The 55551-nt window shown below is 63.1% G+C and carries 56 protein-coding genes and 1 tRNA gene (2 of these 57 cut by a window edge); 18 read left to right on the top strand and 39 right to left on the bottom strand.

Translation table 11 applies throughout. The features are described 5' to 3' along the window. The 4 genes from ACFVSJ_RS14820 to ACFVSJ_RS14805 form a co-directional block, all read right to left on the bottom strand. Positions 1–319, bottom strand: partial view of a GntR family transcriptional regulator gene (locus ACFVSJ_RS14820; RefSeq protein WP_387437601.1) — the start only. It extends 338 nt beyond the left edge of the window; the window shows 319 of its 657 coding nt (coding positions 1–319); it begins with the start codon at positions 317–319; the stop codon falls past the left edge of the window. Between the two features lie 118 nt (positions 320–437). Then, positions 438–1448, bottom strand: a complete 1011-nt coding sequence (locus tag ACFVSJ_RS14815) for a transketolase family protein (RefSeq protein WP_387437600.1) — start codon at positions 1446–1448, stop codon at positions 438–440. Then, a complete protein-coding gene (locus ACFVSJ_RS14810; RefSeq protein WP_387437599.1) occupies positions 1445–2335 on the bottom strand; it encodes a transketolase in 891 nt (296 codons plus the stop codon). The genes ACFVSJ_RS14815 and ACFVSJ_RS14810 overlap by 4 nt, the downstream gene beginning before the upstream one ends. 63 nt (positions 2336–2398) lie before the next feature. Beyond that, entirely contained in the window at positions 2399–3736 is a 1338-nt protein-coding gene (locus ACFVSJ_RS14805; RefSeq protein WP_387437598.1) for an MFS transporter, read from the bottom strand. A gap of 206 nt (positions 3737–3942) precedes the next feature. On the opposite strand from ACFVSJ_RS14805, the gene ACFVSJ_RS14800 reads away from it, so the two are divergent. The 6 genes from ACFVSJ_RS14800 (at position 3943) to ACFVSJ_RS14775 (ending at position 9558) form a co-directional block, all read left to right on the top strand. Further along, positions 3943–4785 carry a sugar phosphate isomerase/epimerase family protein gene (locus tag ACFVSJ_RS14800; RefSeq protein WP_387437597.1) on the top strand — a complete coding sequence of 281 codons (843 nt, stop codon included), beginning with the start codon at positions 3943–3945 and terminating at the stop codon, positions 4783–4785. 23 nt (positions 4786–4808) lie between these two features. Further along, on the top strand, positions 4809–5582 hold the full coding sequence (locus ACFVSJ_RS14795; RefSeq protein WP_387437595.1) for an SDR family NAD(P)-dependent oxidoreductase: 774 nt from the start codon (positions 4809–4811) through the stop codon (positions 5580–5582). 32 nt (positions 5583–5614) lie between these two features. After that, positions 5615–7354, top strand: coding sequence for a dihydroxyacetone kinase family protein (locus ACFVSJ_RS14790; RefSeq protein WP_387437594.1), 1740 nt, complete (start codon positions 5615–5617; stop codon positions 7352–7354). 10 nt (positions 7355–7364) lie between these two features. Beyond that, positions 7365–7823, top strand: coding sequence for a ribose-5-phosphate isomerase (locus ACFVSJ_RS14785; protein ID WP_281449917.1), 459 nt, complete (start codon positions 7365–7367; stop codon positions 7821–7823). A gap of 261 nt (positions 7824–8084) precedes the next feature. Further along, positions 8085–9128, top strand: a complete 1044-nt coding sequence (locus ACFVSJ_RS14780; protein WP_387437593.1) for a DUF4073 domain-containing protein — start codon at positions 8085–8087, stop codon at positions 9126–9128. Positions 9129–9171: 43 nt separating this feature from the next. Beyond that, positions 9172–9558 (top strand): VOC family protein, encoded by a 387-nt coding sequence (locus tag ACFVSJ_RS14775; protein ID WP_387437591.1) that lies wholly within the window; start codon positions 9172–9174, stop codon positions 9556–9558. A 30-nt stretch (positions 9559–9588) separates the two neighbouring features. Here the strand turns inward: ACFVSJ_RS14775 and dnaB are convergent, their stop codons facing one another. Beyond that, the gene (gene dnaB, locus ACFVSJ_RS14770) at positions 9589–10974 is read right to left on the bottom strand and encodes a replicative DNA helicase (protein WP_387437590.1); all 1386 of its coding nucleotides are present in this window, start codon (positions 10972–10974) and stop codon (positions 9589–9591) included. Between the two features lie 625 nt (positions 10975–11599). On the opposite strand from dnaB, the gene ACFVSJ_RS14765 reads away from it, so the two are divergent. Further along, complete coding sequence (locus ACFVSJ_RS14765) at positions 11600–12049, top strand: hypothetical protein (RefSeq protein WP_387437589.1); 450 nt, start codon at positions 11600–11602, stop codon at positions 12047–12049. Between the two features lie 9 nt (positions 12050–12058). Further along, a complete protein-coding gene (locus ACFVSJ_RS14760) occupies positions 12059–12634 on the top strand; it encodes a hypothetical protein (protein WP_387437588.1) in 576 nt (191 codons plus the stop codon). Here ACFVSJ_RS14760 and ACFVSJ_RS14755 read toward each other — a convergent pair. The 5 genes from ACFVSJ_RS14755 to ACFVSJ_RS14735 form a co-directional block, all read right to left on the bottom strand. Further along, positions 12631–12990: a zf-TFIIB domain-containing protein gene (locus ACFVSJ_RS14755; protein ID WP_387437650.1), complete on the bottom strand. Its 360-nt coding sequence runs from the start codon at positions 12988–12990 to the stop codon at positions 12631–12633. The two genes, ACFVSJ_RS14760 and ACFVSJ_RS14755, sit on opposite strands and share 4 nt — an antisense overlap. Positions 12991–13027: 37 nt before the next feature. Continuing rightward, positions 13028–13651: an FMN reductase gene (locus tag ACFVSJ_RS14750; protein ID WP_387437649.1), complete on the bottom strand. Its 624-nt coding sequence runs from the start codon at positions 13649–13651 to the stop codon at positions 13028–13030. Positions 13652–13741: 90 nt separating this feature from the next. Then, entirely contained in the window at positions 13742–14698 is a 957-nt protein-coding gene (locus ACFVSJ_RS14745) for an alpha/beta hydrolase (RefSeq protein WP_387437587.1), read from the bottom strand. Positions 14699–14744: 46 nt separating this feature from the next. Then, complete coding sequence (locus tag ACFVSJ_RS14740) at positions 14745–15725, bottom strand: alpha/beta hydrolase (RefSeq protein ID WP_387437586.1); 981 nt, start codon at positions 15723–15725, stop codon at positions 14745–14747. A gap of 165 nt (positions 15726–15890) precedes the next feature. Next, complete coding sequence (locus ACFVSJ_RS14735) at positions 15891–16184, bottom strand: DUF4287 domain-containing protein (RefSeq protein ID WP_387437648.1); 294 nt, start codon at positions 16182–16184, stop codon at positions 15891–15893. A gap of 105 nt (positions 16185–16289) precedes the next feature. Between ACFVSJ_RS14735 and ACFVSJ_RS14730 the strand changes: the two genes are divergently transcribed. After that, complete coding sequence (locus ACFVSJ_RS14730; RefSeq protein WP_387437585.1) at positions 16290–17189, top strand: hypothetical protein; 900 nt, start codon at positions 16290–16292, stop codon at positions 17187–17189. 2 nt (positions 17190–17191) lie between these two features. Here the strand turns inward: ACFVSJ_RS14730 and ACFVSJ_RS14725 are convergent, their stop codons facing one another. Both ACFVSJ_RS14725 and ACFVSJ_RS14720 read right to left on the bottom strand, forming a co-directional pair. Next, a complete protein-coding gene (locus ACFVSJ_RS14725; protein WP_387437584.1) occupies positions 17192–18085 on the bottom strand; it encodes a diacylglycerol/lipid kinase family protein in 894 nt (297 codons plus the stop codon). A 78-nt stretch (positions 18086–18163) separates the two neighbouring features. Next, positions 18164–19015 carry a PhzF family phenazine biosynthesis protein gene (locus tag ACFVSJ_RS14720; RefSeq protein ID WP_387437582.1) on the bottom strand — a complete coding sequence of 284 codons (852 nt, stop codon included), beginning with the start codon at positions 19013–19015 and terminating at the stop codon, positions 18164–18166. 57 nt (positions 19016–19072) lie between these two features. On the opposite strand from ACFVSJ_RS14720, the gene ACFVSJ_RS14715 reads away from it, so the two are divergent. After that, positions 19073–19495: a DUF1801 domain-containing protein gene (locus ACFVSJ_RS14715; RefSeq protein WP_387437581.1), complete on the top strand. Its 423-nt coding sequence runs from the start codon at positions 19073–19075 to the stop codon at positions 19493–19495. A 132-nt stretch (positions 19496–19627) separates the two neighbouring features. On the opposite strand, the gene rplI is transcribed toward ACFVSJ_RS14715, so the two are convergent. From rplI to rpsF, 4 genes are all read right to left on the bottom strand, one after another. Further along, on the bottom strand, positions 19628–20080 hold the full coding sequence (gene rplI, locus ACFVSJ_RS14710; protein WP_387437579.1) for a 50S ribosomal protein L9: 453 nt from the start codon (positions 20078–20080) through the stop codon (positions 19628–19630). Positions 20081–20098: 18 nt separating this feature from the next. After that, positions 20099–20338, bottom strand: a complete 240-nt coding sequence (rpsR, locus tag ACFVSJ_RS14705) for a 30S ribosomal protein S18 (protein ID WP_003800144.1) — start codon at positions 20336–20338, stop codon at positions 20099–20101. 63 nt (positions 20339–20401) lie between these two features. Then, positions 20402–20989, bottom strand: a complete 588-nt coding sequence (locus tag ACFVSJ_RS14700) for a single-stranded DNA-binding protein (RefSeq protein ID WP_387437578.1) — start codon at positions 20987–20989, stop codon at positions 20402–20404. A gap of 50 nt (positions 20990–21039) precedes the next feature. Then, positions 21040–21345: a 30S ribosomal protein S6 gene (rpsF, locus tag ACFVSJ_RS14695; RefSeq protein ID WP_021473324.1), complete on the bottom strand. Its 306-nt coding sequence runs from the start codon at positions 21343–21345 to the stop codon at positions 21040–21042. Positions 21346–21576: 231 nt separating this feature from the next. On the opposite strand from rpsF, the gene ACFVSJ_RS14690 reads away from it, so the two are divergent. Beyond that, positions 21577–21915 (top strand): YnfA family protein, encoded by a 339-nt coding sequence (locus tag ACFVSJ_RS14690; protein WP_387437577.1) that lies wholly within the window; start codon positions 21577–21579, stop codon positions 21913–21915. Between the two features lie 83 nt (positions 21916–21998). On the opposite strand, the gene ACFVSJ_RS14685 is transcribed toward ACFVSJ_RS14690, so the two are convergent. Next, positions 21999–22081, bottom strand: a tRNA-Leu gene (locus tag ACFVSJ_RS14685). Positions 22082–22194: 113 nt separating this feature from the next. Here ACFVSJ_RS14685 and ACFVSJ_RS14680 point away from each other — a divergent pair. Genes ACFVSJ_RS14680 through ACFVSJ_RS14670 form a run of 3 tightly spaced genes read left to right on the top strand, consistent with a single transcriptional unit; the run spans position 22195 to position 23470 of the window. Continuing rightward, positions 22195–22356: a hypothetical protein gene (locus ACFVSJ_RS14680; protein ID WP_387437576.1), complete on the top strand. Its 162-nt coding sequence runs from the start codon at positions 22195–22197 to the stop codon at positions 22354–22356. Positions 22357–22366: 10 nt separating this feature from the next. Next, entirely contained in the window at positions 22367–23026 is a 660-nt protein-coding gene (locus ACFVSJ_RS14675) for a DUF1345 domain-containing protein (RefSeq protein WP_387437574.1), read from the top strand. A gap of 27 nt (positions 23027–23053) precedes the next feature. Further along, complete coding sequence (locus ACFVSJ_RS14670) at positions 23054–23470, top strand: hypothetical protein (protein WP_387437573.1); 417 nt, start codon at positions 23054–23056, stop codon at positions 23468–23470. A gap of 69 nt (positions 23471–23539) precedes the next feature. Here the strand turns inward: ACFVSJ_RS14670 and ACFVSJ_RS14665 are convergent, their stop codons facing one another. The 8 genes from ACFVSJ_RS14665 to ACFVSJ_RS14630 all read right to left on the bottom strand — a co-directional run bounded on the left by ACFVSJ_RS14665 (position 23540) and on the right by ACFVSJ_RS14630 (position 32963). Beyond that, positions 23540–24952: an amino acid permease gene (locus ACFVSJ_RS14665; RefSeq protein WP_387437572.1), complete on the bottom strand. Its 1413-nt coding sequence runs from the start codon at positions 24950–24952 to the stop codon at positions 23540–23542. Between the two features lie 237 nt (positions 24953–25189). Then, the gene (locus tag ACFVSJ_RS14660) at positions 25190–26497 is read right to left on the bottom strand and encodes a M18 family aminopeptidase (protein ID WP_387437571.1); all 1308 of its coding nucleotides are present in this window, start codon (positions 26495–26497) and stop codon (positions 25190–25192) included. Between the two features lie 37 nt (positions 26498–26534). Next, positions 26535–27443, bottom strand: coding sequence for an intradiol ring-cleavage dioxygenase (locus ACFVSJ_RS14655; protein ID WP_387437570.1), 909 nt, complete (start codon positions 27441–27443; stop codon positions 26535–26537). A 62-nt stretch (positions 27444–27505) separates the two neighbouring features. Then, positions 27506–28201 (bottom strand): response regulator, encoded by a 696-nt coding sequence (locus ACFVSJ_RS14650; protein WP_387437568.1) that lies wholly within the window; start codon positions 28199–28201, stop codon positions 27506–27508. Beyond that, entirely contained in the window at positions 28198–29484 is a 1287-nt protein-coding gene (locus ACFVSJ_RS14645; RefSeq protein WP_387437567.1) for a sensor histidine kinase, read from the bottom strand. The genes ACFVSJ_RS14650 and ACFVSJ_RS14645 overlap by 4 nt, the downstream gene beginning before the upstream one ends. Before the next feature lie 18 nt (positions 29485–29502). Continuing rightward, the gene (locus tag ACFVSJ_RS14640; protein WP_387437566.1) at positions 29503–30354 is read right to left on the bottom strand and encodes an ABC transporter permease; all 852 of its coding nucleotides are present in this window, start codon (positions 30352–30354) and stop codon (positions 29503–29505) included. A 2-nt stretch (positions 30355–30356) separates the two neighbouring features. Continuing rightward, on the bottom strand, positions 30357–31301 hold the full coding sequence (locus ACFVSJ_RS14635) for an ABC transporter ATP-binding protein (RefSeq protein ID WP_387437565.1): 945 nt from the start codon (positions 31299–31301) through the stop codon (positions 30357–30359). A 156-nt stretch (positions 31302–31457) separates the two neighbouring features. Then, positions 31458–32963: a bifunctional phosphatase PAP2/diacylglycerol kinase family protein gene (locus ACFVSJ_RS14630; RefSeq protein WP_387437564.1), complete on the bottom strand. Its 1506-nt coding sequence runs from the start codon at positions 32961–32963 to the stop codon at positions 31458–31460. Between the two features lie 79 nt (positions 32964–33042). Between ACFVSJ_RS14630 and ACFVSJ_RS14625 the strand changes: the two genes are divergently transcribed. Next, a complete protein-coding gene (locus ACFVSJ_RS14625) occupies positions 33043–33747 on the top strand; it encodes a phosphatase PAP2 family protein (RefSeq protein WP_387437563.1) in 705 nt (234 codons plus the stop codon). Here ACFVSJ_RS14625 and ACFVSJ_RS14620 read toward each other — a convergent pair. From ACFVSJ_RS14620 to ACFVSJ_RS14585, 8 genes are all read right to left on the bottom strand, one after another. Then, on the bottom strand, positions 33692–34885 hold the full coding sequence (locus ACFVSJ_RS14620; RefSeq protein WP_387437561.1) for an MFS transporter: 1194 nt from the start codon (positions 34883–34885) through the stop codon (positions 33692–33694). The two genes, ACFVSJ_RS14625 and ACFVSJ_RS14620, sit on opposite strands and share 56 nt — an antisense overlap. Then, on the bottom strand, positions 34882–35637 hold the full coding sequence (locus ACFVSJ_RS14615) for a DeoR/GlpR family DNA-binding transcription regulator (RefSeq protein WP_387437560.1): 756 nt from the start codon (positions 35635–35637) through the stop codon (positions 34882–34884). The genes ACFVSJ_RS14620 and ACFVSJ_RS14615 overlap by 4 nt, the downstream gene beginning before the upstream one ends. Before the next feature lie 153 nt (positions 35638–35790). Then, positions 35791–37473, bottom strand: coding sequence for an ABC-F family ATP-binding cassette domain-containing protein (locus tag ACFVSJ_RS14610; RefSeq protein WP_387437647.1), 1683 nt, complete (start codon positions 37471–37473; stop codon positions 35791–35793). A gap of 79 nt (positions 37474–37552) precedes the next feature. Then, entirely contained in the window at positions 37553–38818 is a 1266-nt protein-coding gene (locus tag ACFVSJ_RS14605; RefSeq protein ID WP_387437559.1) for an FAD-dependent oxidoreductase, read from the bottom strand. A gap of 13 nt (positions 38819–38831) precedes the next feature. After that, complete coding sequence (locus ACFVSJ_RS14600) at positions 38832–40814, bottom strand: penicillin-binding transpeptidase domain-containing protein (RefSeq protein WP_387437558.1); 1983 nt, start codon at positions 40812–40814, stop codon at positions 38832–38834. A 114-nt stretch (positions 40815–40928) separates the two neighbouring features. Further along, complete coding sequence (locus ACFVSJ_RS14595) at positions 40929–44690, bottom strand: NPCBM/NEW2 domain-containing protein (protein WP_387437557.1); 3762 nt, start codon at positions 44688–44690, stop codon at positions 40929–40931. A gap of 263 nt (positions 44691–44953) precedes the next feature. Continuing rightward, positions 44954–45610 carry a response regulator gene (locus ACFVSJ_RS14590; protein WP_387437555.1) on the bottom strand — a complete coding sequence of 219 codons (657 nt, stop codon included), beginning with the start codon at positions 45608–45610 and terminating at the stop codon, positions 44954–44956. Beyond that, positions 45607–46899 (bottom strand): sensor histidine kinase, encoded by a 1293-nt coding sequence (locus ACFVSJ_RS14585; protein ID WP_387437553.1) that lies wholly within the window; start codon positions 46897–46899, stop codon positions 45607–45609. The genes ACFVSJ_RS14590 and ACFVSJ_RS14585 overlap by 4 nt, the downstream gene beginning before the upstream one ends. Positions 46900–47094: 195 nt before the next feature. On the opposite strand from ACFVSJ_RS14585, the gene ACFVSJ_RS14580 reads away from it, so the two are divergent. Together ACFVSJ_RS14580 and ACFVSJ_RS14575 are read left to right on the top strand one after the other, a co-directional pair. Next, positions 47095–48174, top strand: a complete 1080-nt coding sequence (locus ACFVSJ_RS14580; protein WP_387437552.1) for an ABC transporter permease — start codon at positions 47095–47097, stop codon at positions 48172–48174. A gap of 23 nt (positions 48175–48197) precedes the next feature. Then, positions 48198–48896: an ABC transporter ATP-binding protein gene (locus ACFVSJ_RS14575; protein ID WP_387437550.1), complete on the top strand. Its 699-nt coding sequence runs from the start codon at positions 48198–48200 to the stop codon at positions 48894–48896. A gap of 48 nt (positions 48897–48944) precedes the next feature. Here the strand turns inward: ACFVSJ_RS14575 and ACFVSJ_RS14570 are convergent, their stop codons facing one another. Next, positions 48945–49343 (bottom strand): winged helix-turn-helix transcriptional regulator, encoded by a 399-nt coding sequence (locus ACFVSJ_RS14570; protein ID WP_387437548.1) that lies wholly within the window; start codon positions 49341–49343, stop codon positions 48945–48947. Between the two features lie 83 nt (positions 49344–49426). On the opposite strand from ACFVSJ_RS14570, the gene ACFVSJ_RS14565 reads away from it, so the two are divergent. Beyond that, positions 49427–50032: an NAD(P)-dependent oxidoreductase gene (locus ACFVSJ_RS14565; RefSeq protein WP_387437547.1), complete on the top strand. Its 606-nt coding sequence runs from the start codon at positions 49427–49429 to the stop codon at positions 50030–50032. Here the strand turns inward: ACFVSJ_RS14565 and ACFVSJ_RS14560 are convergent. The 5 genes from ACFVSJ_RS14560 to ACFVSJ_RS14540 all read right to left on the bottom strand — a co-directional run. Then, positions 50029–51471 carry a phytoene desaturase family protein gene (locus ACFVSJ_RS14560; protein ID WP_387437545.1) on the bottom strand — a complete coding sequence of 481 codons (1443 nt, stop codon included), beginning with the start codon at positions 51469–51471 and terminating at the stop codon, positions 50029–50031. The two genes, ACFVSJ_RS14565 and ACFVSJ_RS14560, sit on opposite strands and share 4 nt — an antisense overlap. Further along, the gene (locus tag ACFVSJ_RS14555) at positions 51464–52954 is read right to left on the bottom strand and encodes a glycosyltransferase family 87 protein (protein WP_387437543.1); all 1491 of its coding nucleotides are present in this window, start codon (positions 52952–52954) and stop codon (positions 51464–51466) included. Before ACFVSJ_RS14555 ends, ACFVSJ_RS14560 begins: the two co-directional genes overlap by 8 nt. Before the next feature lie 144 nt (positions 52955–53098). Then, entirely contained in the window at positions 53099–53239 is a 141-nt protein-coding gene (locus ACFVSJ_RS14550) for a hypothetical protein (RefSeq protein ID WP_387437541.1), read from the bottom strand. A 585-nt stretch (positions 53240–53824) separates the two neighbouring features. Next, positions 53825–54406 carry a histidine phosphatase family protein gene (locus ACFVSJ_RS14545; protein WP_387437540.1) on the bottom strand — a complete coding sequence of 194 codons (582 nt, stop codon included), beginning with the start codon at positions 54404–54406 and terminating at the stop codon, positions 53825–53827. Beyond that, a protein-coding gene (locus ACFVSJ_RS14540) for a CCA tRNA nucleotidyltransferase (protein WP_387437538.1) crosses the window boundary here: on the bottom strand, positions 54407–55551 show its 3' portion. Its footprint extends 322 nt past the window's final position; the window shows 1145 of its 1467 coding nt (coding positions 323–1467); its start codon lies off the right edge, out of view; it ends in the stop codon at positions 54407–54409.

Below are 55551 nucleotides of genomic sequence, written 5' to 3'. Positions count from 1 at the left end.
GCATGTCGCTGAGCGTCCGGGCGGCGAGCGATTCGAGGACCCCACGGACGGAGAAGATGTCCCTGATTTCCTTGACGTCCAGGTGGCGGACCGAGAGGCGGCCACGCGCTCCGGCTGAAACCAGGCCTTCCTGCTCCAGCTGACGCAGGGCTTCGCGAAGGGTTCCGCGGCTGATCTGCAGCATGTCGGACAGTTCGGTCTCCACAAGATGCCGCCCGGGTTCCAGCTCACCGCTGGTGATGGCACCCCGCAAAGCGATGAGTGCCTGTTCGCGCAGGCTCTTCTTCTCGAGTCCCAGAAGGGATGCGCTCAGGGCCATGATCTGTCCTCAATATCTTTGGGCGACTGCCAACAGTCCGGTGTTAACAGTCGATACTACGGCCAGGGGCGTGGGACCGGCAGTCATACCGGCTCCCACGCCCCTGCAAGGCAAACAATCAGCCGAGTTCGGCCAAGACCTTCGCGACGATACGGTCCACGGACAATCCGTAACGTTCGTGCAGGGTTGGTAACGCACCGGCGTCGAGGAACTGGTCCGGCAACGCGATGGGAACCACGCGCTTGCCCAGGCCGGCGCTTACGACGGCGGAGGCAACAGTTTCGAACAGGCCGCCAACAACGGTGTGGTTCTCAAGCGTGACGGCCAAGCGATCCGTGTTCAGCTCGGCAAGCACGGTCTCGGAGTCGAAGGGCTTGATGGTCGGCGTGTGCACCACGGCCACGTCCACGTTGTGCTTTGCCAGCGCATCGGCTGCTTGCAACGCACGCATGGTCATCAACCCCGAGGAGACGAACACCACGTCATTGCCGCCGCGCAGCACCTTGGCCTTGCCGAGTTCGAACGTGTAGTCGTACTCGTCCAGGACAGTAGGCACGTTGCCCCGCAACAGGCGCAGGTAGGTGGGTCCCTCAGAGGCGGCCAGCTGCGGAACTGCCTGCTCGATGTCCACCGAGTCGCACGGATCAACGATGGTCAGGTTAGGCATGCCGCGGAAGATCGCCATGTCTTCGGTGGCCTGGTGGCTGGGACCGTAGCCCGTGGTCAGGCCGGGCAGGCCGCCAACGATGTTCACGTTCAGGTTCGGCTCGGCGATGTCCAGGCAGAGGAAATCGTAGGCGCGGCGCGCGGCGAAGACGGAGTACGTGGAGGCAAACGGGACCAGGCCGGTCTCGGCCATGCCAGCGGCCGCACCGAACAGCAACTGCTCGGCCATGCCCATCTGGAAGAACCGTTCCGGAAACGCCTTGGCGAAGATATGCATGTCCGTGTACTTGCCCAGGTCCGCTGTCAAACCCACAATCTTGGGGTTGGCCTCGGCTGCCGCAACCAGCGCGTGTCCGAACGGAGCAGACGTAGTTTTCTGGCCGGGATCGGCAAACGAGGCGATCATCGCCGAGGTCTTCAGCTTCGGCTTGGCAGCCGCCGTCGTGGTTGTCACGCTGCTCATTCCGTGGCCGTCCCTTCGTATCCTGCGGTCAGCTGCTCACGGCAGATCTGCCATTCGTGTTCTTCGATGCGCATGAAGTGCGCCTTCTCGCGGGTCTCCAGCAGCGGGACCCTGCGGCCCACCTTCGTGTCGCACAGGATCACGGAAGGCCGCCCGACCGGCGCCGCAACAGAGGCGATGTTGTCGAACGCAGCCAGCAGCGCACCGACGTCGTTCCCGTCCACGCGTTGGGTGTACCAACCGAACGATTCCCACTTCTCCGTCACCGGTTCGGTGCGCAGCACCGTATTCGTGGCACCGTCGGCCTGGAGGGCGTTGATGTCCACCATCGCGGTCAGGTTCCCGAGCTGGTGGTGGTGCGCGCCCATGGCGGCCTCCCACGTGGAACCCTCGTCCAACTCACCGTCGGAGAGGAAGTTGATCACCCGGGAGGCAGATCCCTGCGCCCGGAGCCCCAGGGCCATGCCCACGGCGATCGTCAGGCCGTGGCCCAGCGACCCGCCCGAGATTTCCATGCCCGGGGTGTAGGTGGACATGCCGGACATCGGCAGGCGGGAATCGTCGGAGCCGTAGGTCTCAAGCTCGGCGACCGGCACGATTCCAGCCTCGGCAAGGGCGGCATAGTGGCCGATCGCGTAGTGCCCGGTGGAGAGCAGGAAGCGGTCCCGGCCCTCCCAGTGCGGGTCCTCGGCGCGGAACGTGAGCTGGTCGCCGTACACGGAGGCGAGCATGTCGGCAGCGCCCAGGGCCTGGCCAACGTAGCCCTGGCCCTGCACTTCGCCCATGTTCAAGGCATGGTGGCGGATTCGGTAGGCGGCTGCGCGGATGCGGTCCACGCGCTCGGCAGAAAGCAGAGCTGGTGCCGTTTCGACTGATGGGAGAGTCACGGGATTCCTTCCGGAGCCGGGCGCGTACCGATGGGGAGGACGCGCCCGACGTCGAGTGGGTACTTAGGCGGTTACCGACTGGGGTGTTTTGCTGGCGGCTTCTTCGGCGAGCTGCCGCTCGCGCTTGCCCCAGGTTTCCTTGGTTACCAGCGCCGCCCAGAGGCCGATTGCCCCGTAGATGCTGAACAGCGCCGCCGGACCGATCCACCCGAAGCTGACGAACAGCAGCGTGGTGATGAACGGAGTGAAGCCGGAAACCATCGCTGAGATCTGGTACGCGAGCGATGCGCCGGAGGAGCGGGTCTTGGCCTGGAAGAGCTCCGGGAACCAGGCACCCTGGGCGCCGGCGAGGGAGTTCTGGCACACGGCGTAGGCGATCACGATGGTGGCAATGATGAAGATGAAGAGGCCGGTGTTGACCAGCAGGAACATCGGGATGCCAAAGACCACTGCGAACGCCGTAGACCAGATATAGACCGGACGGCGGCCTACCTTGTCGGTCAGCTTGCCCCAGGCGTAGGTGGCGAAGATGCCGATGGCGGCGGCGATGCAGAGGGCAACCAGGGTCTGCGTCTTGTCGGCGAGCTTGGTGCTGTGCAGGTAGGAAATCATGTACGTCACGGAGACTGCGTAACCTGCGGTTTCGGCGATGCGGAGGCCGATGCCGCGGACGATATTGCGCCAGTCCGTCTTGATGACCTCGACGATCGGGGACTTCACAATGTCGCCCTTGGTCTTGACGTCCTCAAACACCGGGGACTCAGGAACCTTGGAGCGGATGATCAAGCCAACGGCCACCAGGACGATGCTGGCGAGGAACGGTACGCGCCAGGCCCACTCGCTGCCAAGGCCCACGCTGCTCAGGAACACGAGGTTGGCGAGCAGCAAGCCTACTGGGAAGCCGGCCTGCACGATTCCGGTGAACTGTCCCTTCTTGCGCCACGGTGCGTGTTCGTAGCTCATGAGGATGGCGCCGCCCCACTCTGCACCGAAGGCAAGGCCCTGGATGATGCGCACGATCACCAGCAGGGCCGGGGCCAGGAGGCCCACCTGCTGGTAGGTGGGGAGGAGGCCGATGGCGAACGTCGCCAGGCCCATGAGGATCAACGAAGCAACCAGGACGGGCTTGCGGCCGAGCCTGTCGCCGAGGTGCCCGCCGATGATGCCGCCCAGCGGGCGTGCGGCGAATCCGACGCCGAGGGTCGCGAACGAGGCCAACGTACCAGTCACCGGATCGGCGCCCGGGAAGAACGCCGTACCGAAGTACAGTGCGGCCGCTGTGCCGAAACCGATGAAGTCGTAGGTTTCAATGACTGCGCCTACGCCTGAACCAACAGCGACGCGCTTAGCTTCCTTGGTTCCATGAACCGGACCACGCATGGCCAGAGCTTCATTGCTCATTGCTTATTTCCCTTTCGAAGAGTGGGGCGCTTCTCCGCAACCTCACTGTCGACAGTCAACATAATACGTCAACTGTGACCGACACCACCAGCATTGTCAACAGTCGACCTCAAAGGTTGACTGTTGACAGTTAACGAGGATAACGTGGTTTGCATCACTACAGGTTCCTCTCCGGCGAGGACCGCAAGACTTGAGGATCGACGACGATGTTCCATCACCGACTTGGCTGTTCCTCCATCAGCTTCCGCCACCAGGATCTGGCCACAGCGCTGGACACCATGGGTGGCCTCGGCTTCGAGGAAATCGACCTCGGCGCCCTCCCCGGCGTCTGCGACCATGTGCCCTACGTACTGGACGCCGAGGCAGTCGAGGCGGTTGCCGCCGTCGTCAATAACTCGGGACTGCGCGTCCGCTCGGTCAACGGTGACATCGGTGACCTGAACGCAACGCTCGACGCCGGCGCCCAGGAAAAGCGCGAACGCCACCTCGAGATGCTGCTCAGCCTTGCGGCGAAGATCGGCGCCAAGGCGCTTGTCCTCCCCTGCGGCGCGATCGACCACCAGCCGGTCCGCAGTTTGGAAGAAGACATCGACGCTGTCGCCGCGCAGCTGATCCACGCCGCACAGCGGGCCGAAGAGTTCGGCGTCGAACTCTGGACCGAATCACTCCACTACTTCCGGCTCTGCTGGAACACGGAACGCGCGCAACTGCTCGCCGACCGCCTGGCCGGTTCCGGCGTCGGAATCGTCACGGACTTCAGCCACATCGTTGCCTCCGGCGGCGACCCCGTGGACTTCGTTGACCGCTTCGGCAGCCGCATTACGCACGTCCACCTCCGCGATGCCGTGCCCGCCACTGATACCGAGCCGGGGAACATCAACCTCAGCATCGGCAACGGCCAGGCGGATTTCGCCAGCGGCCTCTCCAAGCTGCGGGACGCCGGCTACAGCGGCCACTTCTCGCTGGAACTTGAAACCCGCGACGTCACCCACGACGAACGCCCAGCTGCCACCGCGAAGGCCGGCAGCTTCATTACAGACCTCATCTAACAACCATCATTTCAAGGAGCACCATGACCACCATCCAGCGCACCGCCGTCCTCACCGGGGCTACCTCCGAGCGCGGCATCGGCCTCACCACCGCCCGTCGCTACGCCTCCCAGGGTTGGGGCGTCGTCATCCTGGACCTCGACGGCGAGAAGTCCGCCAAGGTTGCGGCCGAGATCGGCAACGAGTTCAACGTCCCCGCCTTCGGCTACGAGATCGACGTCGCCAATGAAGCTTCCGTCGCCAAGGCGCAGTCCGCTGTGGCCGGGGAAGTCGCTGCCGGCAACCTCCCTCCCGTGGGCGCACTTGCCAACATCGCCGGCATCACGTCCCCCATCCCGTTCCTGGAAACCACGCTTGAGCTGTGGCACAAGGTCATGGACGTCAACGCCACCGGCACCTACCTCGTCACCAAGGCATTCCTGCCTGGCATGATCGCCAACGGCTGGGGCCGCATCGTGAACATGTCCTCCGTCTCCGCACAGCGTGGCGGCGGCGTCTTCGGCAAGGTCCCTTACTCCGCAGCCAAGGCAGCCATCCTCGGCTTCACCAAGGCACTCGCCCGTGAAATCGGCGAGACCGGCGTGACCGTCAACGCCATCACGCCCGGCGCCGTGGACACCAACATCCGCGTAGGCAGCACCCAGGAGCAGGAAGACGCCATCAACGCAGGCATCCCGCTGGGCCGCAACGCCACCACCGAGGAAGTCGCCGCCGTCATCACGTTCCTCTCCTCCGAGGACTCGGCCTACCTCACCGGCACCACCATCGACATCAACGGCGGCAGCCACATCCACTAGTCCCTGCTTTTCGAGGAACACCAGGACCCACCATGACCAGAATCTTCAACGATCCCGCCGACTTCGCCGACGAAGCCCTCGCTGGCTTCTGCGACGCCCACTCGGACCTCGTGCGCCAGGTGGAAGGCGGTGCGGTACGCCGCAACCGCCCCGCCACGCCGAAGGTCGCCGTCATTACCGGTGGCGGCTCCGGCCACTATCCCGCATTCGCCGGCATCATCGGCCCGGGCTTCGCTGACGGTGCCGTGGTGGGCAACATCTTCACCTCACCGTCCACCCAGCAGGCATACTCCGTGGCCAAGGCCGCCAACTCGGGCGCCGGCGTTGTCTTCACCTACGGCAACTACGCCGGCGATGTCCTGAATTTCGGTATGGCCAGCGAACGTCTGAACGCCGAAGGTATCCGCGCCGAGAACGTGCTGGTAACGGATGACATTGCCAGCGCTCCCCTGACCGAGATCGAGAAGCGCCGCGGCATTGCCGGAGACTTCGTCGTCTTCAAGGTCATGGGCGCGGCCGCCGAAGCCGGACTGGACCTCGACTCCGTGGTCCGGCTGGGACGCAAGGCCAACGACCACACCCGGACCATCGGCACCGCTTTCAGCGGCTGCACCTTCCCCGGCGCCGATGCGCCGCTGTTCAGCCTTCCCGAGGGACACATGGGGTTGGGCCTCGGCATCCACGGCGAACCTGGACTGTTCGATACCGAGCTTCCCGCCGCCGTCGAACTTGGACAGGAACTGGTCCGCCGCGTGCTGGAGGAAGCACCCGCAGCCGCGTCCGGACGTGTTGCCGTCATCCTGAACGGCCTGGGTTCCACCAAGAACGAGGAATTGTTCGTCCTCTGGCGCACGGTTGCTCCCCTCCTCCGCGAGGCTGGCTACACCTTGGTGATGCCCGAGGTTGGCGAACTGGTGACCAGCCTCGACATGGCCGGCGTCTCCCTGACGCTGACATGGTTGGACGAGGAACTTGAGCAGTACTGGACGGCTCCCGCTTTGACCCCCGCATACCGACGCGGTTCGGTCGGGTTCGACGTTGATTCTTCTGACGCCCCTGTGGATGACGCAGTGGCTCTGGATGCCGTCAACTACTCCTCCACAGAGGAGTCACGGGCATACGCTGGGCAGTGCCTGGCGGCTTTGGAGAAGACCGCATCCCTGCTGCGTGATTCCGAGGCCATGCTGGGTGACATGGACGCAATCGCCGGCGACGGCGACCACGGCCGCGGGATGGTCCGCGGATCATCGGCCGCACTCGAAGCAGCCGCAGCAGCGTATTCCGCAGGCGCCGGCGCCGGGTCCGTCCTGATCGCCGGCGGCGACGCCTGGGCAGACAAGGCCGGCGGAACCTCCGGCGTCCTGTGGGGTGCCGGGCTGCGGGCCTTTGGCGAACGGCTCGGCAATCAGGAAAGCCCGACGGCGGCAGCTCTCGCCGAAGCTGTCCGGGCCTTCGCAGAGGGCATCACTGGACTTGGCAAGGCCGACATCGGTGACAAGACCATGGTGGATTCGCTGCTTCCGTTCACGTCGTCGTTCTCGGCCGGTGTTGCCTCCGGTTCTTCTGTCGAGGAAGCTTGGGCCTCCGCCGCCGCCGCATCCACCGAAGCTGCAGTCGCAACCGCCGACCTCCGGCCCCTCAAGGGCCGCGCACGGCCCCTCGCCGAGAAGAGCATCGGCACGCCGGACCCCGGGGCAACGTCGCTCGCCATGGTGTTCACCGCCGTCGGACCCCACTTCACCGCAGCTCCCGCAACTGCCGCCACCAATTAGGAGAATCACCATGCGCATCATCGTGGGCGCCGACGAAGCCGGCGTTGATTACAAGGACCGGATCCTCGCCGATCTGCAGGCCGACTCGCGGATCACAGAGGTGATCGACATCGGAGTGAACCGTGCCGATGAGGACTTCACCAGGCCCTATCCATACGTCGGCATCGCGGCCGGTGAAATGATCCGCGACGGCAAGGCCGACCGGGCCATCCTGTTCTGCGGCACCGGGATCGGCGTTGCCATCGCTGCGAACAAGGTTCCCGGCATCCGTGCCACCGCGGCACACGACTCGTTCTCCGTTGAACGCTCCATCCTGTCCAACGACTGCCAGGTGCTCACCATGGGCCAGCGCGTCGTGGGCGTTGAGCTGGCCCGCCGGCTCGCCAAGGAGTGGATCGGCTACGCGTTCGACCCCTCCTCTGGGTCCGCCGCGAAGGTGAAGGTGCTGAGCGACTTCGAAGGCTGCTAGTTCTTCCGCTCAAGGCCAGGATTCCCGCGTTGCACGTAGGGTCCTGGCCCTGTCCTTTTCCCGTGTTCTTGAGGGCCCTATCGGGAGGGTGTCTATACAAGGCCACCTCTCCCATTGCAATGAACTGAACAAATCTGCTCACAAGCAGCGCCTTTCCATCAACTTGTCTACACAAGCTGGCAACGCCTGATTTGGCGGCGATTCATCTGGCCTCCCTACCGTCGGAGAGTCAATTCCCGCCAACCAATGAAAGGCTCCCCCATGGCTTCCCCCAGCCGCCGCTCCGCAATCACCGCATCACTCGCGGGCCTCGCCACCCTCGGCGCTACGGCCGCCGTCGCCACTCCTGCCCAAGCCACCGGACAGGGGCACGGCAGCAACCGCCCCTCCGGCAAAGCCACGGTCTTCACCGTCATCAGTGATATCCAGGGCGATCTGGGCGACTTCGAGCTCGCCCTCAAAGACATCGAATCCACCAACCCGGAGAGCCAAAGCGCAGGCCTGGTGGTCAACGGGGACATCACGCCACGAGGCTACGACTTTGAGTACGACGCGGTCCGCAAGGTCCTCGATGCCAACCCCCACGCCCGCAACGTCCACTGGTCCATCGGTAACCACGAGTTCTACGTTCCCAAGTACTCCAACCCCAGCACCCTCGCCCAGGCAACGTGGCCCAACGGCACCACGGAAGCCTCGCTCTTCCAGAGCTTCTACCGGTTCACCGGCCGCGACAGGGTGTATACGGAGATCGACCTCGACGGCGTCCCGGGACTGATTTTGGGCACTGAAAAGTACATGCACTTCCACGACTCAAAGCTGTGGGACGAGGTATGGCTGAGCGAGGAACAGATCTCCTGGTTCGAACAGCGCCTCGACTTCTGGGCACGCCGGGGACAGCCTGTCATGGTCTTCACCCACCATCCATTCCCGGACACCGTCTCCGGCACGCGCAACAACCTTTACAAGAAGGACTACCTCCAGGCAGACCGGCTCCTGGGCATTTTGGGCAAATACAAGAACGTCTTTGTCTTCACCGCCCACACCCACTGGGCTCTCCAGCTGGCCGATTGGGAGGTCCGCCGGACAGTGCCAGGAACGGGCAACCTCCAGGGTTTCCAGGTCATCAATACGGGCGCCATTCAAATCCTTTGGGAGGACAACGGTGCCGGTGGCGAGCGGGCTCTCGACGGCCGTGAGGCCAGCGGCCTCCAGGTTGAGGTGTATAACGACTGCGTTGTAGTGAAGGCCCGCGACTATCGACGCGGGGAATGGATCAAGGAAGTCCAGATTCCGCTGTTCCCATGACAGGTCGGCAGGATATGGAATCCGCAGAGCTACACTGGCCTCCATGTCCTGCCGAATCAGCGAACTGGTCCTGAATTGCACCGACGCGGAGCTTCTCGCGAAGTTCTGGAGCGAAGTCCTTGGCTACGTTGAACTCGACCGCGAGGATGGCGCGATTGAAATCGGGCCACCTGAGGCAGGTTTCGGAGGGCTGCAGCCCACCATCATCCTGAGCCCAAGCAGCAACCCCCGCACGGGTCGCCTACCGCTGCACATCGACGTCAATCCTGTGGACCGGGACCAGGACGCGGAGCTGGAACGACTTCTTGCCCTCGGGGCCCGGCCTGCCGACGTCGGGCAGACCGGCGAGGAGCATTGGCACGTTTTGCAGGACCCTGAGGGCAATGAGTTCTGCCTGCTGCGGAGGCGGCTGGGACCGACGTCACGCTGAAACCTGACGTCGGTTCGCTGGCGTCGTCCCCTAGAACCCGCCCCCGCCACCTGAATCGCCGGCCATGTTGGCGAAGCGGGAGTAGTGGCCCTGGAACGCCACAACGATGTCCTTGGTGGGACCGTTACGGTGCTTGGCAATCAGGATGTCCGCTTCACCCGCTCGCGGTGATTCCTTGTCATAGACGTCCTCACGGTGAAGCAGGATGACCATATCGGCGTCCTGCTCAATGGAGCCCGATTCACGGAGGTCGGACACCATGGGTCGCTTGTCCTGGCGCTGCTCGGAACCACGGTTCAGCTGCGACAGCGCGATCACGGGCACTTGGAGTTCCTTGGCGAGCAGCTTGAGCGCACGGGAGAACTCGGACACTTCCTGCTGGCGGGATTCCACCTTCTTGCCAGAGCTCATCAGCTGCAGGTAGTCGAGGATCACGAGCTTGAGGTCGTGCTGCTGCTTCAGGCGGCGGCACTTTGCGCGGATCTCCATGAGGGACATGTTGGGGCTGTCGTCGATGAACAGGGGGGCGTCGTTCATGCGGCCCATGGTGGTAGCGATCTTGGACCACTGTTCGTCCTTGATGGTGCCCTTGCGGAGATCCTGCAGGCCAATGGTGGCTTCCGCGGAGAGAAGGCGCATGGCGATCTCGTTCCGACCCATTTCCAGGGAGAACATGACCGTGGCCAGATTGTTCTTGATCGCGGCCGAACGGGCGAAGTCCAACGCAAAGGTTGACTTACCAACAGCCGGACGGGCCGCAATGACAATCATCTGGCCCGGGTGAAGGCCGTGCGTCAGTTCGTCGAGCTCATAGAACCCGGTTGGAACACCCACCATGCCCTCGCCACGATGGCCGGAAGCTTCGATCTCATCCACCGTGGATTCCATGACGTCCTTCAACGCCACGTAGTCCTCGGCTGTGCGCTTTTCGGCAACGGCGTAAACCTCGGCCTGGGCCTGGTTGACCAGGTCCTCGACCTCGCCGTCCTGACCGTAACCCATCTGGACGATTTTGGTGCCGGCGTTGACCAAACGGCGCAGCACTGCGCGTTCTGCCACAATCTCGGCGTAGTAGCCGGCGTTGGCGGCTGTGGGGACCGTCTGAATGAGCTCGTGGAGGTAGGCAGGGCCACCGATCCGGTTGATCTCACCGCGTTTGGTCAACTCATCGGAGACCGTTACGGCGTCGGCGGGTTCACCACGTCCATAGAGGTCGATGATCGACTCATAGATGGTCTCGTGCGCGGGACGGTAGAAGTCATGACCACGAACGATCTCCACAACATCGGCGATCGCGTCCTTGGACAACATCATGCCGCCGAGAACGGACTGTTCAGCTGCGATATCCTGCGGAGGTTTGCGGCTCGCCTCGGAAGACCGGGAGCCCTCGATTGAGTCCAAATGCGTTACTGACAAAGCCGTCCTCCATATGTGTACCGCTGAAGTGATGTGGTTCCCTCAGCAGTGCGTAAAGCGCAAGCGGACCTGGGATGGTTTTGCCCGAGCCTCCGGACCAGCCGAGTGCTCCTGTTGTATCGGCAGGGACCGACATTTTCGGCCCACAACATTTCCACAACTTATCCACAGAAGTATCCCCAAGCGGTTTTGCGCGCCGCTGCTTGGGGGCTGCCGGGAGGACCGATTCCATCCTGAAACAGGTACCTGAGCCACGTTAGCGGGGGTCCGCGCGCGCACAAAGCCAGTTATCCAAGACGCTTGTGGATAACCTGTGGAATAAGTGCCACTCGTTGTGCACAGTCTGTGCGTTACCCTGTGGATAGAGAAATTCTTTCTGCGGTAAACGGCACCTGACCTGCAAAAACATTCATCACAAGCTGTGGAACAAAGAAATTTTTGGTGGATAACCATCCACAGCCACCAGGCCTTAGCCGGCTCGCGGGAAGCTCAATACGGCGCAAAACATGCCTCAAATGTGATGACTCTTACATGCGCCGGGTTAATTTGACACTTTCCTCTCGGAAGCCTATGCCGGACACGGAATGTGCTGTGGATAACCCCCGATCTGGCATAAGCTCTAAGCATGGGGAATAACCTTGGCGACCTGCTCTTGACGGCCCTTCCTTTGGTGGTCCTCATTGGTCTGCTGTGGGCCCTCTCTGCGGCCCTCAGACCGCGCGACACAGGCGTCTCGGATGCCGAACGCTACCAGCGCGAACTGGCGGCCCGCTCTGCCGCCCACCAGGCCTCCCAAGTGAAGGCGGCCCTGGCCGCCCGGGCCCGGATCGAAGCGTCCACCCAGCCCAGCCAGAATCGGGCACAGACCACCCAGCACGGTGCCGGCACCCAGTCCACGGGCTCAACCGTGCGGGGCCAGGCAGCTGTTCTTCCCAACGGCCAGCTGAATCCGCAATTGGCCTTCGAGATTCAAAATCTGGTCCGCAGCGGGCAAAAGATCCAAGCCATCAAGATGCTGGGCCAAGCGACCCACTCAGACCTCATGACCGCCAAGAACTACGTAGATCGGCTCTGACAAAACGCCATGGATTCGCTCCTTATCCCACTCGTGATCCTCGTCCTGGTCATCGTGGGCGTGCTGCTGCTCATTCGCTCCTTCACCAAGCGCTCTGCCGAGACCAAGGCTGACGCGGCTGCCGCCAGGGCACCAAAGGATCCAGTGCAGCTTGCCAAGGATTCGGCGGGCAAGCTGGACGAAGACCAACACCGCCGCTTGTACTCACTCATCGCACAGGGACAGGGAATGGCCGCCATCAAGCTATACCTGCAGGCCACTGGAGAAGGCCTCCGGGCCTCGCGGGACGCCGTCGGTGCCCTGGCCGCCCACCCGCAACCGTTCCGACCCGAGACGCCCGCCGAGGACTCTTTGGCCGAGGATGACGATGAGCCGGAGCGCTTTCCCTACAGGTACCGGGCGATCGTCAGCAAAGGCGATGTGACCCGCGAGGTCAGCAGCAACATGCTCAATGACGAAATCTACGGACGCATCCGCACGCTCGCCAAGAGCGGTGACGTGGAAGGCGCAGCATTGGCGCTGACCCGCCACTCGGACATCACCATCAAGCAGGCACGGGAATTCATCGAGCTCCTGGACGACTAAAAATCGAAGAGGTCGCCCAGGAACCCCTCCTTCTTCTTACGCTTTCGCCCGTACTGATCGCGATTGGAGCGGTCGCGTTCGTCGTAGTCACGGCGATCATAGTCACGGCGTTCCCGATCGTCATACCGGGGCCGCGACTCAAAGGGGTTGTAAATGGGCGGCGGCGCGATGGGCGGCTGGGCGGACGCCGCTGACGGCCGCGGCTGTGTGGCTCCGCTACCACCGTTGACACGATCGATGATCTTGTCCAACTCGCCGCGGTCCAGCCACACCCCGCGGCACTTGGGGCAGTAGTCAATTTCCACACCACTACGTTCGCTCATCACCAGGTCAATGAAATCCACAGGACACTTCATGCCTGCCTCAACGACCCGGGCGGGCAATTGGTTCGCCTTAGTGGCCCGCCGAGATTCCGGCAAGGAGTTGCTCGAACGGCAACGACTCAAGGGTGGGCGTCTTGCGGCCAGGCTGGGGCCCGCTCAGCAACTGCACGAGCTCAGCCGCGGCCCGGTCCACCCGCACCGAAAGAGGCGAGCCGCCGTCGTCCGTTCCCCAATCCTGGGGCCCGGCGAAGACGCCGGTGGCAGTCGTCCTGGTCCGCAGGTAGCTGAACAGCGGGCGCATGGCGTGGTCCAGGACCATCTGGTGCCGGTCAGTGCCGCCGGTTGCACCCAGCAGGACGGCTTTGCCGTCCAGCGACTTGGGGTCAAGGACGTCGATGAACGACTTGAACAGACCACTGTAGGAGGCGCTGAAGACGGGGCTGACTGCGATGATGCCGTCCGAATCGTCGACGCCGGCAATCACCTCGGCGAGCCGCGGCGCGGCATAGCCGGTGACGAAGTTGTTGGCGATGTCCACGGCGAGGTCCCGCAGTTCGACGACGTCGATCCTCACGTCATACCCGGCCGCCTTCAGCTGCCGTTCGGCAGAGGCGGCCAGCTGGTCCGCCAGCAGGCGGCTCGACGACGGCACTCCAAGTCCGGCGGAAAGGACGGTGATGCGGCGGGTTTCCATGGCATTCTCCTGTTGCTCGATCATTTCCAGCATACATGCATATGCATCTAAATGAGAGAACCGGGACGCCTTCGAAAGTATTCCCATGACCTAACCTCCGGCGAGCTGCCCCATGAAGGCGACCGTCGCCGTCGATATTTGCTCCTGCGCCCCGGCCCGATCGATGGACGGCTCCCCATCCCCGGGCTGGACGCCATAGTCTCCAAAAAAGGCATGGATCCCGCCCTGGACGGTTACGTAGGTAGCGTCCGCGGGAAGGAGTTCGCGGGAAAGATCGATCTTGGCAGGCGTACTCAATTGATCCGCAGTCCCTGAGACTGACACGACGGACAAATCCGCGCGGTCGCGCATCGAGTCCAGCGGATACGAAGCGTAAAGCACGAGCCCCTGGACGTCAGCGTTGCTTTGCGCGAAGGCAGCCGCGCTGACGCCACCCAGCGAGTGGCCCCCGACGGCCCACGAGCGGACCTCGGGATGGCCTGAGATGGCGGACCTTGCCTGTCCGCCGTCGACGAGGCTGAGCCCCAGAGGCTCCTTCAGGATGACCACCAAATAGCCGGCACCGACAACGGGCCGCAGCACATCGGCATATGCCATGGCTTCCACGCGGGCTCCCGGATAGAAGATCAGGCCTTTGCTTGGAGCTGCGTTCGCCGGAACCATGACGATGTCCGTCGGAGACTCAACGATCGAAGCGTTCGAGGCCGGCCGGTCACCCGCAGGCTGGTAGGAGAAGGGATTCAGCCACGCGAGGGCCACGGCGACGCCCAGGACAGCTACGCGACCCGACCATGCGGCTATCGACCGCCCCATCGCGCGATGTGGCTGCGAACCGCCGCGCCGCCAGAGCAAGAGAACCCAAAAGATCCCGACGACGGCGGCCGCCGCCAGCAGCGCAGGAAGTAGCGGATGACTGCGCAGAACAGCAGGGTTGCCGAGCAACATCCCCGCCGGAACGGCGATCAGCGTCAGGGCACAAAGGAGGGACATCCAGAGGATGAGAGGACGACGTAAGGTCGCCCCCTCGGCAACAGGCTGGGCAGGCATTCTTCCATAATAGTTCCATCATGGAGATAAATTGGGCCTTCCAGGATCATTGCCGCGCAACGTGCGTGGACAGGAAATCCAGGGTCCGCTGTTTCGCGTCCCTTGCCTCGGCGAAATTCAAATGGAATTGGTATTCGTGCGGAAGCGCGGGCTGGTGATCGGCCGGCCAGAACAGCTCAGTCACCGGCACCCCTGCGGCCTTCAGACGATTGCTGTAGGGCACGGACTGCAGCCACGTCAGCCCATCACCGTTGCCGCCGCTGATGAAGGTCGGCGGCAAATCCGCAGTGACGAATTCAATGGTGGACATGGTTCCCCCGGCATATGTGGAGGACCAGTCCTTGGTTCCTGTGTAGGCCCAGAGCGAGGTCTTGAATCCCCACGCCACCAAACCGTTGAGATCAGCCATGGCGCGCAGGTCATACACCCCGCAGTGCAGGATGGTGGCTGCAAGGTCCTCTTTCCTGAGCGCTGGTTGGATGCCCAAAAGGTTTGCATACGCCGGGTTCACCGTGAGGGTGGCCGTCTGGCTGGCCAATTGGGCGCCCGCCGAGTCGCCGGCGAGGACTATCCGGCCGGCATCCACATTCAGCTCGGCGGCGTGGGCTTTGATGTAGGCCAAAGCGTCGTTGATTTCCCGGACCGCCGTGGGATAGGTTGCCTCGGGCGCGATCGTGTACCCCACTCCGATGGTGGTGTACCCCTCTGCGGCCAGGATCCGGAGATACGGCTCCACATTGCCTTGCGCACCCGAAATCCACGCCCCGCCGTGGATCCACACGATCGTCGGAAGCGGGCCCGTGGTCCCCTGCGGGCTAAAGGCATCGAACTGCAGCCCCGGCTTGTACTCCACCCCATGGCGCGCCTGGAGAGGCGTGTCCGGGACGTAGGGAGTCATTTCGTCAACAGTGTCCTGGGCACCACGCTCGAAAACGCTGCGAATCACCATCGCGGACGGCCAGGGCGTGGCCGACAGGGCCAACAGGACGACCAGTACGAGCAGGATTGCGACATCAAGCTTTCTCAAACGCCAGGGGCGCCGCCGCCTGCCGGAAGCCCTCAGGCCACTCGCCGCCGCGCGCCGAACTTCCGCAGTTACATCCTGGGCTGACTCCAATGGCCCCATGACACGCTCCCCCGTCTGTGCACCTGCGGACAATGCTAAGACGGAAAGGGTCGCCAGCGAAGGAACCTATCCGGCGGGCTTGCTTGCCTTGCCGTCGAGCCACAGCGTGTCTGACTCATCGCGGTGCACGCCGTCCGTTCCGACGTGTTTACTGTCGATCTGTGGACCCTTCTTGATGACGTGCACCAACGCCATGCCGTGGCCACGTCCGAGGTCGTAGTCCGCCTTCAGCCACTCAAGGATGGTTCCAGCCTTCACGGCGGGATCATTGAAGCCCTTGCTCTCAGCGATTGCCACCAATTGCCGGGGCGTAAGGCCGGTCTTGTCCTCGATTGCGTCGAGATAGGCCTGGAACGACATGGGCTCGCCTTTCATCCGGAATTTCCTCTGCGTAGGCGTGACTCTACGGGATGGCTATGACAACGCGGAATGTTCGGGCCCCATCGCCGGACCTAGACTTTTGGAATGGTGTGCCAACGGTGGCGTTCAGCGGCAACGTTTGCGGTTCTGATTGTTGCCTTGCCCTTCGTTGCGGCCTGCGAGCCGGGAAGACCCACAGACGCGGGCACTGCCTCTGCCCAAGCGTCCTCGCCGGCAGAACCGCCCATCACCGTAGAGGTCAACCAGTCACGGGACCAATACGGCAAGCCGGCCATTCTGATCCAGCTAACCAACACCACGGATTCCTCCCTGGTGGTCAGCGGAGCAGAAGTGCATTCAGGACTATTTGACGGTGACATCACCTGGAAGGCCGCCGATGGCGCGTTGGAACTCCCGCCGAGGCAGCCCAAGAGCCTTCCGGCCAACCTCCCCGCTGCGGCCTGCGCGCAGGCTGCCACGGGCCCCGCAACTGCGACTGTCCACTACCTCCACAACACCAAGGAACCCTGGGAAACCACCACGCAGGCGAGCGATCCGTTCAATGTCCTGCCCCGGAACTCCGACGAACTGTGCCTCTCGGCAGATGCCGCAGCGATAGCGTCCATAGTCTTGGACCCTCAACTGGAGGTGGCCCCGGACGGGAGTACCGCCGTCGTACATTTGCTCATTACCCCAGCGAGTACGGCCACGTCGTCAGCATTCACGATCGAATCGATCGACGGAACCACCCTGCTGGCCGAGCCACCATCAGATCCCTGGCCCCGGAACATCGTGGTGCCTTCCAGCACGGCTACCCAAGTGGTCCCGCTGCGGATCCGTCCGGCGCGTTGCGATCCCCACGCAGTGGCAGAGGACAAAGTAGGCACACTGCTCCCGTTGAAGGTGACCGTGGGCAAACGCAACGGATTGTTGAAAGTTGCGGCGCCTACGGAACTGAAGGGCCGCATTTACGACTTCGTGACGGCTGCCTGCAGCGAACGGTGAACTCAGGCGATAGTCGGCAGGGCTTCGTGGACGCTCTCCACCTTGACGGTAACTCCGGCCTCGACGTTCTTGACTTCGCCATCCATCTGGAACGGCATCGGTTTGAGGGTGGTGAACTCATAGCTGCTCACACTCGGCTGGTCGCCAAGGCCCTGGGTTGTTGCGCGCAGGGCGTTCAGGAGAACCCGCCATTTGGGCATGTGCGGGAAAAGCACTACCTCGAACTTCCCGTCAGCAGGGATCGCCTCGGCCTCGCTGAGCGTGGCGTACTTGGCCATCTCCGGGATGTTTGCGAAGACAAGGCTGTCCACCTTATGGCGTTTACCGTCCGGCAGACGCATCTCGAAGGGCTCGAACTCCGAGAAGGTCTTGATCACCGAGAGCATCTCCGTGAGCGCCCCCTTGTTTCCTTTCTCCAGCTCAGTCGCCACAACGGGTGTCAGGCCAAAACCGATGTAGGAGTGGGCGTACTCGGCCGGCTCAGCGTCACCCGTGCTGATACGCAGCAGGTCGATATTGTGCACGTGACCCTCAGCGATTGCTTCTTCCAAGGGCTTCGTTCCCACCGTCCGGCGGTGGTCGTTGGCATTTCCAGCTGCCAAAACGGCACACACTGCTTTGGGGTTCTCCGCCTGCCTCACGCCATTGACTACCTCGTTATAGCCTCCGTCGCCGCTCACGGATACCACCAGAACATCCCCTCCGCCCGCTGCGGCCTCGCGGGCCAGCTCCACGGCGTGGCCGGCGTGCTCTGTTGGGCGCAGGACGATGTCCGTCTCATAGGCAAGAAGCTCCTTGAGCTTGCCCTGTAGTTCCTCTGCAAGCTCTGGAGCGTTTCCCGTGCTGTTGGGATTGAAGATGATGACGATCGACTCAAAAGTCCGTGCGGAATCCATACTTCTCCTCTGTTTACCCCGACAGGCACCGGCCCGTCAGCGTTGCGCGTCAATCAAATGTATTCCTTGCCCCGCTACTTACAACCGGACCGTACCTTCGATGCACGTGACGGAGGAACCTCCCACCCAGATCTCGCCACCTTGGGACGTCACATGGATACGCCCTGCCCGGCCCAGGACCGTTCCCTGCGCCGCCACGTACTCCCCTGGCGCCCGACCGGAGCCGATGAGCCACTGGGCAGCCCCAGCGTTGAAGCTGCCCGTCACAGGATCCTCCACCATGGCATCTCCAGGCACGAATGTACGGACTTCAAAGTCGACGCCAGCACCTTCGGAATACGGACCGATCACGCCAACCTTCAAGTCGCCCATTGCCGCAACGTCGGGCTCAAGAGCCAACACTTGCTCTGCGGATCCAAGCAGTACTCCGACCCACTCCGGCCCGTTGACCAGCCACGACGCGTCAAGGATTGCCTCGTCAGGCAGACGCAATCCAGCCACCAACTGCGCACGGACGTCCGCATCCACGGGTCCGAAGCGGGTCAGTGGCGGGGCGGCAAAAGCCAGCCGACCGCCGTCGTGCTTTACCCGCACCAAGCCCGCGCCGCATTCCTGGACCAGAACGCCATCTGTCTTGGGCACTCCCCCGGCCTGCAGCCAGGTGTGGGCCGAGCCGAGAGTCGGGTGCCCGGCAAAGGGGAATTCTTCGCTGGCCGTGAAGATGCGCACCCGGTAGTCGGCACGGGAATCAGTGGGAGGCAAGAGGAACGTGGTCTCGGACAGATTGGTCCAGTTCGCGTAATGCTGCATGGTTTCGGTGCTGAGCCCTTCGGCATCAACCACGACGGCGAGCGGGTTTCCGAAATATGGCCGGTCGGAGAAGACGTCCACTTGGTGGAAGGGGCGGGTTCGCGGAGATTCAGAGGTCACCGGTGCAGGCTATCACCGGTTCTGGTGCGCCCTGCCGACGTCTGGGAAACTACGCACATGGCAGAAAACAAGACCCAACCCACGGACGTCCCCGTGGAGGAATTCCTGGCCTCGGTGGAGCATCCCACCCGACGAGCCGATGGATATGAGCTGCTGACACTGATGCAGGAAATTACCGGGCAGGAACCGTACATGTACGGGCCCACGATTGTGGGTTTTGGCAGCTATCACTACAAGTACGACAGTGGCCGGGAAGGGGACGCGCCGGCCGTGGGGTTCTCCCCGCGCAAGACGAATCTGGTCCTGTACGGGCTCACTGAGGGGCCCGCCACTGACCGGCTGCTACCCGAACTGGGCAAGCACAAGGCCAGCGTCGCCTGCCTGTACGTCACCAAACTGGACGACGTGGACCGGGACGTACTGGCCGAGCTGATCCGCAGCGGGTACCAGCACACCATGGCGGAGATCCACCAGCCTTAACCTCCGCCGAGCTGGCAGTTAATGACAGTCCGGAGCGTCGACATTGTCATTAAGTGCCGACTCGGGGCAACAAGAAAAGGACCCCCGCCACCGGATATCCGGTAACGGGGGTCCTTTGGATGCAGTCAGAGACTACTTGGCTGCAACGACCTCAAGGTCGATGACAGCGGAAACATCCTCGTGCAGGCGGACGTTGGCCTGGTACGAACCCACAGACTTGATGTGGTTCGGCAGTTCAACGTTGCGCTTGTCGATGGCGCCGAGGCCAGCGGCCTCAACAGCAGCAGCGACATCAGCCGGCTTGACCGTGCCGAAGAGACGACCGGACTCGCCGGCCTTCACCTCGAGCTTGACCTTCTTGGAGGACAGAGCCTGGGCCTGTGCCTGTGCAGCTTCAACAGAAGCGTGGGCGCGGGCAGCACGTGCAGCCTTGATGGACTCAACCTGCTTCTCGCCACCGCGGGTCCAGGTCAGAGCGAAGCCGCGGGGCAGGAGGTAGTTACGTGCGTAACCGTTCTTGACCTCGACAACGTCGCCAGCAGCACCGAGACCGGTTACTTCGTGGGTCAGAATGAGCTTTGCCATGTTAGTTAATCCCTTCCCTTAGCCGCGGCCAGCGCCGGAGTAAGGCAGCAGAGCAACTTCGCGGGCGTTCTTGATTGCCTGGGCGATCTTGCGCTGTTCCTGAACGGTAACGCCAGTGACGCGACGAGCGCGGATCTTGCCGCGGTCGGAGATGAACTTGCGCAGCAATGCTACGTCCTTGTAGTCGATGACAGTGATGTCAGCGGCCTTCAAGGGGTTGGACTTTGGTTTGGGCTTACGGAGTTCAGCCTTAGCCATCGTGGAGCTCCTTTTCTATGGAGCCCGTGGATAGTGATCCACGGGATGGTGGTGTTTTTGTGTTTAGAAGGGAGGTTCGGAATCCGGGCCATTGCCCCAGCCACCAGCGTTGCTGACACCGGGCGTGGCCCAGGGGTCATCTTGCTGTGCGGGCTGGTTGTTGCCCCAGTTTCCACCGGAGTTGCCGCCCTGGTTTCCACCAGGAGCGCCGCCTCCAAAGCCACCGGCGTTGCCGCCGCCGAAGCCACCCTGGCCACCGTTTCCGGCGCCGAACCCGCCGCCGGAGCGCTGGGTGCGGTTGACTTTGGCGTTTGCGTAACGCAGGCTCGGGCCGATTTCGTCAACCTCGAGCTCAATAACGGTGCGCTTCTCGCCTTCTTTGGTTTCGTAAGAACGGCTCTTCAAACGGCCGGAAACGATAACCCGCATGCCCTTGGTGAGGGATTCGGCCACGTTCTCGGCAGCTTCGCGCCATACCGATGCGCGGAGGAACAGGGTTTCCCCGTCCTTCCACTCATTGGACTGGCGGTCGAAGGTCCGGGGAGTAGAAGCGATGGTGAAGTTCGCTACTGCTGAGCCAGACGGGGTGAACCGCAGCTCGGGGTCATTGGTGAGATTACCGATGACCGTAATAGTGGTTTCGCCTGCCATCTACTGCCTCCTTGTTCGTTCCTGCGGGGGTAAAGATTTGAAGAGGCTGATTACTCAGCAACAACCTTCTGGTCTTCAGGGCGGATGATCTTGGTACGCATGATCGTCTCGTTGAGAGACAGCTGGCGGTCAAGTTCCTTGGCGGTAGCCGGCTCAGCGGTGAAGTTCACCACGGCGTAGATACCTTCGGACTTCTTCTTGATGTCGTATGCCAGACGGCGACGGCCCCAGATGTCAACCTTTTCGATGGTTCCACCATCGGTAGTGATGACGTTCAGGAACTTCTGAAGCGACGGCTCTACGGTACGCTCTTCGACCTCGGGGTCGATGATTACCATCAATTCGTAAGGACGCATATGTGAACCCACCTCCTTTGGGCTAAGCGGTTACGGTATTTCCGTAACAGGAGGTTCATTTGCGATGCTGTGCATCGCTCCCCCGCCGAAGTTTCGGAAGGAGGGCGCAGCACAGACTTCAATATCTTAGTGCATCTCCTGCACTCAAAGCTATTCGGTGGGATCCACGCAGAAAACCGGCCACAAGGCGTATGTGGATAAACCCCGCCTGGCCCAAGGAATACTTGGGGCATGACCATCCTGAAGTCCACCATCCTCTTCATCCTTGCCGCCATCGCCGAGGTCGGCGGAGCCTGGCTGATCTGGCAGGCAGTTCGCGAGGGAAAGGCATGGTGGTGGGCCGGGCTCGGCGTCGTGGCCCTGGGCATCTACGGATTTTTCGCCGCGTTCCAGCCGGACGCACACTTCGGCCGGGTGCTGGCTGCCTACGGAGGAGTGTTCATAGCCGGATCGCTGGCGTGGGGAATGCTCATGGACGGCTTCAGACCCGATCGCTGGGACGTGATCGGAGCCGCGATCTGCATTGTGGGCGTTGGGGTCATCATGTTTGCGCCACGCTCGGGCGGATAGCTCCGGCCTCCGGCGGCACAGCGGATAAGTGGGGGCGAACGACAAAACCCCTGGAAGATCATTGACCTTCCAGGGGTTTCCTGTGCGCGGAGGGGGACTTGAACCCCCACCCCCTTTCGAGGACTAGCACCTCAAGCTAGCGCGTCTGCCATTCCGCCACCCGCGCAGGGTGATTCGAAGAAGCGGTTTCCTTTTTCTCCGTAACAGCGTCAAAGACACTAACACGAACTTGGCAGTTCTGTGGATTTTGACGTCGCCGCCAGCGGCTAGGGTGGGTCCATGGATGCACTGACTTCCTTGGTCCTCACTGTCGTGTTCGGCGCGATCGTCCTCTACCTGCTCTACTTTGTGGTCCGGGCAGGCGTGAGGGACGGCATTCTTCAAGCCGACCAACGGCGGGCCGCCCGGGATCGCACGGAACAGCAAAGCAGCCAGCGCTAGGGTGGACCGCATGAACACCCAGAGGGTCAGGCGCAGCCGGCTGCGCTTTGTGGTCATGGTGATCGCCGGCGGAATCGCCACTGCTATCACGGGTTCCACCGGCAACTGGGTGGACGCCCCAGCAGTCTCCTGGGCCGTGGCGGCGTTCATCTACGTGGCATGGGTGTGGCTGGTGATTGCCCGCCTGGACCCTGAAGGAACCCAGCGGCACGCCACCGCCGAAGACCCTTCCCGAGGCGTCACGGATCTGTTGATTCTCATCGCAAACCTCGGGAGCCTGGCTGCTGTCGCGGCCGTTATCGTCAACTCCCATGCAGACGACACCGCTGCCAGGCTGAACTCCGCGGGGCTTGCAATGATTTGCGTGGCGCTCTCCTGGATGCTCGTCCAAACCCTCTTCACACTGCGCTACGCGGAGCTCTACTACAGCCCGGAGCCGGAGGCAGGCGGCGCAATCGGGGGTATCAGCTTCAACCAGGACCGCCGCCCGCAGTACACGGATTTCGCCTACCTCGCCACGAGCCTTGGCATGACGTACCAGGTGTCGGACACCAACCTTGAGAACCACCGGATCAGGGCCGAGGCCTTGAAGCACAGCCTGCTCTCCTACCTGTTCGGAACAGTCGTCCTCGCGGTAACCATCAACCTGGTGATCGGCCTGGCCCAATAGGACACCACTCGGCGTAGGCTACTTCGCATGAAGCCCCGGCTGATTCTGTTCGCTGCGGCCCTCCTCGTGGTCGCTGTCAGTGGTTTCGTGTGGTTCGCGGCCACGCGCCCACCTGCCTGCCCCGCGAACGGCAACCCGGACCCCATCGAACTGAAGATCGCATCCACTCCCACCCGCGTGCAGGCATGCTTCGGTGAGGGCTGCCATCTGGAACCCCTCCAACCACAGAGCGACGGACAGTGGCTGGTCCCCCAGGAGCCGCCCTTTGTTCCCGTCTCGCAGGAAGGGACGAATCCTGTGCGTGACAAGGTCCGCGTGGTGGTGAAGGAGGCCGGGAAACGTCAGCGCGACGTACTTTTTGACATCCCGAAGACCGACGGCGCCCCCGTCGCCGGTTCCCAGTGCCCCGGACCCGTCACGTACCTTCCGGTAGCTGTTCCCTAGGCGACTTAACGACGTACGGGGCAGCCGCCGTCGTACGTTGACGGCAACTGCCCCGCAACGAACAGACGCTTACGACGCCGGCCCGGCACCTACCTCTGCAGGCTCGGCTTTCGCCGGGGTCAAGTCATGCGAAGCAGCGCCCTTGCGGTACCGCCACACGCCAATCCCGACCACGACTGCGGCCAACGCCAGTGACAGGAAGAGCGATTCGCGGGTCGACTCCAGGATCACCATGCCGATAATGAGGGCCACGATGCTCGCGATGGCAATCCACGTGAGGTACGGGAAGAACCACATCTTGAGGTCAAGTTCCTTGGCCGCTGCACCCATCCGCCGGCGGAGGATGAGCTGCGAGGACGCGATAACCAGCCACACAAAGAGTGCAATGGCTCCAGAGGTGTTCACCAGGAACAAGAACACCGTGTCCGGGGCCAGGTAGTTCAGGCCAACGGTAATGAAGCCGACCACGGTGGACGCAAGCACAGCTGCCGCGGGAACCCCGCGCTTGGATATCTTGGTCCACGACTTGGGTGCGTCACCTCGCTGCGAGAGGGAGAACAGCATGCGGCTGGCCGTGTAAAGCCCGGAGTTCAGGCAGGAAAGCACGGAGGTCAGGACCACGATGTCCATGATGGTGCCGGCGCCCGGAATTCCGTACAACTCGATGACTGCCACGTACGGGCTCTTCGCCACGGACGCACTGTTCCACGGCAGGAGGGTCACGACGATCGCGATGGACCCGATATAGAAGATCAGGATGCGCCAGACCGTGGACTTGACGGCCTTCTTCACAGCGTCCACGGGGTTGGCTGATTCGCCGGCGGCGATGGTGGCGATTTCGGCTCCGAAGAAGGAGAAGACAACCACGAGGATACCGGCCAGTACTGCGCCGGGGCCGTTGGGCATGAAGCCGCCTTGGTCCAGCAGGTTGGCAACGCCCGGCGCGGAAACGCCAGGAAACAGGCCCAGAATCGCGGCGATGCCCGCGAGCAGGAAGATCACGATCGCTGCCACCTTGATGGAGGCGAACCAGAATTCGAACTCACCGTAGGACTTCACGGAGCCGAGGTTGGTGAGCGTCAGGAGGACCATGAGGACCAGGGCCCAGACCCATTGGTCGACGCCGGGAACCCAGCGATGCATGATCGCAGCGCCGGCTGTTGCTTCGATGCCAAGCACGATGATCCAGAACCAGGCATACAGCCAGCCGATGCTGAAACCGGCCCAGCGGCCCAGCGCCTTGTCCGCGTAGGTGGAGAAGGAACCGGTCTCCGGGTTGGCAGCGGCCATTTCGCCGAGCATGCGCATCACGAGGATGACCACCAGGCCGGCAGCCAGGTAAGCCACCAGGATGCCCGGACCGGCCTGCTGGATCGCCGCCCCGGAGCCCACGAAGAGCCCCGCGCCAATGACCCCGGCGATGGCGATCATGGACAGGTGTCGGGGTTTCAGCGACTTGGAAAGTTGTTGGTCAGCGTGCATGGATCGGCGCCGTCCTTAGTGTTTTTGGAAAGGCCCTCTGCAGGTGTGCACTGGGCCACTTGGCTTTCCCACACTAGCCAGCACTGGTCAGCAGCCTCCTGTGCAAAGAGACATTTTGGGATCCCCTAAAACGGGAGGATGCACAAAATGTATCTCCTCATGCATCAAAAGTTTCCTTGGAAAAACTATTGAAACGAGCATGAAACGACTCCTTGAGGCTTTGCCCGATGCGTTGGGTCACACCGCTGCGGCGAAGAACCTCTCCGCGACCTTTGCCAAGGAATGGGGGTCTTCCACACCACACAGCTCCCGCGCGGAATGCATGGAAAGGAGTGGGATGCCCACATCAACCGTCCGGATGCCGAGCCGCGTGGCCGTCAAAGGACCGATCGTGGACCCGCAGGGGAGATCGTTGTTGGAAACGAACTCCTGGTACGGCACCCCAGCCTCGTTACACAGCCGCGCCCACAGCGCAGCGCCCACGGCGTCCGTGGCATAACGCTGGTTGGCGTTGATCTTCAGCAGCGGGCCACCGTTCAGCACCGGCCTGTTCGCGGGGTCATGCTTTTCCGCGTAGTTCGGGTGGACAGCGTGTCCGGCATCCGCAGAAACACAGAACGACGCCGACAGGGCCTGCCGCCGCTGGCTCACCGAGGCTTTCAAGCCGTCGGAGATGCGCACGAGGATGTCCTCCAGGATGGGGCCGCAGGCACCGGAGCGCGAGTTGGAGCCGATTTCTTCATGGTCGAAGGCAGCCAGAACGGCAATGGGTCCATCGGCAGGCGCCGCTGCGGCGTGCGCGATCAAAGCCACCAACCCGGCGTGGGTGGAGGAAAGGTTGTCCAAGCGCCCCGAAGCGAAGAACTCACTCTTGGCCCCGAAGACAGCGGGCGCCTGCGTATCTGCCACCACGACGTCGTAACCGCCAATGTCCGCAGCGTCTACCGTGGCACCTTCAACGCGCGATGCGAGCAGCCCCAGCAGGTCCTCGCCTGCCGGATCGCCCTGGCCGAAGATCGGGTTCATGTGCTGCTGCTTGGACAGGTGCAGTCCGTTGTCGTTGACTCCGCGGTCCAAGTGGATGGCCAGCTGCGGGAAGCGCAACAGGGGACCGGTGGCCGTCAGATGCTCTGCGCCGTCCCGCATCACCAAGCGCCCGGCAAGCTGTAATTCCCGGTCCAGCCATGAGTTCAGCAAGGGTCCGCCATAGACTTCCACGCCGGCCTGCAACCAGCCGAACTTGCCGGTGGTGGGCTTCGGCTTGAGCTTGAACGACGGCGAATCCGTGTGCGCTCCAAGGATGTTGAACCCCGTGGTGGGGCCGGCGTTCTCCGGAGTCACCCAGGCAATGAGCGCTCCATCGCGGATCACGTAGAAGCTGCCTGCACGGCCGTCCCACGGCTGCAGTTCGTCCAAGGCGGTGAAGCCCTCGAGGTCCAAGCGCCGGGCGGCCTCGTGCACCGCGTGGAAGCTTGACGGCGACGCCGATACGTACGCGCCGAGGTCCTGGACATGGTCAAGTGCTGCGGAGGCATTCGAAGGCATGCCCCCGAGTCTAGTCCTGCCTCACGGACCGTCCCGGCTACACCGTGACGTTCAGCGCGGCCGTGTATCCGGCCGCAACGGATCCGGACATAGTCGCGAGTTGGTATATGCCGCCGTCGTCACCAAAGACGTTGTCCGAGGTCAGTGTGGTGTTGGGAAAGTTCCGGGCACTGCTTTCATATCCAGATGAAGCGTAGACCTCCTTGCACGCGGCCTCCGTCAGGGCAATCTGGGACACGGCCAGGACCTGGCCCGCGGCGGTGGTGTTGCTCAAGGATTGAAATACCTCAAAGTGAATATGCGGCCAGCGGCCCATGTAAGCGCCGGGGTAGATGGTGGTGAACGTGAGCTGCCCGTTGGCGTCAGTCTCCTGCACGCCGCGAAGGTAGTTCTCGTTCTCCAAACCGCTGTCGTAGAGGGAGTATTTGCCGTTGCGGTCGCAGTGCCATGCATACACGGCCGCACCAGCAAGCGGCGAGCACCCGTTCGCGTTGTCCAACAGGGTCAACGTCACAGTGAGGGGCACGCCCTCGGCTTTGGTGGTGGATGTCCCGAAGCTCGACGTGATGTCCTTCCGCACCACGCCCGAGGCTTCAAGGACATTCGGTCCGTTGGAGCCATCGCCCGGGTAGGGACCCACCGTTTCCTGCGGGATTTCCACCCCGCACTCGGCGAAGGCGCGCGTCACCGTGCTCGTAGCGGCCGGCGAGGTTGACGCCGTCGTGGTCTCCGATGCCATCGCCGTTGCACTGGAAGTGGCCGACGACGGTGCGCTGCTGCCTCCCGTCCCCGGTGTACAGGCTGCGAGGGCTGCTGCCGTCCCGGCACCTAGCAGGACGCCCAGGGTCCGCCTGCGGTTCAGGAGCGTTGAGAGATCGAATTCGAGGCCGCGGTCGTGGTTGGGATGCGGCTGGTTCGCCTCAGGCGATGGGTGCGGTGATGTCATGCCTCCATGAAACGCGGGCAGGCTATGGCTTGTACATGGTGAGGCTGTGGCCGGGCTGTGCGTCAGTAATCCGGGTTGCTCGGGACCACCAAGCCCGTCTCGTAGGCGTACACCACCACTTGCACGCGGTCCCGCAGCTGGAGCTTGCTGAGGATCCGCCGGACGTGGGTCTTCACCGTGGCCTCGGACAGGAAGAACTTGTGCGCGATCTCCGCGTTGGACAAGCCCTCGGCAATGGTGGTGAGGATTTCGGTTTCACGCGGCGTGAGCTCGTCCAGGAGCGGGTCCCGGTGCGGAGCGGCCGCATGCCCGGGGGTGTGAGAGCCACGAACGTACGTTTCCAGCAGCCGCTGGGTGACCCGTGGCGCAACAACCGCATCGCCACTGGCTACAAGCCGTACGGCATGCACCAACTCGGCGGGCGCCACGTCCTTCAGCAGGAACGCAGAAGCACCGGCCTGCAGGCCCGAGAAAGCGTACTCGTCGAGGTCGAACGTGGTGAGGATAATGACGCGGGATTCCGTCCCGGAGTCCGAAATCCGTCGCGTGGCCTCGATTCCGTCCATGACGGGCATGCGGACATCCATCAGGACGACGTCGGGTTGCAGCTCCGCGACCAACCGCACCGCCTCGGCTCCGTCAGAGGCCTCCCCCACCACGGTGAAGTCTTCTTCGCCCTCCAGGATGAGCCGGAATCCCATGCGCAGCAGTGGTTGGTCATCCACCAGCAGGACCTTGATGTTGCTTTCCCCAGTCATTCTTCCCCCTTATCGCCGTTCCAGCGCAGCTCGGCATGCACTGTCCAGCCACCGCGTTTCCCAGGACCGGCACTCACGTTTCCAGCATAGATTCCCGCGCGTTCACTCATCCCGGCAATGCCCTGGCCCGTGCCGATGCTGCCCACGGGGTCGCCGCCCTCCCGGGTTCCGCGGCCGTCGTCGAGCACGTCGATGGTGACCAAATCGCCGTCGCGCGTTACTTGCACGTCCACCCGGCTCAGCGACCGGCCATAGCGCAAAACATTCGTCAGGGACTCCTGGACGATCCTGTAGACCGTCAACTCAAAAGCGGGATCCGCTGGCAATGCGGGACCCGTGTGGGCGTAGTGGAGGGGCAGGCCGGCCGTGCGGAACCCATCCAGGAGCTTGCCCAGATTATGCCCCGACTCCAGCGGTGCCAGCGGCGCGGGCCGCCCGGAGTCGTCGCGGAGAACGCCAAGGACGCGTCGCATGTCAGCCAACGCCGCCCGGCCTGTCCTGGACAGCTCGTTCAGCACGTCACCCGCACGCTCGGGGTCCTTCTTGACCACCACGGCAGCCCCGTCGGAGAGGCTGATCATCACCGTCAGCGAGTGTGCCACGACGTCGTGCATCTCGCGCGCAATCCTGTTCCGCTCGGTAACCTTGCCCAGCTGGGTTGTCCGCGCCACCCACGCGGCAATCTCCACTTCGTGCTCCCGCCGCTGCCGGACCGAAATGCCGATCCCCGTGGCGAGGAGGTTGGACAACATAATGGTCACGGCCGTGGCGATGTTGTTGATGAGGTGGAAGTTCTCGGGAACGTCCTGAAGCGTGTCCAGATTGGTGGGGCTGGTCCACATGAAGAGATACAGCAGGCTCAGCGGAAGGCTGGCGGCCACAAAAACCAGCAGCGCCAGCGGCCGCTTCTTGGCGGTCGCCACCGCGTACAGGGCGAACCACAAACCGGCGGAGACGTTGGAACCCCACGGGTTGAGGATGGTGGCCGACACTTCAAAAAGTACGACGGCGGTGACCACCTGGAGCGGGTAGCGGCGCCTGAACGCCAGAACAGTAGCGATCAGCAACAACAGCGACGTCGCCAACCACTTGCCCTCGCTGCCGGAGGCAATGATGGTGGGCAAGGCCAGGAGCACGTAGCAAAGGACCACCACGGCGTCCATGGCACGCGGATGCTCGTAGAAGTAGCGTCGGACGCGGCCCCTTCGGCGCTGGGCGATTTCAGCGAAGGACGCGTCGGCCGGTTGGGCCAACGCGTCCCTCGTCTGTGGAGCTTCAGTCATGGATCGAGCCTAGACCGCCTAGACGTCCCGCTTCTTGAGCAGGAACATCGCCAAGGCCACGGGCACAACTACCCAAGCGGCCAGCACCAGCCCAGCCTGCCAGGCCTCCAAGGTGTCCTGGACGTGTTCCACGGCGGTCAACGGGTTGAGTGTGTTGGTGGGCAGGTACTTCCGGGCTTCCTTGAAGAAGTCGCCGGGGATGAGCTGGAAGGCGATCGGAGCCACGAAGAACAGGCCAACCAGGCTCATGATGCCGCCGGCCGAGTTCCGGACGATCGTGCCCAGAGCCATGCCAATTGCCGCCACAGCTGCCACGTAGATGCTGTTGACCAGCAGGAGCTTGATGGACTGCGAGCTGCCAAGGTCCAGCTTGAGGTTGTAGTTGTCCACGATCGGCAGCGACACAAGGCCCGCGATGTAGGTGGAAATCGCGGTGAGAAGGAAGGCGCTCACCATGACCACAATCAACTTGGCCAGGAAAGGCGAAAGCCGCTTGGGCACTGCTGCGAAGGTGGAGCGGGCCATGCCGGTGGTGAACTCTGAGCTCATGAGCAGGACGCCCAAGGAACCGAGGATCAGCTGGGCGAATGAAATGCCCGACGTCGGAATGGTCACCGCAAGGTCGCCACCCTGTGCCGCGATTGCTGCTGCGGCTTCGGGGTCCCGCGCTGCTTGTTCCGAAAACTGTCCCGTACCCCACGCCGAAAGCGCCGCGAAGCCCACCATCACCAGTGCCGTGGAAGCCAAAAGGATGAGTGTGGACAGGAGCGTACGGAACTTGATGAACTCAGAGTTCAGCACGCGGTGGAAGGCCGGTCCCGGACCGACGGAGTTACGCATCGACTTGCGTTCCAAAGTTGCGGTGCTCATGTCTATTTCCCTCCGGCTTGGGCGGGAACGGAATCCCCGGCAGTGATGTGCGAGTGGTACTCCACCTCGTCCTTGGTCAGTTCCATGTAGGCCTCTTCAAGACTTGCCTGCAACGGAGTGAGTTCGTAGACCATGACTTGGTTGTCCAAGGCGGTCCGGGCGATGCCGCGTGGGTCGAGGCCGCTGACTTCCAGCAGTTCACGCTCATGCACTTCAACAGAAACACCCGGCCCGGCCAAGAGCTGCATAAGTTGTTCAGGCTTGTCCGTGCGGACCCGGGTCCGTGTCTGTCCCTTGCCCGTGATGATCTCGGCGATCGGGGCGTCCGCGATGATCTTTCCTCGGCCGATGACAATAAGATGGTCCGCCGTCAGGGCCATTTCACTCATGAGGTGGCTGGACAGGAAGACGGTGCGACCTTCCGAGGCGAGATACTTGACCAGGTTTCGGACCCACACCACACCTTCAGGGTCGAGGCCGTTGACCGGCTCATCGAGGATGATCGTCTGGGGGTCGCCCAGCAACGCCGCGGCAATGCCCAGGCGCTGGCCCATTCCAAGCGAGAATCCTTTGACCTTCTTCTTGGCGACGTCCCCCAAGCCGGTCATCTCAATGACTTCGCGAACGCGCGCTTTGGGAATGCTGTGCGTTGCTGCCATGGCGAGAAGGTGGTTGTAGGCCGTGCGGCTCGTGTGGACAGCCTTGGCATCCAGCAGGGCACCAATCTCGCGCAAGGGCGCAATGTGCTTGGCGAACGGTACGCCGTTCACGGTCACGGAGCCCGCCGTCGGCGTATCCAGCCCCATGATCATGCGCATCGTGGTGGACTTTCCGGCGCCGTTCGGGCCAAGGAACCCCGTAACGCGGCCGGCCTGGACCGTAAAACTGACACCGCCGACGGCGGTCTTCTCGCCGTAGACCTTCGTCAGGCCTTTTGCTTCGATCATGGAAGCGTTCCCTCCCTGAGCACATGTCTGTGCGGATGAGTCTTGAATGTACTTAAAACGCTAGCCACGCACGGGGCAGAAATCGCCTGTCCCAGGGATGATTCAGGGTTCAGTCAGGGTAATCCTCCCGGATGATCCCGGGGAGTCGCGGCTCGATCAGTCAGCGGTGGCGAGGGGAGAATAAACCCTCAAATGCCGCGTTCGGACGTTGAACCCGGCGCTCCGGACACCGGCTTTCGGTTCACCATCGACGGCCAGTACCAGCGGCTCCCCTATGGCCTCGATGCTCACCTTGGTGCCCTCTGCCAGGTGCGTCACCTTGGATGCGGCCACCGTGCCCGTCACCACGGCCCACAGCAAGCGGGCACGCGCGAATGGCTCATCCGCTGTGATCATCCGAAGATCGAAGACGCCGTCATCCAGCACCGGACGACGAAGCGGCGCGTGATCCCTCGGATAGTACCGGCCGCGGCCCATATACAGGATCCAGAGTTTGTGCCTGGCACCATTCACCAAGAGGGTGGTCGGCGAATTGACGGCGAAGGTCCGCAGCGAAGCAACCAGCCCAGCCAGCGGCTTGCCCAGTGCCGGCTGCAGGCGTTCGCGGCGCCGCACCAAGTTTGGATAGACCCCGACGCTGGCTGTGTTGAGCATCGCCAGTTCGCTGGTTTCGGGCGAATCAGGCATGCCCCGTTGCACAACAACGTTGCCGAGGTCCACCAACGCGCCAGACCCATCGCCTGCCGCTTTCAGGACATCGTCCATGGAACCGACGCCGAGGTCCCGGGCAAAATGGTTCAGCGTTCCACCCGGCAGGACCAGGAGCGGCAGGGAATGTTCGACGGCGGCGGCCGCCGCAGTGCCGACCGTCCCGTCACCGCCCCACACACCCAAGGCAATCGTGCCGGATTTGGTGGCCGCAGCAGCGATCTCCGCCTCGACGTCTTCACCCTCGGCGATTTCGTGAATATACGCTTTGGGGAATATCTTGCGGAGCAGGTCACCGGTCTCAGGGGAGTAAGAACCGCCCATCGTGTTGACCGCGATGCTCAGCCCACCGCCGTCGGATATCACGGGAAGCTCCACGGGCGTCCGCCGCGGAGTGGGTTCCGGTGGTTTGCTCGGCCACCACTTACGGGTCACCAGGGCGGCGCCCGCGCCCAAGGCGGAACCAAGTACTACGTCGGAGGGCCAGTGGGCACCCGTATGGACCCTGGAGTAGGCAACGCCGGCGGCAACGGGAGCCAGGGCCAGTCCGATGGAGGGTGAAACCAGCCCCGCGCCAACAGCAAACGCCACGGCGGAAGCGGAATGGCCCGACGGCATGGACGAACTGACGGGCTGCGGATTTACGAAACGGAAAACGGGCAGGTGTTCGGGGAGTGGCCGCCTGCGGGGGAGTGCCGTCTTGAACACGAGATTGGTGACCGCAGAAGCTACACCCAGCGCCAGCAGGCCATGGAGCGCAGCACGACGTGGTTTTCCCGGAACGGTGGCCATGATTCCTGCGATGCCGAACCAAAGTTTGCCTTTGGTGGCGGCGGCGGAAAGTTGCCGGAAAAAGTCGTCGTGGTCGCCCTGGGGCTGGCGCGAGACCGCCCTCACCAGGAAATGGTCAAACCTGGCAACGTGCTTTGGACCTTTACGCAGGAAGCGTTGCATCAGACCAGAGTAGCGCCGATACCTGACGTTGACCCGGGGCGCTCCGCGACGTTCCAGCCCCGCTGACTACCATGAGGGGATGGTCCGCTTCCTGCAGCCGCGCCAACGGCCCACTTGGCAGATCGTCACTCCCGCCGTGCTATTGCTTTGCGCTTTCGCCGTCCCCGGGGCACTCATCCTTGCCGGACAAGGTGAGCCCGCGTTCAACGGCGTGGACACCATGTGGCAGGCCTATGTGTTCACACTGCACTCACCGTTCTGGGACCAGCTGAATCTTGTGCTGAACGCCCTGGGTTACGTGGGGATGCTCGTGTTGCAGTTGATCCTGGCTGTGGCGCTTCTCCTATGGCAGCGGCCCAAGACCGCATTCTTCGTCGTACTCACCGGTCTCTCAGCCCTGGCCGTCACCCAGCTGGCCAAGGTTGTGGTGGGACGCCACCGACCCGAAGGCGCCAAGGTCTTGACCGATACAGGTTCATACCCTTCCGGGCATGTATCGGCTACGACCACGTTCCTGGTAGTCCTGGTGGTGCTCATCGACCGGTTCTGGATCAAGGCCCTGGCCACCCTTGGCATCCTGGCCATGATGATCAGCCGGACCTATCTTTCAGCCCACTGGCTCAGTGATGTCTTGGGCGGGGCCTGCCTCGCAACCGGGATTGTGCTATTGCTCTGGTGGCCGTTCCGGGATATATGCATCACGGAGAATGAACCAGCCGGCATTGAACCTATTTGGCGGGCAAGGGCTTCGCAACGCCGGCGAGCAACAGGGCCACAAGAATAGGCGCCCCGATAGCGAGCAGTGCGTTGTGGATTCCTGTGTGGTCACCGAGGTAGCCCAAAAGCGGAGGCCCGGCCAGGAACGCGACGTAGCCGATGGTGGAGACGACTGATACTCGTGCGGCAGCGTGCTTGGGATCGTCGGCGGCGGCGGACATCCCCATCGGGAAGGCCAAGGCTGCGCCGATTCCCCACAGGGCAGCGCCGATGGCCGCGAGGACCACATTGTCCGCGAACACGAACAGGGCCAGGCCAAGTGCGGCAGCAGCCATGCTGGCGCGGAGTACCGCCACGCGGCCAAACTTGTCGATCGCCTTGCCGCCCACGAAGCGCATGGCAGTCATCGCAGCCACGAACAGCGCGAACAGCAGTGCGCCGGTAGCTTCGGATGAGCCAAGCCCGTCCACCGCGGCCTTTGCAATCCAGTCGTTGCCGGCACCCTCGGTGAGGGTTGCGCCCAAGACCACGACGCCGATGAGCAGCGTCCTGCCGTCCCGCCAAGCCGAGGGGCCCTTCTTGGGTGCCGTGCCGTCGTCGTGCGTTTCCGTGACGGCCGCTTGGTGCGGGAGGAAGAACCGGGGCGCGGTCAGGGCGAGCGTCACAGCAATGAGAGCGATAACCAGCAGGTGTTCGGGAAGGCCAACACCGATTTGCGAGAGGCCTGCGCCAATCAGGGCGCCGATGAAAGCGCCACCGCTGAACGCAGCATGGAACTGCGGCATGATGGTCCGCTTGAGTCGGTGTTCGACGTCGGCGCCTTCGATGTTCTGGGCAACGTCCCACAGCCCGATTCCGATGCCGAAAAAGAAGAGCGCAATGGCCGTGGCCGGAACCGAGGCAGCCATGAGGGAGAGGGCGATGGCCGTTCCCGCGGCGCCCACCACCAGCCCAGCCGCGCGAACGGTATTGGCAGTTCCTATGCGGCCCACTACCCATCCGGCGGAAGGCAGCGCCAGCAGAGACCCAACGGCGGTGCAGAGCAGCAGGGTACCCATCTGGCCGGACGTCAGGCTAAGGGCCTCCGTCACGGCCGGAATACGGGCCGCCCAACTGGCAAAGACCAAGCCATTCATGCCAAAGATCAGGAAAGTTGCGATGGCGGCGGCGTTCACGTTGGGTACGGTTCGGGTGCTGGTGGTCATGCAATCACAACTTCCACGGAGAGTTTGTCGAGCCGGGCAAGGTCTTCTGGGGATGGTTCGAGGTCTGTCACGATGACATCGACGGTGTCCATGGCGGCAACCAACGCCACGGCGCCGGCATTCCATTTGCTTCCGGAACCGGCCGCGATCACCCTTGAGGCAGATTCGAGTCCGGAGCGCTTCACGGCCGCATCATCGAGGTCGTGGGCCAGCAGCCCGTCCCTGAGGTTGAACGCGCAGGGGGTCACGATCGCGGTGTCGAAGCGCAGTGAACGGATGTTGGATTCGGCCATGGGGCCCCGGAAGGACTGTTCTCCCGGAACGAGCCGGCCTCCGGGAAGGATGAGTTCTGCCCTGCCTCCCGCAAGTGCCTCCACGCTGTGGAGGGACATGGGCATGACGGTGAGTTCTCGTGGACGGAGCAGCCGGGCGATTTCCGTGGCCGTGGATCCGCTGTCCAGCCACACGTGTTCTCGGTCCCGGAGAAGCCCGTCAACAGCCTTGGCGATTCGGATTTTGGCCTCGCGCTCTTCGAGTTCACGTTGGCCATAGCCGGGGTTTTCGCCACGGGCCAGCAGGCTGCGGGCGCCGCCATGGACCCGCTTCAGGACGCCATTCGCAGCGAGGATCTCCAAGTCGCGCCGGATGGTGGCCCCGGAGGCTCCACACTCAGCAACGAGCTCCTCCACGGTCACCGCCTCACGGGCGCGGAGCATCTCCCCAATGAATCGATGGCGGTCGGCAGTACGCATGCCTACAGCCTAGCAATAGGGTGCGCATTTAATCATCATGTGTGATCATTTGCTCATTTCCGACGCTCTCTCACATAAACCCCCTTAAACTGGAACGCTCTCGCAGTGGACTGCGAGAGCGTTCGCCTGAAGCGGGCGTTTTGTGAGAGAGCGTCAGCGGGCGCGTTCCACCCGCTTCTCGTCCCAGACGGGTTCCTCCGACTCGTACACCTTGCCGTCCGAGCCGAACACCAGGAACCGGTCGAAGGACTTGGCGAACCAGCGGTCGTGCGTCACGGCCAGGACAGTACCTTCGAACGCATCGATCGCACGTTCAAGGGCTTCGCCTGAGTGGAGGTCCAGGTTGTCGGTCGGCTCATCGAGGAGCAGCAACGTCGCGCCCGAGAGCTGCAGGAGCAGAATCTGGAACCGCGCTTGCTGGCCACCGGACAAGGATTCGTATCTCTGTTCAGATTGCCCGGCCAGGCCGTACGAATCCAAGGCACCAGCAGCCGCTTCGCGAGGCAGGCCTGATCGGTGCTCGTCGCCCCGGTGCAGGATTTCCAGCAACGTACGGCCCAGGAGATCCGGCCGGACGTGCGTCTGGGCAAAGAAGCCGGGACGGATCCTGGCACCCAGCTTCACGGTCCCCTCGTGCGGGACTTCAGCGATCACGACGTCGGAAACCGGCAAGTGCTCCCGCTCCGGGTCCGTGCCACCGGTGGCGAGCAACCGCAGGAAATGGCTCTTGCCCGAGCCGTTGGACCCGAGCACGCCCACCCGGTCACCGAACCAGATCTCCGTGGAAAACGGCTTCATGAGCCCCGTCAGCTCGAGCTTCTCTGCCACCACGGCACGCTTGGCAGTGCGGCCGCCCTTGAGGCGCATGCGGACGTTCTGCTCAATCGGCAGGGCTTCCGGTGGGCCAGCCTCCAGGAACTTGGCCAGACGGGTCTGGGCGGCCTGATACCGGTTGGCCATATCCGAGCGGAACGCAGCCTTGTTCTTGTACATGTTGACGAGTTCCTTGAGCTTCACATGCTCCTCGTCCCAACGCTTGCGGAGTTCCTCAAAACGCGCGTTCCGGTCTGCACGTGCCTCAACGTACGAGCCAAACCCGCCGCCGTGGATCCAGGCCCCCGCACCGTTGATGCCGGGCTCAAGCGTCACGATGCGGCCCGCCGCGTTGTTGAGGAGCTCGCGGTCATGGCTGATGAACAGGACGGTCTTCTTGGACTCGTTGAGCTTGGACTCGAGCCAGCGCTTGCCGGGTACATCGAGGTAGTTGTCCGGTTCGTCGAGGAGCAGGAGTTCGTCCGCCCCGGCGAACAACGCTTCCAGAACCAGGCGCTTCTGCTCACCGCCGGAAAGGGTAGACGCACGGCGGAACTGGGCTTTATCGAACGAGATACCCAACGCAGCCATGCACACCTCGTCCCACACGGTCTCCACGTCGTAGCCGCCGGCATCGCCCCAGTCGACGATCGCCTGGGCGTAGCGCATTTGGGTGGGCTCGTCGTCGTGCTCCATCATGGCCAGCTCGGCTTCTTCAACGGCTTTGGCCGCTTTGGCTAGGCCCGGCTGGGCGCTGGAGACCAACAGGTCCCGAACAGTGGATTCATCGCGGACCTGGCCCACGAACTGCCGCATGATGCCCATGTTCCCCGAACGTCCCACCACGCCTTCATCCGGTGTCAGGTCACCGGCGATGATCTTGAACAGCGTCGTCTTGCCGGTACCGTTGGGCCCGATCAGCGCCGTCTTGGTGCCATCGGGGACCTTGAAAGTCACGCCGTTGAGCAGTTGGGTGCCGTCGGAGAGGAAGTAGTCGATGCCGGAAACGTCAATATGGGCCACCGCCCAATCTTCCCACGCCAAGACTTAATGCTCGACGGCGGTACTCGCCGCCGGGGGTGCGGACGGCCTGACCCCGGGGTCAAGCGTCCGGCTTCCGCCGGGCGAAGTCCGGGGCATGCTCCGGACGAGGGCCGAACGCGATCATCCTCGCTGGCAGTTTGCGGAAGGCGGGGAAGCGCCGCGTCACGAACAAGAGAGGTTTGGGCGGTTTGGCTTCCCCGCCAGCCATGACCCGGGCAAACACTCCCCGGTGCAGCACACGCTGGAACGTCTGCACCGTCACTGTTGGCATCCAGCGGCGCTTTTGCACCTTGGCGAGGTGGCCGTCGTCGAGCGTTCCACTGAGAAGTGGCCCGGGGATGATGCGGGCAGCCGCAACTGCATCCTGGATGGCCAGGTTGATGCCCACTCCGCCAGCCGGCGACATCGCATGGGCCGCATCTCCGATCAGCAGCAGGCCAGGGCGGTGCCATTGCCTCAAGCGGTTGAGCTTGACATCCAACAGATGAACGTCGTCGAAGGAAGTCACGTGTTCCACACGATCAGCGAGGTCCGGCCGCAAACGCGAAATGCGATCCCGGAAAGCCGCAATGCCCTCGCTCCTCAACGTCGCATCCAGCCCCTTGGCCGCAAGGTACGCAATCTGGTGGTAATCCTTGCGGGTCAGGCTCAACAGCACGTCGCCACGTCCGAAGCGTGGAGAGATGGACGTTACGGGATCGTGCTCGTCAGCTTTGCGCGGAAGCCTGAACCACCAGGTATCGAAGGGGACGGCAAACTCCTGCGGCACCAACCCGGCGCGGTGGCGCAGTATGGAGCCCCGTCCATCGCAGGCAACGGTCAGGCCTGCCTGGAGCACGCCGGTTTCCATGGTTTCGCCGCTGGCGGGGTCCCGCCTGCGGAACCTGACACCCACCACGCCGCCCAAGTCATCCCTGACCAGATCCGTGGCCTCAGTATCCATCCGCAGGGTAAAGGACGGTTCCTCCCGGGCCGCCGCAACCAGGAAGTCCAGCAAATCCCATTGCGGCACCATGGCAACGTAGTTATAGGGAGCCTTGAGGAGCCCGAAGTCCGCGAGCACCACTGAATCACCGGATTCAGTCGGCAGGCGGAAATTATCCAGCCTGCTCTGGGGAAGCTTGCGGAATCCTTCGCCAAGGCCCAGCTCATCGAGGAGCCGCACGGTGGAAGCGTGCACGGTGTCGCCCCGGAAGTCACGCAGGAAATCGGCATGCTTCTCGAGCACGGTCACGCGGACCCCGGCACGCGCCAGCAATAAACCCAGAACTATCCCGGCCGGCCCTCCGCCGACCACCAAGCACTGGGTATTGCTGGTTTCCATGCTTACTCCCTCATCATCCGGCAGCCGTCAGGAACGTCTTCAACAAAGGACCGCTGGTGGTGGCACCCAGTCCGCCATCCTCGACGAACACGGCAACGGCGAGGTCGCCGTGCACCGCAACGATCCATGCGTGCGTCTTTGGCGGATTGTCGTTTCCGAATTCGGCTGTTCCCGTCTTGGCACCCACGGGCGCTCCGGGAACCTGCGAGAGGAATCCTGCGTGCCCGGAGGTCACTACGGCACGCATCATGTCGGATAGCGCCGTGGCTTCTTCCTTGGTGATCGGTTTGGTTGAGGCAGGTGACGCCGGCACCGTTGCGGAAGCGGACGACGGCGATGCGGTGCCGCCTTCCGCAGCGCCCGTACCGGCGTCCGGGTTCTGCGTTTGGGTTCCAGCGGCGTCGGCGTTGAGCACCAGCTGGGGTGAAACGGGGGCTCCGTTGGCGACCGACGCCGCCATGATCGCTGCCGACAGCGGCGAGAACAGCACCTTGCCTTGACCGATCATGGAGGCCGCATGCTCAGTACCGGCGGCCTCGCCCGGGACGGAACCGAGGAAGGCATCGGCACCCAGATTGGGGGCCTCAACAGCAACACCAAGGGCCGTGGCGGCCGATTCGAGCTGATCCTGGCTGACGGTATCCCGCGCGTTGATGAAGGCCGTATTGCAGGAGTGGGCGAAGGCATCCCGAAGTGCCACGTTGCCCAAGGAGCTCTCGGGGTAGCCTTCGGAGTTCTTGAAGGTCCTGCCATCCACGGTCACTGTGGAGGGACAGTCGACCTTGGAATCCGGAGTGGCGCCGTTCCGGAACATGGCCAGGGAATCAACAATCTTGAAGGTGGAACCGGGCGCGTATTGCCCCAACAGTGCCGTGTTGTAGCCGTTGCTTCCCGGGCCGGACGCCGCAGCAAGCACGGCTCCCGTGGATGGCTTGAGGGCGACGATGGCCGAAGCCGGTTCAACTCCCGCGAGTGTTTCTTCGGCGAGCTGCTGGAGTTTCAGGTCCAGCGTCGTCTTGAGCGTGGTTCCGGCCTGGGCCGGAGTGGAGAAGAGGACCTTGGTTTCGGGAGCCGCGCCTTCGGACGCAGCCTTGGCCGTTGCAACCACCTCAACGCCGTCCTTGCCACGAAGCAGGGAGTCGTATTTCTGCTGCAGTCCGCCGGTACCGGTAGTATCCCCGGCCCGGAGCGCTCCGTTGGACTTCTCGATCTGCTCTGCGCTGGCTTGGCCAACGCTGCCCAGGAGGGCCCGCGCGAAGGTACGTGTGGGGGCAAGGGCCATGGAGTCCAGGATGCTCACACCGCCAGGAATGGCCTTGATCTTCGCTTCGGTGATGTCGGCGGTGTACGCACGCAGGACGATACCCTCCACGAAGGCCTGGGATCCGGAGGCCGCCACCTGCTTGGCGTAATCGTCAACGTTCAAGCCGAGCAGCGCAGCCATGGCGCGGGCCGAGGCGTCGGACTGGTCTTCGGGGACTTTGGTTTTGTCGATTCCTACACGGAAAACCGGGCGGTCCTCAACGATCGGGGCATCGCCGGCACCCAGGATCTGCCCTCGCTGGGCGGACACCGTCTTTGCAGACAAGGTCTGCCCGTCCGTGAGTTGTGGCGCAAGGAGTCCCGGCGACCACTCGACAGCCCACTTATCGCCCGATTTCTTCAGCTTGGCATCCAGGCTGTATTCCCATTTGGCCGAACCGATGTTCCAGCTGTAGTTCAAGGGAACGGTGGCGGCATCGCCGTCCAGTTTCAGCTCGCCGGACTGGACCGACGGCTTTGCATCGAGCCCTCCCACCACGGCTTTGAGTTCGTCATTGGCAGCCGCGGCGTCCTTCCCGTCGAAGGCGAGTTGCCCGACGTCGAGCGCTTCCAGGGCGGAGGCAAGCTGCTTGGCGGCGCTCTCCGCTCCTGAGCGACCGTCATCGCAGCCGCTCAGCGATCCGGCCAGTACCAGCGTCACGAGTCCAAGAACCAGATTCCTAAGTTTCCCCATTTGCGCCATTATGCCGGGTTCCTCTGACAGTTTCCCGCTGCGCCCACACCCCGGACCGAACAGGCCGGCCCGCCCCAGCGAAGGAGCGTGGCCGGCCCGCGTGAACGGATCAAGCTAGGGAGCACAAGTGAACTTGGCATCACCCCAGACGCCGTGCGCGCCGTTGATGGAACCGGACGGATCAACCACCAACTCCACGTAGGCGGCACCAGTAAGGTCCACGTTCACCGCCTCCGGCGCAAATCCCGGTGTGTAGGTGCGCGACTGGTACTTGTTCACACCGTCCACGTTGACTTTGAAGATGATGTTGCCGCCGAAGCCGCTCTCCAAACCCACCTGCGAGGTGAACGAGGTGCACTTGCCGCCCAGGTAGTACGTGATCTTCGAGGCCGCGTGGACGCCCAACCCCTTGCTGAAGCTTGGCTGCTGGCCCGTCGCAGGGTCGGTGTAGTTAATGGACAACGGCTTGTCCGGAGACGACGCCGAGTCCTTGTTTGCCACGTTCTTGCCGATCACGCCGTAACCGTTGAGGGCCTGGACCCACGGGGTCTCGGACGCATACACGGAACCGCGCGGTACCTCGGGCAGCGGCTGTGAAACCACCTTCCAGTCGAAGAACTTCACACGCGTATCGGTAGGCAGGGTGACGGACGCCAGTTCCTTGGTCGGATTCAGCCGGACGGTGTTGGAGAACGCCTGGTACTTGTATTGCGTGTACTCCGGCGACGGCCCGTTGGCGTTGTTCCGGCCCTGCTCGGACACCGCCAGCACGGCACCATTCAGTGCCGAGGGCTGCAGCCAGTTGGGGAAGAAGATGGATTGCTTTTCCATGCTTCCATCGGCATATGTCAGTGTGAGCACCGGGCTTGTGCCATTGCCAACTGCGGCCGATCCGAGCACCGCCAAGTGCGTTCCCTTACCCTTGACCGCGATCGTCTGGGCGGACAACGCCACCGAGTTGGGGACGTCCGGTCCAACAGCAGGCCACGTGTAGTCAACCTGGGTGGGCTTTCCTGCATCAACCGTCACCTGGCTGCCCGGCCGGACGCCACCCGCCGGAACCGCAGCGGCAGCCAGCTGTTCGGCAGCGAAGGTGGCCCCGCCGCCGTCGAAGTTTCCGAGTGCCTTGCCCGCCACGGTGGTGACAGAGACGGTGTTGTAGGCCGCGGCCAGCGATCCGTAGGCGACGTAGATGGAATTGCCGCCGGTCACCGACTGCGTGCTTGAGTCCGCAGCAGCGTACGACGCCGAGACCCGGACGGTCTGTTGCCCCGCCTTCGCGCTGCTGCTGGGGGAGATGACGAACGTGGCCGTAGCGCTCTCGCCGGCTTCGACCTTGGCGGCCGTGGCAACGTTCGAACTGAGGACTGTCCATCCTTCGGGAAGGACGGGGGTGAGTTGGAGGTTCGTCTTGGCCTTGGAGCCAGTGTTCACGAAAGCCGCCGTAACAGTGGTCTCCTGGTTCTGGAACACTTGCTGTCCCGTGGTCACCCGCACCTCGGCCGCCGCCGCGTCCTGGCTGTTTCCGCCCAGCGGACCGGCCTGTTGCAACTGCACCGTGGCTGATTTGTTGGATGCGATTGAACCAGTCTTGACCCAGACGATTCCGTTATTGGAATCGTCAAAGAACCATCCGGCGTCTGCCGCGTCGTATGCGGACTTGGTGGTCAGTTGCGTGAGCTTGGCTCCGCCGATCTTGATGTCCTTCGGGGCAGCCCCGGCGTGGACCTTGAGCTGGTACGGACGGGCTGCGGACTTACCGGAGTAGTCGCCCTTCCTCTCGCCTACAGTCACTTTGACGCTGCTGTTGCCCTTGCCCGGCGCATCCACTTCAAAAAGCTGCGTCGAGGATTTTCCATCCTTGTACTGGCGGGTGACCTTGTCATCCTCGTAGAGCGTGAAGCTGTTGGTCCCTTGTGCGTAGACGTCCAAGGTGATCTGCGAATCCTCGGGCACCAGGGAAGCGTTGCGGGCCACGATACCTTGGGGTATCACTGCGCCGGCCCGCACGAACACCGGAAGTTTGTCCAGTGGTGAGTTGTAGCCGTTGAGGATCTGGCCGCCCTGATAGAGCTTGCCTGTCCAGTAATCCACCCACTGCTGGCCTGCCGGGAGAAATATGCCGTCCCGGACATTTGTTTGCGTGAAGACCGGTGCCACGAGGAAGTCGGAACCGAGCATGAACTGGTTGTTGGCCTCAGCACCGTAGGACCACTGCTGGTCCGGGAACTCAAGAGCCATGGAACGCATCATGGAAACGCCGGTCTTCGATGAGTCCTGGGCCAAGGTGTAGATGAAGGGCATTAATTGCTGGCGAAGCTGCAGGTACTGGCGGTTGATCGCCGTCGCTTCGTCGCCGTAGAGCCATGGCCGCTTGTCCGTCGCCGCCCAGCCTGACATCGAGTACAAGGCAGGGGCGAAGGCCTTCCACTGAAGATCGCGGACGTAGGACTCAGGCGAGCCTCCGAAGATGCCGTCAACGTCGCCCGTAGAGAACGCCAAACCCGAGTTCCCGGCTCCGGTGAGGGCCGAGACCTGCCAGCGGACGGCGTCGAGGTTTCCTGAATGGTCACCGGTCCACTGCATGCCGCACCGCTGGGAGCCGGCCCAACCTTCCACCATCAGCGCCGTGCCTCGGGCGTCCGAAAACTGTTCGATGCCGTTGTGCGCAGCTTCACACTCGGTGAGTGCCTGGCGATAACCCTGCCCCACCCAAGCGACATCCAGCTTCCGGAGCCGGACGCCGGCCTCGCCCACTTCGTATTCCTGGTTGGTGAGGGAGCGCTGTGTCCACAAGCCGACTTTGAGGTTGGTTTCGTCCTCGATGTTGTCTACGGTTTCCGGGAGCTGCTGGTACTCGCAGCCGTAGCCATCGTTGACCAGCATCCAACCGGCGGGCATGTCGTTCTCCACAAACTTCCGTGCAGTTCTGATGGCGTCGGGAGTCTTTTGCTTGGCACCGTCGGGATCGCCGTAGCCGGACGAGGAATAGCCGGGGTTGGAACGGTTGTAGCAGTCCGCGTCGCCGTATTCCAAGGCATAGACGGGCGGCATCATCGGCTTGCCCGTGAGCGTCGTGTAGGCCCCGAGGGACTGCTTGTAGTCGCCCACGAAGTAGTAAGCGTCGAAGCGCTTTTCCTCGTGCGTGGTGGTTGCTTGGCCGGCGAAGTCGTAGGAGCCGCGGGCAAACGTGTCGCGCAGGACGCCATAGCCCTTGTTGGACATGTAGTACGGAACAGCGTTGGGGTAACCGTCATCGTCCCAATCGAAGTTCCTGGCGATGTTGATCAGCGCGCCGGTGTGGACTGAGCGGCCATTCTGCATGCCGCCGCCGATGAACTGCTCACCTTCTTGTGGGGCCAGGTGTTGCGTGGCCGTAGTCGCGCCGAACGTGAGCGGCGCGGATTCTTGCAGCACCAGGGAGCCGTCCGCCCGGAGCACGCGGAGCTGCGTGGTGGCCTTGTTGATCTCGACGTTGATCTTGGCGGTCTTAAGTGCCAACCAGTCGCCGTCAGTGACGGTGGGAGTGGTCCCCGGGAATTTGTCCTTGCCCACCACGATGTTTGCCGTCCGGGCAGGGTCGCCTTGGTCCGTGTTGGCCGGGTCGGTGAACTTTCCGCTGGGGTCGGCTTCGAGGCGGAAGTTGCCGTCGTCCAGGAACGTTACGCGGATGGCGCCCTTCTCCGAGGAAAGATCAACGACGTTCCCGGACTGGGCGTATCCCGTCACCGCCCCGAGGGGTACACCAGATGTATCAACCGGGACCTCGGGCGCCACGGTCTTGATGGCTGCGGGGTCGCCGGGAGCGGCATTGGCAGCTGCGGCGAAGGTCAGAGCCGGGATGGTTCCCGCGAGAAGGAGTGATGCCAGACCCACCGAAGCGGCTTTCGTGGCGAGGGTTCTTCGACTGCTTCGGGGGACAGGGCGGGGCAGCCCTCTTGAGGGTGCGGACATGGGAGCCAACTTTCGACGAGTGATAGTTTGTGATCTAACTCATAACGAAACGTGCACTAATCGTCACTGGTTAACGGCCGGAGGTCAACCGTTTCACCAAAATTGACACCCAAGTAGGTCGCATTAGTGCGCGTTTTGACGGCCCAAAACGCGCACTAATGCGACCCAGTTGGGCAGGCGGGGGATCAACGCCCGCGGATGATCCTCCGCTGCGTGGCAACGGCGATCGCAGCCGTTCGGTTGTCCACGCCAAGCTTCGAATAGATGTGCACCAAGTGCGTCTTGACGGTTGCCTCGGAAATGAACAACTGCTTGGCCATGGCACGGTTGCTCATCCCCGTTGCCAGGAGTTCAAGCAACTGGACTTCCCTCGAACTCAACGCCGGAGACGGATTCCTGATCCGCCCCATCAACCGCGCAGCCACTTCCGGCGCCAAAGCCGTCTGCCCGGCTGCGGCAGACACTACCGCCTGGCGGATCTGCTCCGGCGGCGCATCCTTGAGCATGTATCCGCTCGCTCCCGCCTCCACAGCGGCGAGGATGTCGGCGTCGGTGTCGTAGGTGGTGAGGATCAGCACGGGCGGCGGGGGAGTGCCCGCCTCTCCTGCCTTGATCTTCCCCGTCGCAGTGACTCCGTCCATGCCAGTGCCCATCTGGAGGTCCATCAGCACCAGGTCCACAGGCTCTCCCACGGCAGCCAACCGTCGAAGTTCCGCCAGCGCAGCAGCACCATCCGAGGCCTCCGCCACCACGTCCACGCCGGCGAAATCGGCCAGCATCGCGCGGAGTCCGGCACGGACTACGGGATGATCATCCACCAGGAGTACGCGGATGTCGTTCATGCGTTTCCTTCCACGGGAAGTGGCAGGCGGATGGCAACAACTGTGCCTTCGCCCGGCGCCGACTCAATCTCCAGGCTGCCGTTCAACGCAACCAACCGCTCGCGCAGCCCCGAAAGCCCGACGCCGGTTCCGTCGCCGCGCGCCGCACCCGCCGCCGTCGACGGATCAAAACCGATACCGTCGTCGAAAACGTCCATGGTCACCTCGGTGCCTGGAAAGGACAGGGTGACGACGGCGGCACGCGCGTGGGCGTGCGCCCACACGTTCGCGAGGGAAGCCTGGGCAGCCCGAAGCAAGGTGGTCTCGTAGGAACCGGGAAGTTCCACCGGCGTGCCCACCAACTCGAACCGGCACCGCAAATCTGTACCCCGCGCAGCCGCCTCCGTCTCCGTCTTCCCGCAGAGCCGGGCAAGGGTGTCGACGAGCCCGGACTGCGCCAAGTCGGGGGAACGCAGGCCGCGGACAAAGCTGCGCGCTTCAGCCAGATTGGCCGAAGCCGTCTCCTGGACCGTCCTCAGACGTTCCTTCGCCGTCTCGGTGTCCCCATCCACCAGGGCCTTTTCCGCCGACCTTCCCATCAGGATGATGCTGGAGAAACCCTGGGCCAGTGTGTCGTGGATTTCGCGGGCCAAACGTTCACGTTCGGAGACCATGCCGGCCTCGTGCTGGGTCCGGGCAAGTTCGGCACGGGTGCTTCGAAGTTCCTCAGCAACGAGCCGCTGGTTTTCGGCCTCCTTGAACAAGGCCCGGTACGCCATTCCGGTAACCACAGCGAAGCCAGCCCCAAACACTGGCCCCAAAACCATCGCAAGCTGCAGTCCGCCGTCGGCCGTTCCCCGGCCGTGGAACCACAGAGCGCCCACCAGCAGTGCGGTACTCGCAAGAATCGCCGGCAGCGCGATGCGGCGCGGCAGGACGTGCAACTGGAGGAAGAAGAGTGGGAACGCCACCCAAGCAAAGTCGCTGCTGACCAGCAGAAGCAGGAGCCAAAGGAGCATCACGGCGCCGAGCCACCAAGGCGCGAAGGGCGTGGGATCAAACGCCGAAGCTCCGCTCGCGTGCCGTTTCTCCATGATTGTCCCGGCAAGGTACACGAGGGCCAGCGCAGCGGAAAGGCCGAGCCCAGCTGCCAGGGCGACTGCGGTGGGCGCAACGCTCGCACCCGTCAGGAGCCGGATCACGGCAACGGCCAGCAGCACGGCAAAGCCAACGTGGAGGCACACCCGCAGAACGCGCAACACGGCACCGGTAGGGGTTTCCGGCGCTTCCGCATTCTGATGGGCATTCACGCTTCCCAGCGTATCCGCGGCCGTCCTTCGACGAGGCTGAAATGCGCGGAATCAAGCGCGAATCAACCATTCGGTTGATGGGCCACTCAACCGCACGTCGCTGGGCAATCCATCCCGTTCCCGATGTGCCGGCGAAGCAACGACGGAAAAGTGGATAGCGCCGGGACAAAGCCCGCACCCAACCGAAGGAATCCGATGTTTCTTGCCATCCGCGACATTCGTTTCGCGAAGGGCCGCTTCGCACTCATGGGCAGTGTGGTTGCCCTCATCACTTTGCTGCTGGTCATGCTTTCCGGGCTGACGGCCGGACTTGGCGACCAGTCGACGTCGGCCATCAAGGGCCTGCCTTTCCAGCAGATCGTCTTCGGCGCGCCGGCCGGCAGTGAGCCAAAAGCCTCGTTCACGGAGTCGGAAGTGTCCCCGCGGCAGGTGGACGCGTGGCGGGACCAACCCGGTGTTTCCTCGGTGCAGGAGCTCGGCATCAGCCAGACGAGGTTCCAGTCCTTGGCCGGTGACGGAGCAGCGAGCGGCACGGCGAACGTTGCCGTTTTCGGTGGTTCGACGGCTCCTGCGGCTGTGGAGGAAGGGTCAGCGGTGGTCGGCAAGACCTTGGCCGCAGAACTGAGCCTCCAGCCCGGCAGCCGCGTCCGCATTGGCGGCACCGAGCTGACCGTCTCCGGTGTGGTGGAGGACCAGTGGTACTCGCACACCGGCGTCGTCTGGACCACCTTGTCCGATTGGCGAACCATCGCGCATGCCGCAGCGGATACCGCCACGGTCTTGGGAGTGACGTACGACGCCGGTGCCTCCGTGGGTGTCGAAGCCGCCAATGCGGCGGCCGGGACGGTCAGCACCGACGTGACCGGGTCTCTGCAGGCCCTCGGGTCCTACAAGAGCGAGAACGGCTCGCTGATGCTGATGCAGGCCTTCCTCTATGGCATCTCCGCACTGGTCATCGTCGCGTTCCTGACCGTGTGGACCGTTCAGCGCACCCGCGACATCGCCGTGCTCCGGGCCCTGGGTGGCTCCACGGGATATGTACTTCGCGATGCATTGGCCCAGGCCGCGTTGGTCCTTCTCTCCGGAGTGGCCGTGGGCGGCGCCTTGGGACTTGCCGGGGGATTGGCAGCCTCGAAGGCAGCTCCCTTCCTCGTCACTCCAGTGACCACCTTGCTTCCCGTGGTCGGCGTGATGGTGCTTGGACTGGCGGGCGCCGTACTTGCCGTCCGGCGCGTCACAAAGGTCGATCCCCTACTTGCCCTCGGCGGCAACTAATCCATTCCCTGAAAGGAATACACGTGTCTGCCCTTAGTCTTCTCAACGTCTCCCTCGAATACCCTGACGGTTCCTCAACCCTCAAAGCCCTCGACTCCGTGGATCTCCGGGTGAACCGCGGCGAATTCCTGTCCCTGGTGGGTCCTTCGGGGTCGGGGAAATCCTCGCTCCTCGCAGTGGCCGCAACACTCATCAAACCCACATCAGGCGTCGTCGTCGTTGATGGGCAGGATGTCACCGCGCTGAAGGAGGCCGAGCGCACCACGCTGCGCCGCGACGAGGTGGGCATCATCTTCCAGCAACCCAACCTCCTGCCGTCGCTGACCGCCGTCGAGCAGTTGCTGGTCCGCGAGCACCTGCGCGGGAGGGCTGCGCGAGACGGCCGCCGGAAGGCCGAAGAACTGCTGGAGGTGGTCGGGCTCGGCGAGGCCGGCAACAAACGGCCCCACCAGCTCTCCGGTGGCCAGCGCCAGAGGGTCAACATTGCGCGGGCGCTCATGGGGGAGCCAACGGTCCTGCTGGTGGACGAGCCCACGGCTGCCCTGGACCACGAGCGGAGCGAATCGATCGTGCGGCTTCTGCGCCGTGTCACGGACCAGTTCTCCACGGCCACCGTCATGGTCACCCACGACACCGAGTTCCTCCCCTTGACGGACTCGGTGGCCACCATGCGCGACGGACGGCTCAGCGGCGCCTTGACCCCCGCCGCACAACCCAACTAAGTCGCATTAGTGCGCGTTTTGAGCCCTCTAAACGCGCACTATTGCGACCTACTTGGGAGAGTCCAGCACGGCCGAATCCTGCGCGTCGTCATAGGCATCGCGGGCTTCGAGGATGCTGGGCACGTGGCTCTCGGCCCATTCCCGCAGCATTGCCAAGGGTTGCAGGAGGGACTCGCCCATCGAAGTGAGCTCGTAGTCCACCCGCGGGGGAACCTGGGCATGGATGGTGCGGGTGATCAGTCCATCACGTTCCAGGGCACGCAGCGTCTGGGTCAGGACCTTGGGAGTGACCACGCTGACCATCTTGCGCAGCTCGGAGAAGCGAACCGGACCGTCGCCCAGGACCTGGATCACCAGTGAAGCCCACTTGTCGCCGATTCGCTGGAAGATCACGCGCGAGGGACAGTTGGGATCCAGCACATTGGCGGGGAGCTGTTGAGTATCCATGAGGTAACTAGGTTCCTTTGAAGCTATCAGTATCAAATAGATACCGTTGTGTCATTGCAAGGATACCAACCTCAAGGAGAGCTATGAAAATCGCAGTCTACGGCGCAACGGGCATGGTCGGCAGCCAGATCGTCAAGGAATCCCTGACCCGCGGCCACGATGTCACGGCCATCTCGCGCAAAGGCACTGAGGTAGCCGGCGCCACGGCCCAGGCAGCCGATCAGGCCGACGGTCAGGCATTCGCCTCCATCGCAAAAGAGCACGACGTCGTTGTGCTGGCTACGGGCCCCAGCCGCACCGGCGGTGACCATGCAGAATGGCTCAACGCCATGGCCACCGCCTACAGCAATGCCGAAGGAACCCGCCTCCTGATCGTTGGCGGCGCAGGCACCTTGGAAATTGACGGCGTTCGCCTTCTCGACTCCCCGGACTTCCCGGAGGCGTACCGGGCCGAAGCCACCACTGCAGCGAAGGCCCTCGAAACCGTAAGGCAGGCACCCGAGTCCCTGGATTGGACCGTCTTCGCTCCCGCACCCCTCATCCAGCCGGGTGAGCGCACCGGTGAATACAAGGTGGCCAAGGACACCCCCGCCGGCAATTCCATCTCTTCCCAGGACTACGCCGTAGCCATGCTGGATGAAATCGAGAGCCCGGCCCACCGCCGCTCCCGTTTCACTGCCGCCAATTAGGCCAGGCCAAGCCCGGGTACACGCTTCTGGAATATGTCTTTCAAGGCATACTTTGCGGCGTTGTATCCGGGCATTCCTGTCACACCGGGTCCTGGCGACGTGGAAGACGAACACAGGTACACACCGGGAATGGGTGTTCGCCACGGAACCGTTGATACCACGGGTCGTCGCAACAGTCCCCGCAGATCCATCATTCCGGCGCTGAAGTCCCCGCCCACGTAGTTCCGGTTGTAGGCGGCCAGTCCCGCCGCCGTCGTGGTTTTGGAAGCCACCACAACATCCCGGAAGCCGGGTGCGTAACGCTCAATGCGTGACGTGACGGCTTCGCCCATGTCCACGTCGGAACCGGCAGGGACGTGGCAGTACGTCCATAAGATGTGCCGCCCCGCCGGCGCGCGCGTGGAGTCCACCAGGGAAGGCTGTGAGGCAAGGACATACGGTTCGCCGGGATGCTTCCCCATGGCAACGAGGTTTTCGGCCTCAGCCATGGCATTTCGTGAACCGCCTATATGTACCGTTCCGGCGTTCTTCAACGCTCTGTCACGCCAGGGAACCGGCTCCGAAAGGATGAAATCCACCTTGCACGCCGCATTCCCGAAACGGAATGCTTCCAGGGCCCTTCGATAACTGTCCGGTACCTCGGATCCGCCAAGTCGGAGCAAGGCGGGGGCCGCCACGTCCAGCAGGATCGCCTTGGCCGGACGGACTTGGTCCAGCGATTCAACGGGTTGCCCGGTGTGGATTGTTCCCCCATGGGCCAGGAGATCGTCGGCCATGGCCTTCGCGATGGACGCTGACCCACCCATGGGGATCACCCAGCCACCTGCATGCGCCAATACAGCGAGCATCAGTCCGGCACCGGTGGCGGTCAAGGACGGGAGCGCAGACACAGCGTGGGCCATGACGCCTGTCAGCAAGGCTGGTGCTGCAGCCTCGTGGAAGCGTCGGTTCCAGAGAGGTGTTCCTTGTTCCAGCGTCGCCAGCCCGAAGCGAAGGGCCGCCAGCGGGTCCCGCGGTACACGGGGCAACTGATAGGACGTGAAGTCCACTACTCCCTGGACACGTTCAAGCAGCGGCTCCAAAAGACGCCTATAGGCCGTCCCGTCACGGCCCAACTCCAGGGCAGTACGCTCCAAGGACTGGTATGCCACGGCCGCACCCCCAGCATCCAACGGAACGCCGTGCTGCACCTCCGGGGTTCGCAGTTCCACGCGGTTTGCCAACTCGAACGCACGGAAGAACGGAGACGCCACAGCCATCGGATGAACCGCCGAGCAGACGTCATGCACATGTCCGGGTTCCATCAACTCCGACGTTCGTGTTCCGCCGCCGATGGTTGCTCCGGCTTCGTAAAGATGCACCTCAAGGCCGGCGCGGGCCATGACCACCGCGGCTGCCAAGCCATTCGGTCCGGACCCGACGACGGCGACGTCAGCCATCGCTGCCGGCCTCCACGCGCTTGGGTGCTTTGGGTCGCCAGGGGAGGACGGATGTGGACGGACGGGAGAGGTCGATCCTCATCCAGTCCTTCGCGCCTTCAAAGGGCCCACCATGCGGATCATCCTCACCGAGTGCCCGCAGGGGATCCTGCGACGGATCCAGGATGTCCATCACGACGCGCGCCATCAGGTAAGCCGTGGCAACCATGTGCAGGGCAACTGCCAGGACGTAGGCGGACATATCAATGTTGTGCTGGGGTGCACCGCCGCTGGTGGCCTGCCCCAGATACATCCAGATGGCGGCCCAATGCAGCCCCTCCGCTGCCTGCCAAATGAGGAAGTCCCGCCAGCGCGGTCGGGCCAGGGCAAGCAACGGGATGAGCCAGATGACGAACTGGGGGGAGTACACCTTGTTGGTCAGGATGAACGCGGCAACAATCAGGAACACGAGCTGGGCAATGCGCGGACGCCTGGGAGCGGTCAGCGCGAGGACGCCGATGAGGGCGCACGCGATGACGAACAGGTAGAGGGCCAGTGAGTTGATGGTTGTTGCATTGAGCTGTGTCCAGTGGAGCCTGTCGGCCGCCAGGTTGAAGGCAAACCACGGAGAGCTGTATCCGGCAGGCCGTTCCTGGGTGAATTCGAAGAAGTAGCGCCACCCGGCCGGGTTTATGGCGGCGATGGGCAAGTTGACCGCCAACCAGGACGCCGCCGTGGCTCCAGTCGTGATGAGGAAAGCCCGTAGGCGACCCGTACGCAGTGCCAACACCAGCACGGCTCCCAGGATCAGGAGCGGGTAGAGCTTGGTTGCGGTGCCCAGGCCGATGCAGATCCCCGCCCACACCAGTTTGTTCCGGGAAAAGAAGTACATGCCCAGGGCCAAAAGTACTACCGCCCACATGTCCCAGTTGATGAAGCCGGCGAGGATGATCCCCGGCGCCAGCGCCACCATCGCAGCATCCCAGGGGCGGCGCTTGTTGATGCGGGCCGTGAGGAGGACGGTAACTATCCACACCGCGACAATGAGGGTGGCGTTCACATCGAAGTAGCCGAGGATCCGCTCGCTGCTGGCGCCTTTTCCTGGAACCAGCAAGGCCGTAAGGCCAGCGATGATGCCCATGAGGACCGGATACTCGAAGAGGCTTCCCTGTGTGAAGAACGGGAAGGCGCCGTTTCCAAGCCCACGGTTCTTGAAGAGTTCGGGGAAGTCCGAGTAGCACGTCGAGTAGAACTGGGAGGGGGTTTCCCAGCCGTTGACCCTGCAGTAATCCTTGGCCAGCACGGCCAACAATGCGGCCAGCACCGTCAGGATGATGAGGACGCGTTCCACGGTGAAGGGTGCGGGGGAGACCTTGCCGGGAGAGGAATGACGGCCCAGGGGACCGCCTATCAATTCGGTGAAGTTGCGGAGCAGGGAGTCGCTGCGGCTGGGGACCACAAAGCGGGCACTTTTTTGCTGCCGGTGCGGCTTCGTCTCCTGCATGAGTCGAGCTTACAGTCCGGCAGGCGATCGCCGGTCCCGGAATGGCTCCCCCTTAAAAGGGGGAAGCCCACGCATAGCCGCGTGGGCTTCCAGGGGTTCAGCGTGACCATGCGGCACCGGAGACTCCTTCTGACAGGGGCGGCATCAGCGGATCAGCCCCATCTGGTGCAGGACGACGTAGACATCTTCACGGCGCTGGTCGAGCAGCTGACCGTTGAACAGGGTGCGGTCCTTGGGAGCATCGGTGCTCTTGAAGAAGCGCAGGTCCTTGAGGTTCTTGGACATAGTTCACCTCCTTTCTTGGGGGTATGGCCGGAATTTGGGCACACTAAATAGACCCAGGGAATTCGAGGGTCAAAGAAACACAAATAGCCGGAATTAGTGGTTAAGAGAGCAGACCAAAGCAGCGGACGACGAATTGTCCGCACTGAAAATGCGGGCAATTAACCCAACAAGAAGCTGGTTCCGAACTATGGGGAAACTGCGTACCCGCGACGTACTGCGGTCCGCTCGCGCAGCTGAGCACTCATGAGGCCCGGCTCTAACGCCGGACCTGGAACATCCCCGGCGTCAAGGCCGGGCCGATGCAACCGGAGTGGTCAGTGGCTCCAAAAACGGCGCGCGTCAGCAGCAGAGGTCGGGGCAGCAGTGAAAGTCGTCTTCCGTCCGCTAGTCAAAGTAATCATTTTCCCAACCTCCTTCTCTGGCCGTAAACAGCCCGCCTTGGCAATCAACCCGGATGACTAACCGGGGAATGCACACCTTGTCCCCGGCAAGACGCTCTGGGAACAAGATTTAAGGTACAGCACAATTAGCGCATTTGGCCAGCCAAAATCGGCAATTCGCCAAATAAATTTGAAAAACTCTGCTTCAGAGTCCCCAACGGATAATCGCCGGAGTCCGTTTGTCCCAGCCGAGGGTGCACACCTTGGCTGTGCCAAGCAGGAAATGGCGGCCTTGGGTGGCATCCATTTCAAGCCAACGGGCGGTAAGGATCCGGGAAAAGTGCCCGTGTGCCACCACCAGGACGTTATCCATGCCGGACTCAAGGACGCGGCCGATGATCTTGTCTGCCCGCGCCGCTACTTCGTCCAAGGTCTCACCGTTGGGCACACCGTCGGTCCAGATGAGGTAGTCCGGGTTGTCCTTGCGGATCAGGTCCGAACTTATGCCCTCGTAGTCGCCGTAGTTCCACTCAACGGCCAGGGGCTCATGCACGGCGTCCGGGAAGCCGGCGAGTTCAGCCGTGCGGCGGGCGCGGCGCAGTGGAGAGGTCAACACCAGGTCGAAGTCGATGCCTTCCAGCACCTTCCGCGCTTCGACGGCTTGCTGTTCACCCTCCACCGTCAAGGGAAGATCGGTGAGTCCTGTGTACTGACCGCTCTTGGACCATTCCGTCTCGCCGTGGCGAAGGATCCAGAGTTGCGGGCGCGGGGAGGTCGCGGCGTTCAATTAAGGCTCCTCTGTTTCGGTTTCAGGATCGACGACGGCGGACTCGGGTTGTTCTTCCCACCACGCCAGAAGTTTGGCTTCGGCTTCCTCGGCAGAGAGCGGTCCGTGTTCCATGCGCTCTTCAAGGAGGAACTTGTAAGCACGTCCCACGACCGGTCCCGGTTTGAGCCCTAGGAGCGTCATGATCTGGGCCCCGTCAAGGTCAGGCCGGACGGCCGCCAGCGATTCCTGTTCCAGCAAGGTGGCAATGCGTTGTTCAAGGTCATCGTAGGCGAACGACAGGCGGTCGGCCTTTCGCTGGTTGCGTGTAGTGACGTCCGAGCGAGTGAGCCGGTGCAGGCGCTCCAGCAGCGGTCCGGCGTCGGTCACGTAGCGGCGCACCGCGGAGTCGGTCCATCCGGCATCGCCATAGCCGTAGAAACGCATGTGCAGTTCAACAAGGCGGGCGACTGCCTTGATGGTGTCGTTGTCGAAGCGGAGCGCCTTCATTCGCTTCGCCGTCAGTTTCGCGCCCACCATGTCGTGGTGCCGGAAGCTGACCGCGCCGCCCGGTTCGAATCGGCGCGTAGCCGGCTTGCCGACGTCGTGCATCAACGCGGCGAACCGCAGCACAAAGTCCGGTCCGGGCACGGGGCCGTCCGCGTCGGTTTCCAGGGCAGCAGCCTGTTCCAGGACCTGCAAGGAGTGCTGGTACACGTCCTTATGGCGGTGGTGCTCATCCGATTCGAGCCGGAGCGCGGAAACTTCCGGCAACACGAAATCGGCCAAGCCTGTGTCCACCAACAGGTCGATGCCCACGCGCGGGTGTGCTCCGTTAATAAGCTTGACCAGTTCGTCGCGGACGCGCTCAGCCGAAATGATCTTGATGCGTTCCGCCATCTGTGACATCGCCAGCCGGACGTCGTCGTGTACGGAGACACCAAGCTGCGATGCGAAGCGGGCCGCGCGCATCATGCGCAGGGGATCGTCCGAGAAGGAAGCCTCGGGCGCACCGGGGGTCGCCAATTCTGAGGCGTGGAGATCCCGGACGCCGCCGAAGGGATCCACCAGCTCCAGGCTCGGCAACTTCAGTGCCATGGCGTTGATGGTGAAATCGCGGCGCAGGAGATCGTCGGTCAGGGAGTTGCCGAACGCCACCACGGGTT

This window comes from Paenarthrobacter sp. NPDC058040, assembly GCF_042885775.1.
Classification (GTDB): Bacteria; Actinomycetota; Actinomycetes; order Actinomycetales; family Micrococcaceae; genus Arthrobacter.
Note: the sequence above shows the minus strand (reverse complement) of the source record. Positions and strands in the feature narration are given on the sequence as shown.

Coding starts and splice junctions, on each gene's coding strand:
- rpsR (WP_003800144.1), bottom strand. CDS start 20,338: ATGGCTAAGGCTGAACTCCGTAAGCCCAAACCAAAGTCCAACCCCTTG.
- ACFVSJ_RS14795 (WP_387437595.1), top strand. CDS start 4,809: ATGACCACCATCCAGCGCACCGCCGTCCTCACCGGGGCTACCTCCGAG.
- ACFVSJ_RS14635 (WP_387437565.1), bottom strand. CDS start 31,301: ATGATCGAAGCAAAAGGCCTGACGAAGGTCTACGGCGAGAAGACCGCC.
- rplI (WP_387437579.1), bottom strand. CDS start 20,080: ATGGCAAAGCTCATTCTGACCCACGAAGTAACCGGTCTCGGTGCTGCT.
- ACFVSJ_RS14755 (WP_387437650.1), bottom strand. CDS start 12,990: ATGAAGTGTCCTGTGGATTTCATTGACCTGGTGATGAGCGAACGTAGT.
- ACFVSJ_RS14625 (WP_387437563.1), top strand. CDS start 33,043: ATGGTCCGCTTCCTGCAGCCGCGCCAACGGCCCACTTGGCAGATCGTC.
- ACFVSJ_RS14605 (WP_387437559.1), bottom strand. CDS start 38,818: ATGGAAACCAGCAATACCCAGTGCTTGGTGGTCGGCGGAGGGCCGGCC.
- ACFVSJ_RS14745 (WP_387437587.1), bottom strand. CDS start 14,698: ATGCCTGCCCAGCCTGTTGCCGAGGGGGCGACCTTACGTCGTCCTCTC.
- ACFVSJ_RS14700 (WP_387437578.1), bottom strand. CDS start 20,989: ATGGCAGGCGAAACCACTATTACGGTCATCGGTAATCTCACCAATGAC.
- ACFVSJ_RS14665 (WP_387437572.1), bottom strand. CDS start 24,952: ATGCACGCTGACCAACAACTTTCCAAGTCGCTGAAACCCCGACACCTG.
- ACFVSJ_RS14730 (WP_387437585.1), top strand. CDS start 16,290: ATGGTGTGCCAACGGTGGCGTTCAGCGGCAACGTTTGCGGTTCTGATT.
- ACFVSJ_RS14675 (WP_387437574.1), top strand. CDS start 22,367: ATGAACACCCAGAGGGTCAGGCGCAGCCGGCTGCGCTTTGTGGTCATG.
- ACFVSJ_RS14815 (WP_387437600.1), bottom strand. CDS start 1,448: ATGAGCAGCGTGACAACCACGACGGCGGCTGCCAAGCCGAAGCTGAAG.
- ACFVSJ_RS14735 (WP_387437648.1), bottom strand. CDS start 16,184: ATGTCGTTCCAGGCCTATCTCGACGCAATCGAGGACAAGACCGGCCTT.
- ACFVSJ_RS14600 (WP_387437558.1), bottom strand. CDS start 40,814: ATGGGGAAACTTAGGAATCTGGTTCTTGGACTCGTGACGCTGGTACTG.
- ACFVSJ_RS14775 (WP_387437591.1), top strand. CDS start 9,172: ATGTCCTGCCGAATCAGCGAACTGGTCCTGAATTGCACCGACGCGGAG.
- ACFVSJ_RS14615 (WP_387437560.1), bottom strand. CDS start 35,637: ATGCGTACTGCCGACCGCCATCGATTCATTGGGGAGATGCTCCGCGCC.
- ACFVSJ_RS14550 (WP_387437541.1), bottom strand. CDS start 53,239: ATGTCCAAGAACCTCAAGGACCTGCGCTTCTTCAAGAGCACCGATGCT.
- ACFVSJ_RS14560 (WP_387437545.1), bottom strand. CDS start 51,471: ATGGCTGACGTCGCCGTCGTCGGGTCCGGACCGAATGGCTTGGCAGCC.
- ACFVSJ_RS14650 (WP_387437568.1), bottom strand. CDS start 28,201: ATGACTGGGGAAAGCAACATCAAGGTCCTGCTGGTGGATGACCAACCA.
- ACFVSJ_RS14555 (WP_387437543.1), bottom strand. CDS start 52,954: ATGCAGGAGACGAAGCCGCACCGGCAGCAAAAAAGTGCCCGCTTTGTG.
- ACFVSJ_RS14800 (WP_387437597.1), top strand. CDS start 3,943: ATGTTCCATCACCGACTTGGCTGTTCCTCCATCAGCTTCCGCCACCAG.
- ACFVSJ_RS14750 (WP_387437649.1), bottom strand. CDS start 13,651: ATGGAAACCCGCCGCATCACCGTCCTTTCCGCCGGACTTGGAGTGCCG.
- ACFVSJ_RS14660 (WP_387437571.1), bottom strand. CDS start 26,497: ATGCCTTCGAATGCCTCCGCAGCACTTGACCATGTCCAGGACCTCGGC.
- ACFVSJ_RS14715 (WP_387437581.1), top strand. CDS start 19,073: ATGGCAGAAAACAAGACCCAACCCACGGACGTCCCCGTGGAGGAATTC.
- ACFVSJ_RS14565 (WP_387437547.1), top strand. CDS start 49,427: ATGAAAATCGCAGTCTACGGCGCAACGGGCATGGTCGGCAGCCAGATC.
- ACFVSJ_RS14785 (WP_281449917.1), top strand. CDS start 7,365: ATGCGCATCATCGTGGGCGCCGACGAAGCCGGCGTTGATTACAAGGAC.
- ACFVSJ_RS14680 (WP_387437576.1), top strand. CDS start 22,195: ATGGATGCACTGACTTCCTTGGTCCTCACTGTCGTGTTCGGCGCGATC.
- ACFVSJ_RS14570 (WP_387437548.1), bottom strand. CDS start 49,343: ATGGATACTCAACAGCTCCCCGCCAATGTGCTGGATCCCAACTGTCCC.
- ACFVSJ_RS14645 (WP_387437567.1), bottom strand. CDS start 29,484: ATGACTGAAGCTCCACAGACGAGGGACGCGTTGGCCCAACCGGCCGAC.
- rpsF (WP_021473324.1), bottom strand. CDS start 21,345: ATGCGTCCTTACGAATTGATGGTAATCATCGACCCCGAGGTCGAAGAG.
- ACFVSJ_RS14580 (WP_387437552.1), top strand. CDS start 47,095: ATGTTTCTTGCCATCCGCGACATTCGTTTCGCGAAGGGCCGCTTCGCA.
- ACFVSJ_RS14805 (WP_387437598.1), bottom strand. CDS start 3,736: ATGAGCAATGAAGCTCTGGCCATGCGTGGTCCGGTTCATGGAACCAAG.
- ACFVSJ_RS14760 (WP_387437588.1), top strand. CDS start 12,059: ATGGATTCGCTCCTTATCCCACTCGTGATCCTCGTCCTGGTCATCGTG.
- ACFVSJ_RS14725 (WP_387437584.1), bottom strand. CDS start 18,085: ATGGATTCCGCACGGACTTTTGAGTCGATCGTCATCATCTTCAATCCC.
- ACFVSJ_RS14655 (WP_387437570.1), bottom strand. CDS start 27,443: ATGACATCACCGCACCCATCGCCTGAGGCGAACCAGCCGCATCCCAAC.
- ACFVSJ_RS14780 (WP_387437593.1), top strand. CDS start 8,085: ATGGCTTCCCCCAGCCGCCGCTCCGCAATCACCGCATCACTCGCGGGC.
- ACFVSJ_RS14765 (WP_387437589.1), top strand. CDS start 11,600: ATGGGGAATAACCTTGGCGACCTGCTCTTGACGGCCCTTCCTTTGGTG.
- ACFVSJ_RS14590 (WP_387437555.1), bottom strand. CDS start 45,610: ATGAACGACATCCGCGTACTCCTGGTGGATGATCATCCCGTAGTCCGT.
- ACFVSJ_RS14790 (WP_387437594.1), top strand. CDS start 5,615: ATGACCAGAATCTTCAACGATCCCGCCGACTTCGCCGACGAAGCCCTC.
- ACFVSJ_RS14630 (WP_387437564.1), bottom strand. CDS start 32,963: ATGCAACGCTTCCTGCGTAAAGGTCCAAAGCACGTTGCCAGGTTTGAC.
- ACFVSJ_RS14670 (WP_387437573.1), top strand. CDS start 23,054: ATGAAGCCCCGGCTGATTCTGTTCGCTGCGGCCCTCCTCGTGGTCGCT.
- ACFVSJ_RS14620 (WP_387437561.1), bottom strand. CDS start 34,885: ATGACCACCAGCACCCGAACCGTACCCAACGTGAACGCCGCCGCCATC.
- ACFVSJ_RS14640 (WP_387437566.1), bottom strand. CDS start 30,354: ATGAGCACCGCAACTTTGGAACGCAAGTCGATGCGTAACTCCGTCGGT.
- ACFVSJ_RS14690 (WP_387437577.1), top strand. CDS start 21,577: ATGACCATCCTGAAGTCCACCATCCTCTTCATCCTTGCCGCCATCGCC.